At 35.6% G+C, this 50330-nt stretch carries 48 protein-coding genes and 1 pseudogene; 36 read left to right on the top strand and 13 right to left on the bottom strand.

Going from position 1 to position 50330, the window contains the following annotated elements:
* A pseudogene (locus tag AC2JF8_RS08235) lies at positions 1 to 530 on the top strand (replication initiator protein A); the annotation flags it as partial.
* A gap of 282 nt (positions 531 to 812) precedes the next feature.
* Here AC2JF8_RS08235 and AC2JF8_RS08230 read toward each other — a convergent pair.
* Complete coding sequence (locus tag AC2JF8_RS08230) at positions 813 to 1382, bottom strand: recombinase family protein (RefSeq protein ID WP_500762649.1); 570 nt, start codon at positions 1380 to 1382, stop codon at positions 813 to 815.
* Between the two features lie 138 nt (positions 1383 to 1520).
* Here AC2JF8_RS08230 and AC2JF8_RS08225 point away from each other — a divergent pair, with 138 nt between their 5' ends.
* The 33 genes from AC2JF8_RS08225 (at position 1521) to AC2JF8_RS08065 (ending at position 38381) form a co-directional block, all read left to right on the top strand.
* Positions 1521 to 2306 (top strand): DNA/RNA non-specific endonuclease, encoded by a 786-nt coding sequence (locus tag AC2JF8_RS08225; protein WP_500762648.1) that lies wholly within the window; start codon positions 1521 to 1523, stop codon positions 2304 to 2306.
* A complete protein-coding gene (locus AC2JF8_RS08220) occupies positions 2303 to 2650 on the top strand; it encodes a hypothetical protein (RefSeq protein WP_500762647.1) in 348 nt (115 codons plus the stop codon). Before AC2JF8_RS08225 ends, AC2JF8_RS08220 begins: the two co-directional genes overlap by 4 nt.
* 309 nt (positions 2651 to 2959) lie before the next feature.
* Positions 2960 to 3349 (top strand): hypothetical protein, encoded by a 390-nt coding sequence (locus tag AC2JF8_RS08215; RefSeq protein WP_500762646.1) that lies wholly within the window; start codon positions 2960 to 2962, stop codon positions 3347 to 3349.
* A 912-nt stretch (positions 3350 to 4261) separates the two neighbouring features.
* Entirely contained in the window at positions 4262 to 4480 is a 219-nt protein-coding gene (locus AC2JF8_RS08210; protein ID WP_500762645.1) for a hypothetical protein, read from the top strand.
* Between the two features lie 58 nt (positions 4481 to 4538).
* A complete protein-coding gene (locus tag AC2JF8_RS08205; protein ID WP_500762644.1) occupies positions 4539 to 5192 on the top strand; it encodes a class A sortase in 654 nt (217 codons plus the stop codon).
* A 199-nt stretch (positions 5193 to 5391) separates the two neighbouring features.
* Positions 5392 to 5844, top strand: coding sequence for a hypothetical protein (locus tag AC2JF8_RS08200; protein ID WP_500762643.1), 453 nt, complete (start codon positions 5392 to 5394; stop codon positions 5842 to 5844).
* A gap of 12 nt (positions 5845 to 5856) precedes the next feature.
* Positions 5857 to 6303 (top strand): hypothetical protein, encoded by a 447-nt coding sequence (locus AC2JF8_RS08195; RefSeq protein ID WP_500762642.1) that lies wholly within the window; start codon positions 5857 to 5859, stop codon positions 6301 to 6303.
* 140 nt (positions 6304 to 6443) lie between these two features.
* Positions 6444 to 9068, top strand: coding sequence for an isopeptide-forming domain-containing fimbrial protein (locus AC2JF8_RS08190; RefSeq protein ID WP_500762641.1), 2625 nt, complete (start codon positions 6444 to 6446; stop codon positions 9066 to 9068).
* Positions 9069 to 9297: 229 nt separating this feature from the next.
* On the top strand, positions 9298 to 9522 hold the full coding sequence (gene relB, locus AC2JF8_RS08185) for a type II toxin-antitoxin system RelB family antitoxin (protein WP_500762640.1): 225 nt from the start codon (positions 9298 to 9300) through the stop codon (positions 9520 to 9522).
* Positions 9515 to 9787 (top strand): type II toxin-antitoxin system RelE family toxin, encoded by a 273-nt coding sequence (locus AC2JF8_RS08180; protein WP_500762639.1) that lies wholly within the window; start codon positions 9515 to 9517, stop codon positions 9785 to 9787. The genes relB and AC2JF8_RS08180 overlap by 8 nt, the downstream gene beginning before the upstream one ends.
* A gap of 15 nt (positions 9788 to 9802) precedes the next feature.
* Entirely contained in the window at positions 9803 to 10993 is a 1191-nt protein-coding gene (locus tag AC2JF8_RS08175) for an SLAP domain-containing protein (RefSeq protein WP_500762638.1), read from the top strand.
* A 69-nt stretch (positions 10994 to 11062) separates the two neighbouring features.
* Positions 11063 to 13168 carry an isopeptide-forming domain-containing fimbrial protein gene (locus tag AC2JF8_RS08170; protein WP_500762637.1) on the top strand — a complete coding sequence of 702 codons (2106 nt, stop codon included), beginning with the start codon at positions 11063 to 11065 and terminating at the stop codon, positions 13166 to 13168.
* A gap of 370 nt (positions 13169 to 13538) precedes the next feature.
* Entirely contained in the window at positions 13539 to 13817 is a 279-nt protein-coding gene (locus AC2JF8_RS08165) for a TrbC/VirB2 family protein (protein WP_046331746.1), read from the top strand.
* Positions 13818 to 13929: 112 nt separating this feature from the next.
* Positions 13930 to 16128, top strand: a complete 2199-nt coding sequence (locus AC2JF8_RS08160) for a hypothetical protein (RefSeq protein WP_500762636.1) — start codon at positions 13930 to 13932, stop codon at positions 16126 to 16128.
* 12 nt (positions 16129 to 16140) lie between these two features.
* Complete coding sequence (locus AC2JF8_RS08155) at positions 16141 to 18852, top strand: VirD4-like conjugal transfer protein, CD1115 family (protein WP_500762635.1); 2712 nt, start codon at positions 16141 to 16143, stop codon at positions 18850 to 18852.
* 73 nt (positions 18853 to 18925) lie between these two features.
* The gene (locus AC2JF8_RS08150; RefSeq protein ID WP_500762634.1) at positions 18926 to 21187 is read left to right on the top strand and encodes a pLS20_p028 family conjugation system transmembrane protein; all 2262 of its coding nucleotides are present in this window, start codon (positions 18926 to 18928) and stop codon (positions 21185 to 21187) included.
* A gap of 12 nt (positions 21188 to 21199) precedes the next feature.
* The gene (locus AC2JF8_RS08145; protein ID WP_500762633.1) at positions 21200 to 22114 is read left to right on the top strand and encodes a DUF5592 family protein; all 915 of its coding nucleotides are present in this window, start codon (positions 21200 to 21202) and stop codon (positions 22112 to 22114) included.
* 15 nt (positions 22115 to 22129) lie between these two features.
* Complete coding sequence (locus AC2JF8_RS08140; RefSeq protein WP_500762632.1) at positions 22130 to 24142, top strand: VirB4 family type IV secretion system protein; 2013 nt, start codon at positions 22130 to 22132, stop codon at positions 24140 to 24142.
* Between the two features lies 1 nt (position 24143).
* Complete coding sequence (locus AC2JF8_RS08135; protein ID WP_500762631.1) at positions 24144 to 25361, top strand: M23 family metallopeptidase; 1218 nt, start codon at positions 24144 to 24146, stop codon at positions 25359 to 25361.
* Entirely contained in the window at positions 25362 to 25997 is a 636-nt protein-coding gene (locus AC2JF8_RS08130; protein WP_500762630.1) for a hypothetical protein, read from the top strand.
* Between the two features lie 11 nt (positions 25998 to 26008).
* On the top strand, positions 26009 to 26632 hold the full coding sequence (locus AC2JF8_RS08125; RefSeq protein WP_500762629.1) for a hypothetical protein: 624 nt from the start codon (positions 26009 to 26011) through the stop codon (positions 26630 to 26632).
* 18 nt (positions 26633 to 26650) lie between these two features.
* Positions 26651 to 27061, top strand: coding sequence for a TlpA family protein disulfide reductase (locus AC2JF8_RS08120; protein WP_500762628.1), 411 nt, complete (start codon positions 26651 to 26653; stop codon positions 27059 to 27061).
* Positions 27062 to 27964 (top strand): coiled-coil domain-containing protein, encoded by a 903-nt coding sequence (locus AC2JF8_RS08115; RefSeq protein WP_500762627.1) that lies wholly within the window; start codon positions 27062 to 27064, stop codon positions 27962 to 27964.
* Positions 27965 to 28387: 423 nt separating this feature from the next.
* Positions 28388 to 28756 carry a hypothetical protein gene (locus tag AC2JF8_RS08110; RefSeq protein ID WP_500762626.1) on the top strand — a complete coding sequence of 123 codons (369 nt, stop codon included), beginning with the start codon at positions 28388 to 28390 and terminating at the stop codon, positions 28754 to 28756.
* Between the two features lie 74 nt (positions 28757 to 28830).
* Positions 28831 to 29205, top strand: a complete 375-nt coding sequence (locus AC2JF8_RS08105) for a hypothetical protein (protein WP_500762625.1) — start codon at positions 28831 to 28833, stop codon at positions 29203 to 29205.
* A 9-nt stretch (positions 29206 to 29214) separates the two neighbouring features.
* The gene (mobP2, locus tag AC2JF8_RS08100; protein WP_500762624.1) at positions 29215 to 30972 is read left to right on the top strand and encodes a MobP2 family relaxase; all 1758 of its coding nucleotides are present in this window, start codon (positions 29215 to 29217) and stop codon (positions 30970 to 30972) included.
* Positions 30973 to 31037: 65 nt separating this feature from the next.
* Positions 31038 to 31298, top strand: coding sequence for a type II toxin-antitoxin system PrlF family antitoxin (locus tag AC2JF8_RS08095; protein WP_500762623.1), 261 nt, complete (start codon positions 31038 to 31040; stop codon positions 31296 to 31298).
* A gap of 8 nt (positions 31299 to 31306) precedes the next feature.
* A complete protein-coding gene (locus AC2JF8_RS08090; protein ID WP_046331757.1) occupies positions 31307 to 31654 on the top strand; it encodes a type II toxin-antitoxin system PemK/MazF family toxin in 348 nt (115 codons plus the stop codon).
* 72 nt (positions 31655 to 31726) lie between these two features.
* Positions 31727 to 34021: a DUF3991 domain-containing protein gene (locus AC2JF8_RS08085; protein ID WP_500762622.1), complete on the top strand. Its 2295-nt coding sequence runs from the start codon at positions 31727 to 31729 to the stop codon at positions 34019 to 34021.
* Positions 34022 to 34169: 148 nt separating this feature from the next.
* Positions 34170 to 34586, top strand: a complete 417-nt coding sequence (locus AC2JF8_RS08080) for a helix-turn-helix domain-containing protein (RefSeq protein WP_500762621.1) — start codon at positions 34170 to 34172, stop codon at positions 34584 to 34586.
* Positions 34586 to 35218 carry a Fic/DOC family protein gene (locus AC2JF8_RS08075; protein WP_500762620.1) on the top strand — a complete coding sequence of 211 codons (633 nt, stop codon included), beginning with the start codon at positions 34586 to 34588 and terminating at the stop codon, positions 35216 to 35218. Before AC2JF8_RS08080 ends, AC2JF8_RS08075 begins: the two co-directional genes overlap by 1 nt.
* A 32-nt stretch (positions 35219 to 35250) precedes the next feature.
* Positions 35251 to 36036, top strand: a complete 786-nt coding sequence (locus tag AC2JF8_RS08070; RefSeq protein WP_500762619.1) for a Fic family protein — start codon at positions 35251 to 35253, stop codon at positions 36034 to 36036.
* Between the two features lie 74 nt (positions 36037 to 36110).
* A complete protein-coding gene (locus tag AC2JF8_RS08065) occupies positions 36111 to 38381 on the top strand; it encodes a DNA topoisomerase (RefSeq protein ID WP_500762618.1) in 2271 nt (756 codons plus the stop codon).
* A gap of 204 nt (positions 38382 to 38585) precedes the next feature.
* On the opposite strand, the gene AC2JF8_RS08060 is transcribed toward AC2JF8_RS08065, so the two are convergent.
* The 8 genes from AC2JF8_RS08060 to AC2JF8_RS08025 form a co-directional block, all read right to left on the bottom strand.
* On the bottom strand, positions 38586 to 39383 hold the full coding sequence (locus AC2JF8_RS08060; RefSeq protein WP_046331762.1) for a SagB/ThcOx family dehydrogenase: 798 nt from the start codon (positions 39381 to 39383) through the stop codon (positions 38586 to 38588).
* Between the two features lie 12 nt (positions 39384 to 39395).
* A complete protein-coding gene (locus AC2JF8_RS08055) occupies positions 39396 to 40238 on the bottom strand; it encodes a hypothetical protein (protein WP_500762617.1) in 843 nt (280 codons plus the stop codon).
* 16 nt (positions 40239 to 40254) lie between these two features.
* Positions 40255 to 41271 carry a hypothetical protein gene (locus tag AC2JF8_RS08050; protein ID WP_500762616.1) on the bottom strand — a complete coding sequence of 339 codons (1017 nt, stop codon included), beginning with the start codon at positions 41269 to 41271 and terminating at the stop codon, positions 40255 to 40257.
* A gap of 19 nt (positions 41272 to 41290) precedes the next feature.
* The gene (locus AC2JF8_RS08045) at positions 41291 to 42283 is read right to left on the bottom strand and encodes a YcaO-like family protein (RefSeq protein ID WP_500762615.1); all 993 of its coding nucleotides are present in this window, start codon (positions 42281 to 42283) and stop codon (positions 41291 to 41293) included.
* A complete protein-coding gene (locus AC2JF8_RS08040; protein WP_500762614.1) occupies positions 42273 to 42887 on the bottom strand; it encodes a hypothetical protein in 615 nt (204 codons plus the stop codon). The genes AC2JF8_RS08045 and AC2JF8_RS08040 overlap by 11 nt, the downstream gene beginning before the upstream one ends.
* Before the next feature lie 11 nt (positions 42888 to 42898).
* Positions 42899 to 43747: an McbB family protein gene (locus tag AC2JF8_RS08035; protein ID WP_500762613.1), complete on the bottom strand. Its 849-nt coding sequence runs from the start codon at positions 43745 to 43747 to the stop codon at positions 42899 to 42901.
* 14 nt (positions 43748 to 43761) lie between these two features.
* Complete coding sequence (locus tag AC2JF8_RS08030) at positions 43762 to 45381, bottom strand: ATP-binding cassette domain-containing protein (RefSeq protein WP_500762612.1); 1620 nt, start codon at positions 45379 to 45381, stop codon at positions 43762 to 43764.
* A gap of 63 nt (positions 45382 to 45444) precedes the next feature.
* Positions 45445 to 45696 carry a hypothetical protein gene (locus tag AC2JF8_RS08025; protein WP_500762611.1) on the bottom strand — a complete coding sequence of 84 codons (252 nt, stop codon included), beginning with the start codon at positions 45694 to 45696 and terminating at the stop codon, positions 45445 to 45447.
* Positions 45697 to 46086: 390 nt separating this feature from the next.
* On the opposite strand from AC2JF8_RS08025, the gene AC2JF8_RS08020 reads away from it, so the two are divergent.
* Positions 46087 to 46680, top strand: coding sequence for a recombinase family protein (locus tag AC2JF8_RS08020; protein WP_500762610.1), 594 nt, complete (start codon positions 46087 to 46089; stop codon positions 46678 to 46680).
* A 192-nt stretch (positions 46681 to 46872) separates the two neighbouring features.
* Here AC2JF8_RS08020 and AC2JF8_RS08015 read toward each other — a convergent pair whose 3' ends face one another.
* The 4 genes from AC2JF8_RS08015 to AC2JF8_RS08000 form a co-directional block, all read right to left on the bottom strand.
* Complete coding sequence (locus AC2JF8_RS08015; protein WP_500762650.1) at positions 46873 to 46959, bottom strand: putative holin-like toxin; 87 nt, start codon at positions 46957 to 46959, stop codon at positions 46873 to 46875.
* 284 nt (positions 46960 to 47243) lie between these two features.
* The gene (locus AC2JF8_RS08010) at positions 47244 to 47819 is read right to left on the bottom strand and encodes a hypothetical protein (RefSeq protein ID WP_500762609.1); all 576 of its coding nucleotides are present in this window, start codon (positions 47817 to 47819) and stop codon (positions 47244 to 47246) included.
* 191 nt (positions 47820 to 48010) lie between these two features.
* On the bottom strand, positions 48011 to 48256 hold the full coding sequence (locus AC2JF8_RS08005) for a hypothetical protein (RefSeq protein WP_500762608.1): 246 nt from the start codon (positions 48254 to 48256) through the stop codon (positions 48011 to 48013).
* A gap of 86 nt (positions 48257 to 48342) precedes the next feature.
* Positions 48343 to 49134, bottom strand: coding sequence for a ParA family protein (locus tag AC2JF8_RS08000; protein WP_500762607.1), 792 nt, complete (start codon positions 49132 to 49134; stop codon positions 48343 to 48345).
* 531 nt (positions 49135 to 49665) lie between these two features.
* Here AC2JF8_RS08000 and AC2JF8_RS07995 point away from each other — a divergent pair.
* Positions 49666 to 50330: replication initiator protein A (locus AC2JF8_RS07995; protein WP_500762606.1), on the top strand; the 665-nt coding region annotated here is incomplete at its 3' end.

Here is a 50330-nt window from a genome sequence, read left to right as displayed (position 1 = left end):
AAACCCTAGAGCCAAGCGGACTTACCGAAATGAGACCGTATTTATATAATACTAACTTAGATACTAGTAAGATACATGAAGATACTCAGTTAGACTTCAGTTCGAACAAATATTCGCCTCACCAAATTGAACAGCAAAACATGGATCTAGTTAATCATGTTACAGAAACAATGAGCGTTAAGGCTATTCCTGATTTTCTCAATCAGGCTTCGTTAAAACTAATTAAACTCTGGTGTAATACGCCCGCAGAGATCAATCGTTTTATCAGAATTATTCTGAACGCAAAAAATGCGGCCCAACAAGAAGCAATAGACAACGGTTTTGGCAATAATTCATACTTAGATTTGCAAAATGAAGTTCTCCAAACAGAAGTGACAAAGTGGCTGCGGAGTTACTTTGACCGCATTCGTGCAGCTGATCGGGATCCGAAAAAACGGGTTAATAATGCTGAAAACTATCTGTACACTACTATGCGCAACAACTTTAATAAACATATGCACGAACAGTTACAAAGTGCCAAAAAAGAGTAGTGCAATTTTGTATAAACGCTATTAAAAAATAAACAAAAAAAAGCAAGTCTAAAAGCTTAAAAAAAGCCTTTAAAACTGCTAATCAAGCTATTTTGTTAATATTATAATATAAAATAAATTACAAATTTTACAAAACGTAAATAATTTAAGTAAATATCTAAAACACAAAATATTTTATTTACGAAAAAAACAAGTGATTTCAACGATTCTACCAACTGCACCAAACTTTTTTTGCCAATTTCATAATTCAACAGTTGTAAAAGAAAAAATATAATTTATTTATCACTTGTTTTCAGATATTAATTTTTTAAATCGTCTATACAAAGTTGCACTACTAATGCCAGTTTCTTTAATAATAGTTTGTAACGGGGTTCCCTTTTTATATAGCCAATAAGCTTGGCTAATTTGCTCGTCACTGTATTTATTATTGCGCCCTTCATGAAAATTTGGGTCGTGCTTTCGTGCATAATCTTTACCTTCTTGTGTCCTAGTTAAAATCATATCTCGATCAAACTGGGCTACGGCTGAAAGAATTGTTACTGTTAGTTGTCCTGTGGGCGAGTTATCAATGACACCAAAATTTAAAACATTGATAGTTACGCCCTTATTAAATAGCTTTTTGACGGTGCTTAGCACTTCACTAGTATTTCTTGCAAATCGGTCAAATTTAGTAACGGTTAGTTGATCACCTTCTGTAAGTTTTGCCAATAATTGATTAAAGACAGGACGATTAGTCGTCGTACCTGTATATTTTTCTTGGAAAATTCTGTCTACTCCTGCTGCGGTTAACAAATCAATTTGCGTTTCTAATTTTTGGCCATTGGTGCTTACTCTTGCATAACCAAAATTCACGTATGCTTCTCCCTTAGTCCCACTCCGTAAGCAATGATAGCGCAAACATTGTTGGCTGTTTGCTGTTAGTATAACATTCTCTTCTGATTCTTACAACTGTTGAGTTATGAGAATTAAAACGATGGAGAAGGCCTCAACATGAAACAAAAATTTCACAATAAGGGTAAAGGGTTAGTAGCCACAATTGCTTTAGGACTAGCACTTTTAGGTAGCGGATATTCAAGTTTACTAAAAGATAAAGCTAGTGTTCCTAATATTCAGAACCAACTAAAAGTTAATAAACAAGTTGGAGGTCTTTCCGCTAAGCAATATCAATCATTAAGCAAAATTGATTATCATAGCGGAGAAAAAATAGTTCGCTTTGTTAATCATAATAATTCGACTTTAAATTCGCATAGTTGGCATAGTAATAGAATCATCTATCAGAATTTAGATAAATTGAATCGAACATCAGGATCCAATACAGCATTTTTAGAACGTCGAAATATCGCAAAACAAGCCAAAAGAACTCGTCAACAAGTCAAACCGACTGGTTGGCACTATCCATATCGGGACGGTGTACAAATCTATAATCGGGGACACCTAATCGCCTATTCTTTGTCTGGCGGTATTGATCAGTTTGGAAAATATACACCAAACAACGAAGGAGATCAGAACAATCCACGTAATCTGTTTACACAATCTGCATACACAAACCAGAAAATGCAAACAATTTACGAAGGAGAGGTGCGTAATGCGTTGTTAACGGGTCAAAAGGTTATCTATCAAGCAACGCCAATTTTTCGAGGTAATGAACTAATGGCACGAGGCATCAATTTACAGGCAAAATCAACAGACGGTATGCTAAATTTTAATGTCTATATCTTTAATATTCAGCCCCATTATCAATTTGATTATCAAAGTGGAGCGGTAAGAAAATCATGAGAAAGACTAGCACCACCAGTACGGGAACAGGAAAGAAAAGAGTAAAGCATTTAACCAACTACTCTATCAATGCACTTTTCCAAAAAGTCGTTAAGGTTCGAATGTTTAACAAAATCTGGATTAACGGACAAGATGGCAATTTTTATCAAATTGATTCCGAAAAAGAAATTATTCTAACAGAAGAACACAAGTATATCGGGACTGTACGACCGCTAAAGTATGTTTATCAAAATTTGCAAACTGGCTATGATTTGAACGGTAATCGGGTTTGCTATCGCAAACACCCTTATGCCAAACATAAGGAACCGGTAATCTGGTGTAAAACTTACAGGAAAATATTTTGAAATGAAAGTAATAAATTATTTACTGGACTTCATTTTCGCAATTGTAGGTCAAGTATTCACGTTCGCAATGTTACACGTCAAATTAAGCCTAGCTTTAATGGCACTTTTCCTATTTCTAATTTGTTTTATCGCCCATAAAGCACAAACGGGAAAGATATTTGGCTTCTGGTGGCAGCTTAACCGTTGTCTAGATCAAATTGTTACCAAGGGCCTGATCATAGCACCAATTTTACTTCTAATTGAATTGATATATTTCGGGTTAATTCTATTAAGGCTATATAAAGGTATTTAAGTTTAAAGGAGTACGCAATGAATAGTGTTGAAATTATTATCGGTTGTATATTCGGGGCGTATTTGATAATGAAAATTCGAGAATACATTAAGGCAGCCAGATTGATCAAGCAATCAACGATTAACCCACAAGAAGTAATTGATGACTATCATACCCAGTTGGCAACGATTAAAAACCAAATTGCTACTGTCCAAACACAACAACAAGATTTAACTGATCAGCCAATTAGTCATAAAGTTAAACGACAAATTAAGCACTTTGATAAGCAACTATCACAGTTGGATCAAAAACAAAAAGGGGTTGAAAATGCCTTAGCAGATTACCAAAAAATAATTAACGAACTGACCGAAAAGTCAGATATTAAACAGAATCTCCGCTCTTACTTACATAATAAATATCATCTTTGACTTAATTCTTGAAAGAGAAGTATTGCATAGACAACTGCAATTTGCAGAAAGGCAGCAGCGCCTTTTACTTCTATTGAGCAGCAATGCTCGTTTGTACATTGACAACGCGATAATGAAAACTGGCAGCACACTTAATAACCTGGTTATTTGTGCCGAAACTTGGAGTACAAGGTCAATATGAATTTTAATAACTGGACAAAATTTCCAAAGTGTTAAAAGAACTATTGTCGCTGCAACACTGCACCTTACCAAGCGGATCAGCCTATGGCGTGGAAAACATTGGAAACCACTGGAAAAAAACAGGAATGCTACAATCTGAGCCGGAGTGATAAGTAATTTAGGTATTGTCGTTATATACTAAATGATCTGCTGGACGGTGGTTGTCAGTTGCTCCCAAACTGTCCTCGCTATGTCTCCAGGACGAAGAGACACAAAAGCTTATGCTTAATAACCATAGGCAACGTTAAATACATCTGTACGTAGCTGTTAGCGTTATGGAAGATTATTATTAATCTTCTAGGAGGAAATGCCTCGCGAACTATAATGTCGCTGCTGTAAAGAACTAATTGAGGGGACGGCAGGAATCTGCTTAAGAATTTAATTAGGATCGTTATCCATTAAACGACTTGTCACTAAATTTTAGATTTATGACTAGAAAATTAATAATGGATCAGTGATTAGCTAGACGCTAAGTGAAAAGTCAAAGGTGCGCCTTTTTAGTCGAATATGATTAATTAACATGTAATGAGAGCCTTTGAAATAACACTTAATTTTGGTCAATGATCAAAGAAAACCAATTTGGTTGATGTTTGCGATAACAAAAATTTAGAAAAACAAATACGGGCGTATTATGCCCAATTTAATAAATTTGCGTATTAGTTTTTAGTGCGCAAAAAAGAAAAGAGGAAAGAAATGCCTAAAAAAGACGATCCGGTAGTGGCTGCATATCTAAAGCAATACAAGCACACTACTTATACTGAATGGGAAAAGAACATTATCTGGGATAGCTTTAAAACGGCAGTAACAAATAAGAAGTCCTCCATATATAAGCAAATTGTCGGCTTGGCTTATGAAAAATTAGAAAAAGAGGCTTATCAGCACATGAAAGTTGAGCATATTCATTTTGAGTAGGCGAAATAAGCGAAAACGGCTAGTTAGTAATGTTTTAGCAATTGTTCTACTGTTATTTTTGATAGGAGCAATTATTGTAGTTTTGAATTTCAATAAATTGCAGGGACAAGCAGCCAATTCGCTAGCCAATGACAAAATAGAATTACAACGACGAAATCATCAAACTAAAAAGCCAAATTATAATTTGAAAAAAGTTAAACCAATATCACCGCAAACTTTGGCCCATGCCTGGCGTTGTCGTCGTGACTATCGGGCAATTGGTCAAATTGCGGTACCGTCGGAGAATATTTTATTAAATATTTTTCGGGGTACAGGTAATGATGAGCTTGCTTTAGGCGTTGGTACTTTAAGATCAGATCAGCGAATGGGGCGGAATAACTATCCCTTGGCAGGTCATAATATGGATGATGGCCAAACTTACTTTAGCCCGTTATATACCGCTAAGGTTAGGGGACAACTTACTAAAGGAACACGTATTTTTTTGACCGATTTTAAGAAAGTATATTTTTATCGAATAGATATTGCCTATTTTATTGGTGTTTATAATCTACGGTTAGCTTTCAATCGGAAAAAATTTGCCAAAAAGCCGGTTATATCACTGTTCACGTGTGATTGGACAGGACAGGGTCGCTTGTTTGTTAGAGGTCATTTGACTGGCTCACAGTCTCTTAAATCAGCGTCTAGGTATGTTAGAAGCACGTTTAAAATTTAAGAAAGAAGGGATTAATTAATGTCAAGAGCTGTTCTTAGAAAAGAAAAGGACGGTAGAATAACCTATATTGGTCATGTACCGCCCGAATATCATTTAAAGCCTAATGAATATTACGGTAAGTTACCAGGAGAAGATCAAGGAAGTTACGTTAAGTAGCTTCCTTTTTTAATACAAAATTTTATTAAGTAGGAGGTAAGCAATGTCAAAAGTGAGCGTTAAGTGCCAGATGTTGAAATCGGAGTACAAAGCTGTCGAAGACTTCTTGCGGGCCAATTTTGAAATGTCACGAGGAGACGAAAAAGATTTTATTTCGATGATGATTTTTTACTTTGCAAACGAGGAATTACAACTAGAAGAAGATAATCAAGATACCTTTGACTTTAAGAAAGTCATTAATGATTTTTGGGAAGTCCAGTATGAAATTAACCAAGCAGAAGATAGTAGCTGCATGATTGCAGCAAAAATACCAATTCAGACTTTTACAAAGTTGTTTAATAAACAACGAAGTTTGTATCCAGAAATTGCAAAGTGCGAAGATAAAGTAAAAAGGAATTTCATCGTTTACCTTAGCTACATTTTAGTTAGTTCAATTAAGGGTGGTAAATTAAGCCCTAAGTTTATCTTTGATAAAAAGATTGGAATTAAGCAATAAGGAGAATAAAGAATGCAAAAGATAATAACGATCAGAGTACCGCAATCAGAATATAGCAAATTGAGTGGTATGTTGGCGGGCCTGGCACAGAGCTTGTCACAAAAGATGAAGTCGACAATAAAGCCTCCTAGTGCTGGCAAATCACTAGTGACTTATGCTTTTCGAGAATTACAGAAAGAAGAGTTGCTAAAGAGAGCGCCAATTGAACAGAGACGAGCATGGGGACAAGTGATTTTGCCATCTTGGTTGAGGGCCGATATTGGCGAGCCGCTGACAATTGTGCAGCTAGAAATGGGTGAAGCTGGTTATGAGAGAATGATAGCCTGGATGAAAGACTTATATCCTGATGTTTATAACAATAAGAAGATTAACAATGATGATTTTATTGGAGCGCTAGGTATTACCTACGCACACCGGATTATGGCCGGCAATGTATCATTAGAAGTGGCACTTCCTTAAGAAAACTAATGAGTTAAAACAATCTGAAAGGAAGTGATTCTATGCAGTAATTCCAATTTAAAAAAGTAAAAATAATGTTTAACGGCACCGTTACTTAAAGAAGTAACGGTGCTTTTTTTGTTTGAAGAGAAAGGATAGCTATGAAAAAGCTAACAAAGAAACAGGCTAGAAAAGTATTAGCTACAATGGGCACTGGCCTTGCTTTGGCTGGTGTAGGTGTGGGTATTGCCTATAATAACGATTCGCAGCCGATTACGATTAACGCCCATGCTGCTGAACAAGCTAAGCTGGGAACGGACGCAACTTTTGGCAAAGGCAAAGATATTGCGTTTCAAATTGTTTATCAAATTCCAATAGATTCTCATATCAATAAGATAGAATTTTATGATAAATTCGAAACTTGCTTTGATTATCAAAAAGTAAGAATTTTTGATGAGAACAATAATGATGTGACTGATCAAGGTAAGACGGACTTTGACAAGGTAACTAACACGGTTAGTTGGCAAGCCAATGATCCTAAGAAGTGGTTCGGGCGCAAGATGACTATGCGGCCTGTTGTTAATTTGAAAGAAAATGCTGACTTATCCAAATATTTAGATAAAAATACCAATCAGTATAATATTCCAAACATTGGTAATATGAAAATTAACGACAAAGATATTCCGTCAAACAAGGTTGAAGTTCATACGCCAAATGATAAGGAACCAACTGTATTTAAACAGGTTGAAGATAAAGACGGGCAATATGTATCTAAGGCGAAGTACAATATTGGCGACACAGTCCACTATCGGGTCACCTACACGGTACCAAAGAACGGTAAGGATATTTCCAATGTCCAATTTATGGACGATCTAGAGGACGTATTAGACCTCAAAGAGGTTAAGGTCACAGACGACAAGGGGAACGATATTACTAAGACCGATGGTGACTTAAAGATTGATGATGACAAAGAAAGCTTTGTCTGGCAGCCAACTAACGATTACCTGTTAAAAATGCCGGATCATTCTTACACTGTCGATATATCAGCCAAGATTAAGCCTAATGTCGACCTAAGCAAGTATATTGATAAGGCCTCTAATGAATATCAGATTCCAAATATTGCCAAAATTAAATATAACGATAAAGAAACACCGTCAAACGAGGTTCACGTTATCACGCCGCCACCGGTTGATAAGAATAAGGTAGTTAAATCTGTCCAAGGTATATCAGGTAGCTATCATGAAGATAAAGATAACGTTGAAATTGGCCAAGATTACACGTATAAAATTCAATTTACGCCTAAACAAGGAATAACCTTGAAGGACGTTGAGTTTAGTGACGACCTTGAAGACGTTCTTGATCTTCAAAAGGTGGTAGTACAGAATCCGGACGGTAAAGATGTTACTGATTCTGACGGGACGATGAAGATTGACAACAACAAGGAAAGCTTTATCTGGCAGCCTAAAGATGATGTAGTTAAGACGATGGGCGGAAAGACTTATACTGTACTTGTGACAGCAAAGGTCAAGGGTGACGCCGATCTGCAGAAGTATATCAAGAACAATGTAATCGAAATTCCGAACACGGCCCACATGAAAGACAGTGGCGAAGATACGCCGTCGAACACGCCAATCGTAACGCCAAAGGTTGAGGAATCAAAGGCAAAGAAGGGGATTGTGCGTGATCCGTCCAACTGGATCAAATTCTTTGGTAATAAAGCAGAAACATCTGCTGGCCAAACTAGTGGTGACAAAGTCGATCAAGCAATTGACGCTAATGCGCATAATGCCAAGATTGAAGCGGCTAAGAAATTAGTTGTTCAAAATTCAGATGGCTCTTACCGCAAGGCAAATAAAGATGTAACCGATAAAGAATTCAATGACGCACTAGAAACTCTAACTAAACCGTATAAATTAGCTGAAAAAATCAATCTTAATGATCAAAAAGATACTAGTGTATCAACCACCGCACCATCTAGTGCTAGTGATTTGAAAGAGATCATTAATGCAACTACGGTTGAAAGTAACACAGCAGCCAGAGGTGACGCACTGGATTACCTGTTAACCTTTGATATTGGTAACAATGCCAATATGAAGTCCTTGGTCTTAAGTGACGACCTTGAAAACGTGCTGGACTTGAAGAATGTAGTTATTTTGGATAGTGAAGGTAATAATATTACCAATGACGGTGCACTTACGACTAGTGATAGCGACGAAAGTTGGACTTGGACGGCTAAGGATCCGACTAAGTATTCCGGTAAGAAAGTATATGCAGCGGTGGCAGCCAATATTAAATTAGATGCCGATCTTACTTCCTACACTGACAAGCAGATTCCAAACGTGGGCCACTTACAGATTAATGGTAAGGATACACCAACCAATGTAGTTAAGACGAAATTAAATGGCGATCCAGATCCTATGAAAGATCCAAAGAATCCGAACAGTCCGCTTAACCCGAATAACCCAAAGAATCCGAACAATCCAAATAACCCGAAAAATTCAAAGAATCCAAAAGATCCTAAGAAAGATAAAGATAAGAAAAATAAGAAAGGTAAGAATCCAAAGAAAAATCCAAAGGATCCGAATAAGGGAATTCTAAAAGGTGACGGTACTAATAATCCAGTAACAGGTAAGAATGGCTTCCTGCCAAGAACTGGGCACTTTGTCCTGTCGCACATTGGATGGATTGTGAGTGTTCTGATGGCCGGAGTAGCTGGAACTGTGTTCTACTTATACAAGAAGAATGAAGATTTTAAGGAGAAGGTAGATAAAATTATTAGAAAGTAAACAGTAAAGAAGTATAATTGAGGTAACACTAGATATTGTTGGTTAGATCAATGATATGCAGCTTGCTAACCAAGACGTAATATATTTATTTACAGTTTTAGAAGGTTGTCAGATCAATAATGAAGGGAGTTATCTTGTGTAACTCCTTTTTTGTTAATTATTTCTACTTTTAGGCTACATTTGTAGCCTTTTATGTTATAATAAAGATAACTAAAGGAGGTAGATTGCTATGGTAGTTACATCTGTACGATTTCCAGATGACGTATATCAGAAGGTAAAAGAGATGGCAGATTTTTCTGGAGTTAAAGTTACCACTTATATGAGAGAGGCTATTTTGGAAAAAATAGAAGATCAAGAAGACTATAAAGAATGTGTTGCAGAAGTTAAGAAAATGACCGGTACCGTGTCACGTGAAGACGTGATGAAAGAAGTCTTTGGCAGCGAAAATGACTAAATTTTCGTGGAAGTTTTCAAAAAACTGTTTTAAACAATTCAAAAAACTGGATAAACCTGTACAAAAAGTCTTGCTTAAGTGGCTTGAATCGCACATCCAAGATGCTAGTGATCCACGAATTTGGGGAAAAGCCTTAGAAGGTAAATTGCAAACTTATTGGCGGTATAGAGTTGGAAAATACCGCATTTTAGCAGAAATTCAAGATAGCGAATTTATCGTTTTGGTCGTAAAAGTTGCAAAGCGCAACGATATCTACAAAAAGTAGAGAACGGAAATAATTATGAAAAAGAACAGCATTTTAATTGGTCTGGCAACAGCTACATTATTAAGTGTCGGTGTAATTGGAATTACTGGCAACATTGGCGTAAGTTCACCGCAGACAGTTCAAGCTGCCAAGAAAGGTTATAAGATTCAGCTGAAGCACAATGCTTACATTTTTAATAAGAGGGGCAAGCGCAAAGGTAGAAAGACCTTGAAAAAGGGAAAAACCCTTACAGCCTATCGCAAGGTAAAGATTAAGGGCAAGAAGTTTTATAAACTAAGTAAAGGACGCTACCTTAAAGCGGGCAATATAAAAAAGATCGGTAATGCAAGCCATAAAAGGGTTTCTGTAACTATCATTACTAACCATACACAAGTTTATAACGCTAAAGGGCAATTGACCGGTAATACTCTTAGAAAAGGTCTGGTTGAAAAAACGTATGGTACGGCGATCATAAAAGGTAAAAAATATTACTTAATTGGCGGTAATCACTATATACGTGTTAATAACGCTAAAATAATAAGTAGTAAACCTACACAAATTGAACCTGTTAATGATGATCAGAATACCAATACTGGAATAACAGAGATTGAATCTGGCAAAGATGATTTAACAAGTAAAACTGAGAATCCTACTGTAGATGAAATTAAGCAGTTGTTAGAAAATAGTAATGACAAGTCAGGATATGCTGTATATTTTTCAGATAAACAACTTGCTCAAATAAAGAATAGTTTATGGGAAAAAATTCAAAAATATAGGATTGAAAACGGATATCCAGCATATAAATCTAATTCTGAGTTAGATGATTTCATCGCAAAAGTTTCACAAAGTTCAAGCAATATGTATAACTATGCGGAAGATATAAATAGTTCTAATATAGAACAGTATGTACCTAATTTAGCAAGTCAAAATATAAATGCAATTAGGGCTTTTGATCATTATAAATATTACGGTCATTATTATATGGGAGCGGTAACTGAATTTAATATTAAGGATCGTGACCCAGAACATGTTGCAATTGAAATTTTTAACAGCTTAAAAAATGATTCATTTTATGATGAAGCAATATTAGGAAAAGATGATAAATTATCTTTTGCATCTTTAGGCCTGAATTATAATTGGAATGGAAATCATTCTAGCGTAGGATTAGTATTTATTGAAGTATCAGGTAATAGTCAAAAATGGATAGACTATTACAACGCTAACTAAGTAGCGAGAGCTAATTAATATTTAAAGCATTACTAGAAGTAATGCTTTTTTTGTTAGAAAGGAAAAGTAATGAATTTAGTACAAAATCCGTCAAAAGGGCGGAATAAGAAAATAGGGTACACATTAGTGGCTGCGCTAGCCTTGTCAATGGGATTAACTATGGCAGGTACTAGAACAGTGCACGCTGACAATGCACAAATGATTGATTTGCCAAAAGGGACTAATGCTCAGAAAAACAAAATACCAGGCCAATATGCTTTTGCTGGACAAGTAAATCAAGGTATAACTAAAGTTACACCATTTGGAGCAACTAACTCAGATTGGTCAACATCTTCCAGTCATACAGAAGACATGACTAAGCATTGGTACGCATTCCGATTGTCTGGTGACTCAGATAATAATGATCAATGGAAAGGGAAGGTAGGTATCTATTATTCAAATGTAGGTACATATCAAGGCCATACTGTTGATATTAAAATAACTATGCTTGACTGGAAAGTACAGAATTATCGTTGGGAAGATACTAACGGAAATGGGAAAATTGACAAGAAAGTACCGGTTAAAACAGCTTATGCGGCTTTTGGAAAAGACGATTTTGAAATATTTACACCTGGTATGGGTGCGGTTAAATATCGTTTAGACTATCTTGATCATGATACACATAAACCCGTTAAATTGACGGCGGCATGGACTTTTGATGATATTGATGGTAACCAATGGGTAGGTATAGAGCCTTCGACTCTGTCTAGTATTGATCAAATTTTTTATGGTGATCCAGATAATGGCAATACTTGGTTAAGTTATAAAAAGATGGGTGGTATAGATTATATCTATTCAAATGCACATCAACATAATGATGCTGTTATACAGAATGGGCATAATGCAGGTACTTTGACCTCTAAACAACCAAAAGGTAGTTTTACTGCCGCATATTCTGAATCGTCTAGTTTTATTATAGACTGGGTTTTTGGTCAAAATACTGGGAAACACGCTGTTGAAGATCAAGAGGACTTAGAGAAAGATAGTAGTTACTGGAATAGAGTTGGGAAATATGATCCAGACGCAGATACAAAATATCCAATAAAAAACATTTCGTCATACGTCGATGCGACATTTTTTAATCATGCGTATTTGAAATTTGGCACAACCCCAATGCTTAAGGATAAACCTAAGGAGCCAAAGAAGTTTGATTCAGATTCTGATGAAGGTACTAATACCCCATCAGAAATCGGAACAGATAAGTCAATAGATCATGATCTCTTAAAGAATCGTTATGAGGAATATCATTATCAAATAATGCATGACGTGCCAAAGGTTCGTCCTAATTTGAAATATGATCTCTATATGATCACAGATCAAATAGATAAAGATCTTGATGTTTCAAACGTTCATGTATATAACAGGGCTAACCAAGATGTAACTTACATGTTTACAGTTAATGTCGATAGTAATAACAAACTTTCGGTAATTGCTAAAGATTCTTCTTTAGGACACGATGATTTTTATCGTGAACAGTACAAGATTACGTTTGATGCAAAGATTAAACCAGGTGTAAGTCTTGCGGACCACCAAGACCCCAAACATAAAGATCAAGCCGTTGTTTACAACGAAGCCAAAGTAACTACTTCGAATGGGACGGCCGATAGTAATAAAACTACGACCAATGTTCCATTTACACCTAAAGACCAAACTAAAGCAATTTCCACTGACGGTAACGGCAAGGGCGATTCACTCCAGGTTGACTATGATGAAAACTACAAGTATACCGTTGATGTTGCAGCCCCTGATGGTGAAGATATTAAAACTTTAGAGCTTAAAGATAAGCTTGAAGATGTTCTTGACCTGAAGGATATTAAGGTTTACGACCAAGACGATAATAATAAAGATGTAACCGATCAAGGTAAGCTGACTAAAGACAATAACACGGCCGACTGGGTAGCAACTGAACCACAAAAGTGGCACGGTAAGCACTTGAGAATGGTTATTACTGCCAGCGTGAAGAATACGCCAGATCTAATGCAGTATTTGGATAAGGCTACTGGTGTAATCAAGGTGCCTAACAAGGCTATTTGGATTATCAATGGCAAGGACGATCCGACTAACATCGTTTACGTTGAGCCAAAGGGCCCAAAGGCAAGCGTTCAGAAGTGGATTGAATTACCTGATTTGAACTAAAAAGTTAAATAAATTTCTGATAGCCGTAACCAAATTAAAATGGTTACGGCTTATTTATTTTGAGGGAAGAATAAGATTTAGCGTGACCTACTCCCTCGGGCCGGGTGCGTGGTGGGCAGTTGAAGATTAAGTAAGCAGCAAATTAGTAGCTAAAAGCTAGTAGTTTGCTGCTTTTTTTGTTTGATGAAGTGGGTGGTTAAGATGTACTGCTCTGTACCCAGTGACTAAAGCTAAATAAGACGATTTAAGCGCCTTTAAGCAGTGCTGGGACAATTATACAAAAAGGATTAAAAGGCCTCATAGCGGACTGCTTGTGGGGCTAGAAATGAAGTAATAAATAGATGTGTAAAAGAAAAGAAGAGGTAAAAAAATGAACTACTTAGTTAATCAATTATTCCTGGCAGCAGCTTCAACTGGAGGAGATCCTGTAGGTAAGCTTACTAAAGCTTTGGAGTGGTTAAAAACAGATGGTACTAAAGTTGGTTTAGGCACAGCCGTTGTTATGCTGGTTATTGTCGGTATCATGTTTCTATTTGGCGGACGTGCGGCTCAAATAGCAAAAAGCCATTTGGTCAATATTTTTGCTGGAATCGCAATTATTGCATTAGCAGCAATCTTAGTTCCGTGGATAGCTGGACTATTCGCCTAATGTGAATTTTTAAAAGAGGGAGCTTGGTATGAGCAAAATCAGATTTGTGAACGTACCTCGAAGTTATCGTAGAAGTCTTATTGGCAACCGTGTTCTTAGCGGTAGTAAACTCATGGATCTAGCAACTGCTGACCAAAGAGTAAAAAAATTGGCCAAAAAGCTAACCGATGACCGAACAGTGAAACTAGATTTAGAAATTGAACCTGATCGAGATGATCAGGCTTTTTCAGTTTATGGCGTTCATATTGAACATGCAGATCAAAACTTAGGATTAAGAAGTATTGCTGATCGTTTGGTTATTGATTCCAGTAACGAAGAAAAAAGCGATCAAAACGCAGAAAGATTAGCTAATTTACTTGAAAGTGAATTACGTGATGATCAAGAAGACACTGCTACTGATATGGATTACCTATTTAGTGATAGTGAGAGTAAAGGAGAAAATGAAGATGAAAGTATTCAGAATGATCAACGCCCCGTGAGGGGCGTTGCCCCTACAGAAATTGAAGAGAGTAACGATAAAAATACAGAAGAAGTAGATTCTAAAGCTACTAAAGAAGTTGCTCCAGCAGCAAAGCCACAGGTTGCTCCTGATCCAAAAGATTTTTACAAAGGTACTGATGATGAGTATAAAAGTGAGATAGCTGAACCAGCAGCAACGGAAAAAGAAGTGATAGCTCGGTCCGCTTATATTGCAGATAAAAATATTTTTCAAGCCGTACCTGATAAAAATTATGAACAGATCTTTGATTTAACTGAAATTAAGCGGCGGCTAGGCTATGTCGACAATCCGCAAGATAAATATCAACGAAAATTAAATGCGCAAATTGATAGTGATTTAGAGAAGTGTCATTTAAAGAATGCGGCAGCCGAATATGAACGTGAAGCTGCTAAGTTGAAAAATGCAACAATTAATAAGCTAAATGAAGCATATAGCGAAGTTAATAAGGTTCTGATTGAAGACACGGTTCAGGGTCAAGCGAACAATGAAATACTAGAAAAGAGTGGCCAAGCTAGTGAAGAGAAACAGACTAGTCAAAAAGAAGCCGAGCAAAAAATTGCTGCTAAAAAGCAAGAGCTGGAAGACGAAATGGAGCGCAGAATTGCCGAATTTAAACGGCAAATTGAAGAAGAAATGCGTCACCGTCAAGAAGCAGTTGAAAATGAGCAGCGACTTTGGCTTGAAAAGCGTAATAATCAGGTTGATCAAGATTTAAAGCAGAAAGAAAAGGCTGTAAAAGATAAGTTTCGATTGCAAGAAATTCAAAAACGTAATAATGAATTGCGTGACTTGCACCAGCAAACTGAGAATAGTTACAGTCAAGAATTGGAAAAACTATTTAATCAGCATAAAAATAAATTTGCTACTAATTTGGTCCACCTTGAAAGGAGCGTGCAAACACAGAGTAGCCGGATTGATCGGCAAAAGAAGAAAGACGAAAAGACTAAGGAAATGCTTGCGCAACAACAAGCAAAAATTCAGGCAATTAACCGTGCCAACCAGCTAAAAGAAAAAGAGCTTAAATATTTAGAACAACATGATAAGGAATTTCCGACTAAATTAACTGAAACTTTGTCTGCTGGTGTTGCTAACGCTATTAAAGAGGCCCTAAAAGAACAACAAAAGGCTGCTGCAGCAGGTAAAACAATTGATCTAGATAAAGCGATTGGCGAGCATATTAAGGCTAATAGTCTATTACCGGTTGTTACTAACCCAGATAAGGATTTAGTAGAAACAGGCGATTTTGAAAAGATAGATAATCAAGCTAGTCAAGTTCGAGGTCATAAAACTGTTCGTATGCTTGGGTTGGCAGCTGTTCTGCTTCTAGGAGTGAGTGCAGCAGGATATGGCTACTGGTACTATCAGCCTAAAACAATGCCAATAACCCAGACGCAAAAGTCGGCTAAAGATCACGCAAGGCAATCGAAAAATTCGCAAGCAAAGAGTAAGCAAGTGGCAGGCGGGCCTGTACAAGGCAGCCAGAGTAAGAATAAGCGCAAAGTCCATGACAGTAACGTTATTCTTTATCACGCAGCCAAACGGTGGTCGGCTAAAATAGATGTTCTAGACGGTGCTTTAGGTCAGGGCGACATTAGAGCGTTGAAGGAAATTAACGATGCCCACCCGACGTGGATTAGTAGGCTGTATTATGCAGTAGCAGCTAATGATCAAGCCGGTATGCGGGCCATTTATCTACAACTAACGCCTCGGCAAAAAGAAAAAACGAGCTATGCTGCCCGGCACGCAATTGCACTGTCTTTCTACAATATTAAAGATTGGCAGAATGGCTGGTTAGCAAGGAATGGATATTAAAGGAGGGTTGCTGTGAAACGAGGAGACGTATCATTAATGCACAAATTGCAGAAAATGGTACATGAACTTACAAAAGGGCGGCCAGCTGGTGAAATGCTACCTGATCAGGGTAACATTCAACTTAGACGTGGCCGCTTAAATAAGAAAACTATGATTGTTATGATCATAGTTTTTTTGTTGTTATTATATCTAGACAATAGCTTGCATTGGTTAGCAACTCTGTTGCAAGAACAATCCAAAATGCCAATAGGTCACTTCTCCTTACCAATAGATAAGGCTCTAATTTGGGGCCTGAATCCATTTATGAACAAAGTAAAATTAATTGAAGTATTAATTCTACTAATTATTAGTCCTATTATTACTATTTTGGGGCTATCAAAGGCTGGGATAGCGATTAATGGTGAAGCGGCAAGTAGTATTGCTTATGGCCAAAAAGGAGATAGTCGTTTTACTACGCTCAAAGAAATCAAGGAGCAGTACGAGAGTATTCCAGAAAAAGATGAAACTTTTCCAGGATATGGTGGAATTCCAATTAGTCACTATGGAAATCGATATTTTATTGATAATGATTCTGTCAACAATATAATCGTTGGGACTAGTAGATCAGGTAAAGGCGAGATGATCGTAATACCATTTATTGACAATTTGTCTCGAGCTGAAAATCAATCTTCAATGGTTGTTTATGATCCAAAGAAAGAATTATATACTGCGTCAGCAGCAACCTTGAAAAAGAGAGGGTATGAAGTGTATCTATTGGATCTAGGCAATCCGATGAAGTCGATGTCTTATAATCCGTTAAACGTGATAGTTAAACAGGTGGAAAAAGGCGAAGACCCAGCACAAATGATCAATAGTGTCACCTATCCGATTATGCTTAATAAAGATAAAGGAGTGAATGAATGGGCGTATAAAAATGGTCAAGGAGAATTAAATGGTGCAATTGATCGTTTAATTAAATATTGCCTTAATCCTGAAAACTTTGCAGATCATAAAGCGCACCCGGAAAGAATCACACTCTACAATGCAATTGATTTCATTATTGAAACAAACGGTGTTAACTGGTATGAAAAAGTAGGCATAAAAGTTATTACTCATAATGTTTTAAATGATTATTTTACCCATTTGCCGCAAGGATCTTACGCTAAACAGCAGTATGCGGCAGTCGCTTCATCAGATTCTAAAGCATTGGGAACAATTAATTCAGTCGTAGAAGAACAATTAAGTCCTTTTACATTAGTAGGGAATGCAACTATGACTTCGATGAATTCCTTTGAATTAAAATCAATTGGCTTTTCCAAATACCTAAGTTTTAGGCTACCTAAAAAATATGCTTCAACGAAACTGATACTGCGCTTTAGAAAGGCTGCAACAAAAGAAAAGCCGCAATCTAAGATTATTGCGGAACATAAGATTGAAACTAACCAAACGGGTTTTGTTGAATACAATTTTGATGATAAGTTAGTGACTGGTGATTGGGTTGAACTAAGCTATGATAGTCCAAAAGGGGCGCTTCACAGTGTCTTTGAACTAGAACTAGCAGATAATAATGGCAAGCAAGGCGAACACGAGGCGGCAATTAAGCCCTTGTATAATCAATTGGAGACAACTAATTTTCGCTTGTCTTATTCTGAAAAGCCGATTGCCGTTTTTATGGCGATTCCTGATTATGATGATTCAAACAGTACATTAGCAACGATTTTTATTAATCAGCTGTATGGAGAATTAGCAAGGCAATGTGAGCTTGTTCCTGGTCATAGAACTTTTAGAAGGGTGCACTTTATTCTAGATGAATTTGGTAACTTAAAACCAATTGAAAATATGGACAAGGTTATGACAGTTTCAGCGGGGCGTAATATAGATTACTCCCTATTTTTGCAGTCATATGAACAACTTAATACGTATTATGGAAAATTTGCCGCAACCATTAAGGAACAAGGTCAGAACCAAATTCTAATTAAATGTAATAATATTTCAACGAATGTAGAATTTAGTAAGGCTGCTGGCCAAAAGACGGTAGAAGCAAGCAGCACCGGTAATAGTAGCAGCGAAAGGAGTAGATCGCAGAGTTATAATGTTCGGGCAGAAGCTGAATCAATAATTACGCCAAGCCGTTTACAACAAATGCTGGAGGGTGAAGACTTGATACTGCGGGTAATTCACCGTAAAGATAAATGGGGGAATCGGGTACGCCCGTATCCTGTTTTTAATACGGGAAAGACGCTTATGCCTTATGCACATACATTTTTAAAAGATTCGTTCAATACAAATAATGAATTAGTTGAAGTGGAATGTTTGCATAAGAATTTAAAATTACGTGATCTACAAATAGATTTTGCTGACTTTTTGAGTGAAGCTGCTTCTGAATATTCAGTTCAAGCATACAAAGATAACGTTGCACAGGCGGCTAATAGTAAGCAAAACAAAGATACTGAAAAGAAAGATGGTAAAAAAATGGATAATGAATTTATGGGTGAAATTCCAGATGATTTAATGATAGATAAGAATTTGACACCAAAAGAAGAGGAGAAACGGAGCAATTCAGATTTTGCAAGACTAGTTGAAGGCTATAAAACTGAAAAAGAAATAGATCCAGAACTAGCCGAAAAAATACTTAATGATTTTGATAGTGATAATTTTGAACAGATAAAAGTTGAACTTAACAGCATTGAAAATGATGAGGTTCGTGAAGAGCTGGAGGTTGAATTTAATAAAGAAATAAAATAATACGTTTAAACATCAAGGGAAAGGCTAACTAGCAATAGTTAGCCTTTTTTGTTGCGAAAAAGGAGAGTGAAATATGTTAGGTCAAATACTATTAAGTTTGGCCAGTGTGGCTCCAACTAACGCTTTACACAGCGCCCTAAAATATTTGAATTATTCAAATATTTTCACACGAGCATTTTCAATCATGAAATGGTGGATTATCAATCTTGTATATGGTATCGCCAATGCTACTAGTGAGCTAATGAATCAAATGCTGAATTTGTCTAACTTTGTTAATCAGGTTAATGGTAATGGGCAAGTTGGAAAACTAATGAGAATGGGCCAGAAGATAGCCCTGGTATTAATGATTTTGTGCCTGATATGGGTGGCAATCAAGATTATTGTTGATCACCATGCACCGCAATTAAAGAATGTACTAGTACAACTTTTCATTAGTGCGTTTTTAATAATGAATATCGGTAACATGACCACATGGCTTACGTCACAATCGGTTGGACTTGCACATGGCTTACTGGGTACAACAACCTCAAAGATAGACAAGGGCACTAGTGCTTTACCCTTTAACATTTTAAAAACGCATGTCAACGATTTAGAGTATCTAGTTGATACTAATTTTTCTGGTACAAATGTTAGTTCGGCTAACCCAACTAGCAAAGCCCCAGCCAAGTTACATTGGGGGCTTAATGATCTAAGCCGTAAACAGGTGGATCAAGGAGAAGTTGATTTTACAGAATTCTTAGATAATGGAAAAATCAAAGATAATTCACCATTGGAGAAAAAGGATCACCCATATAAAAAGGGAGATTATGACAAGAAGCCTGGTACGCATTTCTTGTACGGCTGGTTAAAATATACTGCTGAAAATACACCTAAAGAAAATGGAAAAGGGACGAAATGGAGTACGGCTGATATTTGGAACTTGTTAGGTTTTTCAATTGGCGGTTACGAGCGCTATACAATTAACTTTTTGCCAGTCTTAATTGCTTTAATAGCGTTAGCCGTTGCTTATCTGTTCGCCGGCTATGCGATTGTCAAATCGTTTATTGATATTGTCGTAATTGATATATTGAGTACAGTGATTGTTGCAACTGATCTTGATACTGGTCAGAAAACTAAGCAAGTGATTAATTCACTATTTTCTGCGATATTATTGGTCAGTTTACAGGCATTTGAATTAGCTTTCTATCAAGCTGCATGTACTTGGGCCAATTCCAGCGTCAAAAGTGTTTGGGGATTTGCTATTTTTATGCTCGCCGCAACTATTATGTTAATGGCCGGCAATAATAAAGTGGCTGAATTCTTTAACGTTGATACAGGCGCACAGCGTGGTCTACGTGCTGCCGGATCTGCTTTGTATCTAGGCAAGCAGGCGGCTAATTTGGGTGGTGCTGTGCTTGGAGCGCCAGGCAGGGCCAAGAATAGAATGAGTAACATGGCTGATAAGCTTAATACAACTGGAAGTATTCAACGTGCTGCTAGAAAACAGGCAAAACAAGGATCACGGCAAAATGCAATTAATAAGATGGCCGGCTTTGATCAAAGTGGCAATGTAATTCCGTCTAATATCAATAATTCAGGCGGTGGCAGCATTACTACGGACAATCTTGCCCCATTAACGCAGACTCCTCAAGCATTAAAGAAGTCAACGGAAGCACAAAATAAAGCTGCACAAGCATTAGATGAAGCCAGAACTGGCTTTGAAGGAATAGCTGGTAAAGCTGCAATGATTTTTGGCAATGGTAATCAAGATGATTCGGTTGAACGGGCACAAGCAGATCCTGCTAAACCTAACGATGAAGATTACAGTGAAGCAAATGAAGAATACAATCCAGTATATGATCAACCAGTTAATGCCTATTCTGGAACAGAAAGTCAGCCAAGTAGCGATAAGGGCCAGTATAGCCCTTCAACACCAGGTGCAAGTCAAAGTAGGCAAAGTGCAAGTAGAGATACAGCACATAGACAACCACAAAAGAATGACTTTGCTTCATGGCAAACTCGAGCTAGACAATACGACAAGTATAATCGGCTGACTACGGATAATGGATATGCACCGGTTGACTATAATCCAATAACAAAATTGCCTTACACGCAAGAAGAATGGGCTCAAAACCTTAATAACGTCAGGTCTAATGACGTACCTAGTCACAACTTAGATGGTTCAAGATTTAGCACTTCAGATGATTCTCAAAATGATTATCAAGAAAGTAGAAGTAACAGACCGGATCAATCGGTTAATGACTATGCTAAGGATAATTTAGACCGCAATCGGCTTCGTGATAGCAATAAACCAGATCAATCTAATTCGCCCAAACCACCAAGAGCTAGGAAATAAGGAAGGTAAGGAATGGATAATTATAATCGAAAACAAATGATGATACCGAAAACGACTAGAGCAGCTATCATGCTCTGGGTTGTGCCGTTAATCGATATTTTTATCGTAGCTATTTGCGGATTCCTCGGTATCGTAATTAGCCAAAGTTATACCACAGTACAGGGTGTTCAAATTATTTCACTTATTTGTGGCCTGATCATTGGTATTGGTTTGATTAAAAGAACTCAGAAAGCACCCAACATGAGAAACTGGCGAGTGCTATTTTTTGTTTGGCTGCAAGATAAAAGTAAGTATTTTCCTATCACGGTAACAAACGAAACAGAAGAAGAATTAAGAACAAAAGAAAAGGAGGGAGGAAATTCATTGTTCAAAAGTAATCGAAAAGAAAAAAGGGCGGCCGAAGCACAATTAAAAACAGCTTTGTCGTTAGGTATGCCAATTAATTGTACAGAAGATGGAATTATAACTTATCCAGATGGTTCAGCTGCCCGATATTTGCAACTAGGATCAACCGACCTGTTTAATTTACCAGATTCGGGACTGATTGAATGGCAAGATAGTCTGACTGGTGTCAGTCGGACGTATATTGAAGATTGCTCATATATTTCAATGGCTGCCAGGATCGATATGTCCGCCAATCAACGATATTGGCGGTATTTACGTCAAAAATGCGCTACTAGTCCGCAAGGTAAAAGAAGGGCTTGGGATTTAACAGAGAAGATTGCAGCAGCAGAGCAGGTGGAGCGTAGAACTGATCTTTATAGTTCTAAAAAATATTACGTAGAACTTTTTGGTTCTAGCGTTAAAGAGGTTCGGGAACGGACCTCTTTTTATAAAATGGGTGCTCAAAAGCTAAAACCCCGGGAACTTAGCCGGGCAGAAACAATCGAAGTATTATTTTCCATTAACAATCCGATTAATGATTAGAAAGGAGTACAGAATTTGAAAATATTAGGAAAAAGCAAAACATTTCTACGTAAATTTCTCTATGCAGAACGTGGGAATCGTTTGAGTGGCAAAGATAATAAGAAGTATCTTCTTTCTACAGAAGATGAGGTAAGGTTGGCCAAAAAGGGCTATGATTTAAAATTTATTGCAGCAATTCAACCGCAAGGAGGAATTAGATTTTATGACAAATACGCTGCAACTGGAAATAGTTTCTTTACCTACTTAACTATTATCAGTTATCGTAAAGATCCACCGTTATTATGGCTGTTTCAAATTTTTGGCAACGATTTTACGATGAGTAAACTTGATGTTCATACTGAAAAGATTGATAAAGTTAAAAACCAACTAAATCGGTCGATCACAGAAAAACAGGATCAGGCAAGAAAAGGTCGTTATCAAACAGATATGGACTCAGCCGATCAAGAACAGATTGATTTGCGTGAGTTGGCCAAACAGTTTAATGCTGGTACAGAAATACCTAAAGCAATTAGAATTCAAGTAAAAATCTATGCGGATACGCTGCCGGAATTGCAGAATCGCGTGAGCGAAATAAGCCGAACGCTGCGAGGTGACGGTTATCGAGGAGTGATTTATCAATTTACACTGCCAGAGCAGAGTAAAGCATGGTATCAGAATTTTTCGCAAGAAAATATGTCCTTAACCGCACCAGCTGCCACAACAATGGGAGCAGCCGTTATCGGGGGCGGTGTGCCTTTCCAAGGTGAAGATTTAACTGATCCACACGGCACATTGTATGGCCGTACGTCTACAAATGGACCGTTTGTCTTTGATCGTTTCGCACACACGCCGGAAAGGACTTCATACAATACCCTAGTATTGGGACAAATGGGATCAGGAAAGTCTACTTTTCTAAAAATGAATGAAAAGAGTGATTATGACCGTGGTTATTTTGTACGGATTATTGATAAAGCTGGTGAATATACCAAGCTGGTTAAGTCGCAAGGCGGGGTAGTAATTCGGTTAGATGGCAAAGAGGGTATGATTAACCCCCTGCAGGTATTGGCCACGGCAACAGATGACAATGATCAAAAAACAGTTGATGAAATGGCTAGTTTCAGGCAACATGTTGCAAACGTGCTGGTTCTTTTTAGCAATATCATGAATAACCAAATTGATGAATCAACTAAGCAAGAATTTAGTTCACTATTGCAGCATTTTTATGTGAGTTGTGGATTATTGCCAGCAGACTGGCAGAAGCACCCAGAAAACATTCATATTACAGGGCTACAGCCAAATCAATATCCGATTCTGTCTGATTTCCGTAAATATGTTAAAAAAGTTGCCACGAATGAATTTCTAGATAGAATTCACGCAACGGCAAAACGGCGCAATACTTATGAACAAATCAATACGGCGTTAGATAACATGATTGAAAACTATGGTAATCTTTTCGATGGTATTTCAAGTTTGAGAAATCTTAATGACGTTCAAGTCGTTTCATTTGATACTTCGGCAATATCCAAAATGGATTCCAACATCTATCATGCCCAGTTATATTCAACTTTAAACTTGATTCAAAATCAGGCAGTTATTAATGGACGCAAACAGGTAGATAAAGAAGACATTGACCGGCAATACTTCAGTATTTACTTTGATGAGTGCCACAACATTATAAATCCAAATAATATGATTGCGGTGCAGCAGATTGTCAACATGGCCAGAGAATTCAGAAAGTTCTTCGCAGGAATAACCTTCGCAACGCAAGATCTAGGTGCTATGTTACCTGATAACGTTTCGTCAGCCGATCTCGAATCTTTGAAGTCGATTGTTTTATTCTGTCAATACAAAGTGACGTTTAGGCATGAAGCGGGACAGCTTGAAAAATTAAACAGATTGTTGGGTGCCACCTTGAGTGAAACGGACTACGAACAGATCCCCCGGCAAAAGCAAGGGCAAAGTATAGTCACAATTGGGACCACACAGAGGTATCATATACAGGTTGAGCCTAGTCAGCGGGAACTAGCCCTGTTCACTGGGGGCGTATAATATGCGCAACTTCTTTAAACGTAAGATTATGAAATGGCTAATGATAGGGGGCACCGTAGTTGGCTTTGCAATGTTATTAATCGCTGGTGTATCGAGTATAGGTGGCACTGTTCTATCTTTCCTACTTTCTTGGCAAAGTCAAACTTGCAATCAACAGTCTAATGAAAGTAGTGGTAATTTAACCGTTAGCGGCTACAGTAAAAATGTACTTAGTAAAGCTGTAGCTGTGGCAGAAGTTGTAGGGGCCGACTTGAATATCAAGCCGGCTCTTGTTTTTGCCCAATTAGCCGCAGAAACAGGAATGCAAGATTCTAGAGAAGTACGCGAAGATAATAACTTTGGTGGTGTCAAATACAGTTCTTCCTTTAGTGATATAGCAACGCCAGGAAATATTTCTCCAGAAGGAGATCCTTACGCCCACTTTAAAAGCATTAGCGGCTTTGCAACTATCTACCGTAATACGATTAAGAACATGCTAGATGGAAAAAAGCCGGATACATGGCATGAATTCGTTGTTAATCTTAAGGCTAAAGGATATATGGGTGACGATGTTGATCATTACGTGGGGTTAGGGCAAAATTGGTACGATAATTACAACAAATTGGCTAAAAAGTACGGTAAAGGTAAAATTTCAGTATCAGCAAGTGCTAACGGCGCTAGTGACGATGATGTGGCCAGTGACGGCAGCAATATTTGTCCAGACACTGATGAAGGCTCATATTCAGGTAGTTGGGCCTGGCCATTTAGTACGATTAAGGAATCACCTCAGAGTTTGGATGGTGGCCAATATGGGCACACATCGTATTCACGCGGCAGCACTAACTTTCATGATGGTTTTGACTTTTCAAATGGTTTAAACGGCGTGCATAACGGCTCGGCAGTTTTGGCCGTTACAAGCGGTAAGATCTATAAAGTTGGCTATGACAGCGCCGCTCACTATTATATCTGGGAAAAAGCCGGAGACTACAATATTATCTATCAAGAAGGCTTTACATATAAAGACGATATAGATGTTAAAAAGGGCGATACAGTGAAAATTGGACAAAAGATCGGTACGATCACTGATTCACACGTCCACTTGGGTATTACGACCAATAAGAAAAATCCAGCAATGAACCAGACCGGTTCACCGGTTGCCAATGGTTTTGACCACCCTAATTGCTGGTTAAACCCGATCAAAGTAATTCAACATGGTTTAACAAAAGAGGGGAATAGCTAAATGAAAAAAAGCAATCTCAAGGCTTGGCAATATTTCAGCTGGAGTATTGCGGGAGTAGCATTAATTATTGCCTTTGCAAGCAGACCAAGCAGCAATGAGTTAGCACAAGTTCAATCTCAAATCAGAACTACTGATAAAGTACTTAAGCAGTCTGATAAGGCCCCTGGCAGCGCAGTAGAAGAGCCCAAGGCAAAGACCTTTGACTTGACCGCAGCCAAGCAGAAAGCCACTGACAAGCTAAAAGATGGCCTGTCTCAAGCACTTGGCGGTTATAAAGACAGTGCAGAGTATAATCAACATCGGCAAAAATTAGACAACTTATTTGGCAGTAAATTTGATACGGAATTGTATAAATTAAACGGCTTACCTGATGAAACATATAGCGCAAAGGCAACCGCTAAATTCAAATTTACACTGCAAGACCCGGCAAAGGTTGACGTTGGGTTCAGTGATTGGTCTGATCCAACACATGCAAAGGCTGTTGCAATAGTACGTTACAACCCTAATTATTTAAAGTATGGCGTGATTAAAATTATCAATTTTGATTACAATCTACAAACCCAAAAAGTTAATACGGCTACTTTAGACAATTTAAAGAATCCGCAACTTAAAGGTTATTTCATTGAAGATGAATAGGAGGTGTACTAATGAAAAGCAAAATACAAATTGCTATTGCAAGTTTGATCGCAATAGCTGGACTGGGAGCAACTGGATATTTCAAAATGCAGCAAATGCAAATTGATCAACGAGTTGCCGCAGCTAAAGTAACTTTAGCTAAAAAAGAAAAACAAGTAGATAATATTGCTACTGTTGAACATAAGCAAAAGATCAAGAATGATCCAGTGGCCAAGATCAATGAAAAGCAAGAAAACGAAATAAAATTAATGCAAAACAACGGTCAAGCACTTTTCAAGTTGCTGTACACAATGAAAGACGGTGAAACGCAAACAGATTTAGATATTCGTAACAAAAATTTGCCACATTATGCGACAAATGCAGCACTTATACAGACTGGTTTAAATTCAAAATCAATTAAAGAAACTAAAGAATTTAAGAATGTAGTTGAGCATATCAATATGGAACTTAATACAAGTTCTGCCGACAATCACGGTATTTATTCGGGAGTAATTGCTGAAAATTCAGTTCAATCTTCGATTAATTTTGTTGGTAAGCGCAATAAAACAGATTGGTATCTTTTCAAATACGATAGCAATATTAATAAGTTTATCCAATTTACACTGCTTGGATTTAACTTCACCCATGCAGATTAGGATAGAAAGAGGACGATAATGTTCCATAAAATAATAAGAAGACTAGCGATTTTAGCTAGTCTTTTTTTAATACTTTGGGGTGCTTGGTCGATTGAAAAAGGTCATATTACACATGAGCGAGTTGATCGATCAGCAGTTCAAATTAAAAAGAAAACGTCAGTTTTATTCTTTTATCGTGACAACTGTCCAGACTGTAAACATGTTTTCCCTCTGGTCAGTGTCTTAAAAGATTTAGGATCACCAATTCAATTTATTAATGTAAATAATCGAATGAATCATAGTAAAGCTCGCCAAGTTTATCATGTTAAAGCTGTTCCAACTTTTATTCTAATTAATAAGCAGCGAAAGGTTCTTAGCAGCTATACAGGTTCAGATCTTAAAAGTATCAAAAAATTTATAACACAAAAAATACCCAAAGTAGGTGATTAGATGAATGATTATCTTGAAGAATTAATGAATCGATTTCGAGAAACATTTGGAATTAAGACTGAAGAAAAAGAATATAAACCAAAAGACCCGTATCAGAATCGAAAAACATATATAAAGCACACAATAATCTTTGTAGGCTTAATTTTAGTAGGAATGATTGGCCCCCTATTTATGACAAAAAACAATCGATATACAATACCACAAACATTTGGCAGTAATAATATTACGCAGAATGCAACGATCAAAAAGGTTAAAAGCAATTATAATCCAGATACGCATTTGATGGTCAGCGAGTTTTTTATCGGTGATCAAAATGATATTGACAATGCTTCTGAAGATCGCAACTTGGCTAACATTAAGTATGACGTTAAGTATCTTATTCAGAATAATAAAATCCAAAGGTACCCTACTAAAATTGTCCGGGTTAATGATCATTACATAGTTGTGATCACTGAAAATGTTAAGCCTGGTTATGGGCTTTTAACGTATAATATTACCCCGCAAAAAATCAAGTCGGCGCTTAATACTGATTGTGAAAACTCCACGCTCGCGTTCTACATTAAAGAAGGCCAAGTACCTGAAAAAACTAATCTATCAGTCCATGAAAGTCAATTCTATGAGCAAAATTACAAAGACTTTGCACTTAGAAACTATCAACAAAAATTGATTAAATTGGCTAAAAAGATAAAAGAAAAAGAAAATATCATTACCGAAGATAACAAATTATTGGCCAAGTTAAACGACAAATTGGAAAGTGCTTTAAAGCAAAATAAGAGTGATTTACAGGATCAAATCCAAGATACTGAGGGAGACATTGCAGAACAAAATAAGGAAATTAAGAGCCTTAAAAAAGAGATTACTGACTATCAAGATCGGATTAATCACGTCACAATTACGAACTAATTAGCCAAGTAAAAATACAAAAAGGGTGATCTTTAAGATCACCTTTTTAAATAAAAAAATAGGAAAATAGCAATTCTTAACCTTTTGCGAAAAAGCGGAAAAAATGCTGATATATCAACGTTTTTAGGATCGTCCCATTTCAGGGCAGGGGGTATCCCACAATAGGGATTTTCACAACCCAGATTTGGGATTTTACTGTTATATCAGGCTTTTTGACTATCCCACAGTAGGGAGCTTTTAGAGAGAAAGTGATATCAAGGGCAAATGTCCAGAATCCGCTTGGCACCGCCAAGCTAATCACTTACCTTTGGTAAGTGATAGCAGGATTCCCTTATGCTCTTCACTCAGACTTTGTGAATCAGGCAGAATAAATTGATAGAAACGGCAAAATTGCCACATTGAGCAGATTAAACAGGAACGTGTTTGGATTTTTTAGAAAGGACGGCAGGGGCAATGGCTGATATTTTAGTTAGAAATGTTCCTGAGAAAATAGTTGCCAGACTTGACCAACAGGTTGACCAACTTAATTCAAATAGAAAGATAAAGTTAAGCCGCAATGATTACATTAAGTTGATTATTACGAACCAAGTTGATTCTGCATTAGAAGATTACGAGCGATCAAAATATAAAATTTTATTGCAACATGAAATTGAACTTCATGAATTAGAAATTGAACTGTTCAAACAAATAATTATCAGTTTAGCGACTGGAAACCCGACTGATGCGATTAACTTAGTCGAACATTTATCAGGTATATCAGACAACAAGAAAAATGATTTATACGGTCATTAAGTCACCAACTAATCACTTAGTTTTTAAACTTAACCGTAGAATGCTCCTCTCAACATAAGAAAGAAAGGAAAAACATGTCACAAGAGAAAAATAAATTGCTTGAAAAGCATATACGTATTAAAGAAGATGATTGGCGACTAATTGAAAAGATACAGCGAGAAGACCCTAAAATTTCAAGTATTGGCGACGTAATTCATGTCGCAATTAGTAATTATCAAAAGACAAAACACGATGAACTGATTCTGGAAAAATTAGAACAAGTATTGTTACGGTTAAGCGCAACGGACAAAGACGTTGAGCTGGGTAATGAAATGATTGGTGAGTTGTGTTACATCAAAGATTTAAATTATATTCGTCACGGTGTTAGCAAAAATCTTGAAGAAACTGCAATGAACTTGGTAGATAAAAAAATCAAAAATGCACAGGAAAGAAAAGCTTACAGAAAGTAGGTGGTTATATTGGTTCAAACAAAGCAAACACCATACATTATTTTAACCAGTGATTTTGTTTATGCTCGCCTAGGGCAAGGGAAAAATTATGGCAGCTATGGAACCAACTATATGGCACGTAAGGAAGCGTTAGAAAAGTTATCCTATCTAACCCCGGAGGAAGAAACCGAGTATCTGCAAAGAAAAGTTTTATTAAGCAGTGAAGATGACCCTAACCTAGTAACTATTAGCAAGCATTATTCACAGACAAATGATGATTCAAAATTAACTAAAGCCAGCATTGCAGAATTAAACAAGACCAGTTTTATAGAACTTAGCAGTCAAGATTATAGCAAATACATTGGCTACATGATGAGAAAACAAGCGCTGGCCAATAAAGAAAAAACTAACGGGTTATCAGCTACCGAAGCTAAAGAACTGGAACGTGTTACAAAGGCTGCAAATAACTATGACGCACCACAAATTGGTAAGGATAAAATCCTGCAAGGATACTTTTCTTGCGATCAAGATACGATTAAATTAGGCGATCTTGATCATATCCGAGCCAAAATGAGATCGGCCCAGGCCAACAATTCAATCCTTTGGCAAGATGTAATTTCGTTTGACAATGAATATCTACGAAAGATGGGAGTTTTTGATCCAACGACAGGGTACCTTGATGAAGCAGGAATTAGAAAAGCAAGTAAAAAAATGATGGATACGCTAACCGAAAAAGAGAATTTAAATAATCCATTTTGGACAGCAGCAATCCACCGTAATACTGATAATATCCATATCCATTTTGGCATTGTAGAGGCAGCCAATTCTCGACCATTAAAAAGATGGAAAGATGAAGACGGCGTTGTCCATGTTGAACCTAAGGGTTGGCGCAAATTAAGTACAATCCAGGCAATGAAAAGTGCATTTACGAATGAAATGTTTGACATTACCGGCCTATTAAAGGAAATGAATTTACGCCGAAATGAAATTACTAAGGGTATGACAGAAGCTTTCACGAAGTCTTTTGAAGAACCAAATTTTCAACGTGACTTGAACGATTTTATTCAAGCATTGCCTGAAGACCGGAATAAATGGCGCTGGGCTAATCTTAATAGCGGACAACGGCAAACGTTAACTACTCTGGTTGATACGGTTATGGAAGACAATCCTAGTTACCAGAAATGGAATAATCTTTTTCAGGATTACCGGGAACATTATCAGAAAATGTACGGTCAAGCTAGAAATAACCATGATAATGAAGCGGCCAAAAAATGGGAAGATTTAAAGCGGCGCGCTGGCAACGCTCTGTTAAAAGAGATCAAGGTAATTGATCAGAATGTTAATCATTTTAGACAGCAAGGCACCCGTGACGTTAACCAAAATGGGCCTAATACCAAGGGGCAAACATTTAAAATTGGAAATTCAATGCTGCAAAAAATTAAAGCGATCGAACAAGATAATGCACAAAGTAAGGCTAATTTTGATCAAAGCAGCCCAAATAATGTACGCCGCAGACGCCGCAATAAGCAATTTAAAGCACACGCCACCTATAATGATTGGCAGGAATTGAATTTTAAAAAACAAAAAGATTATAAGCGTAAAAAAGAACTGGAGAACAGCCTAAATAAAGCAATTAGGCCGCTGCTTACTAAAAAAGCCAGCAATGTAGTATTTAATCGAATCAAACGGCAATGCGAAAAAAACTTAACGACACTGGAAAAGCAGCAAGCTCTTAGTGCTTACGAGCGAACGCAACAGGCAATTAGTATGGAACAAGAACGCCGCTAAAAATAGAAAAATTTTTGCCTTACTTTTGCCTTACTTTTTCTATTTATTTAAGAAAGGAAAATGCTATGTGGGTAAATTCAGATGAAGAAGAACAAGTAACCATATCTACCCTAACTGCTAAAAATCAAATTACGATTCCCAAAATAATTCGTAACTTTTTAGGAATTAAAGCAACTGATATGATTAGTTGGAAAATTTTAGAAAATAATACGGTAGTGATTTCCACGCTGCATAAAGGGCTGTGGGACGTAGTAGACGAACAGGCAAAACAATATGGCAGCGTTGACGTTTCGAAATTTGACTGGGAAGACACGAAAGGAGAATAAATTAACTAATGAAATTAGAACAGGGAGATATTATCTGGCTTGATCTTGATCCTGCGAAGGGTACTGAAACGCAAAATAAAAGACCGTGTTTAATTGTTAGCAATAACAATTACAATCGAATCTTTAATACGGTAATTGCTGTACCAATCAGTACATCGGCTAAATATTTAACTGAAGAAAAATATATTAAATCTCCTATGTTTATTCCGATTGACAAGGATAATATTCACGGGACAGCACTTTTGCAGCAAACACGGGCAGTGGACCCGACACAAAGGATAGGGGGAAAGTTAGAAACAAAGTTATCTAGCTTGAAAATGAAACAAATCAGCAAAACTATTAGTCAATTCTATTAGTTTAAAACACAAAAATATTAATTTAACGCTTAGTTGTATGACTAAGCGTTTTTTATTTTGAAAGGAAAAAATATGACTAATCAAAAAGAAGCCAATTCCTGGTACAACCAAATCTATAATGCAGACATTGTAGATTTATGTGACGCTTTGGGAATTCAATTACACAATGAAGGCCGCATGTATCGTGGGGTTGAACATGATAGTTTAGTAATCACACGTTCTAAAAATGCCTGGTATCAAAATTCACGCCATATAGGTGGTGTAGGCGGGTGGTCCTTCATTAAAGGATATGTTTTTGCCGATCAACAATTAGATAAAAAAGCAATGTATACCAAAATTAGGAACATAGCCAATAAAGTAGGTTTATTTGACCCAAGTCAGCAGACAATGACCGAAGAGCAACATACACCTTATGTTTATCCCCAAACTCAAATTACAGAAAGTATTGATCAAGCTAAAAACTATTTGGTTAATGAACGCAAAATCTCACCAAAATTAGTAGATTGGCTGCACCAGCACAACTATTTGGAGCAAGATAAAAAGAACAACGTTGTCTTCAAAAGATTGGATCCATTTACCGGTAAGATAATTGGCGCAAGTAAGCAGGGGACGTACATTAACTTTGATAAATATCCTAAACGGGGAACGTTTAAAATTATCGATCAAAATACCGCACCTCATTCAGCCTGGTATTTTGATATTGGTAAGCCATTAAACGTCAGATTTTTTGAAGCACCCATTGACGCAATGTCTTTTTATCAAATTGCACCAGATCGTTTTAAAAATACTCGCTTTATAGCTCTAGACGGGCTAAAACCCCATATTGCTAATCACTATTTGACCATTACAGATACTCAATTAGCGCAAGAAGGGCTGGGTATACAGTCCATTGCGCTGGGCGTGGATAATGACGCTGCCGGCGACGCTTTTGTGAAGGAAATGCAGGAATACCGTTTCTCTAATAATTTAGGTAAGAATATCCCAATAAAGGCAGCCCAGCCTAGCAAAAAATTTGGCAAAGACTGGAATGATCAATTAAAAAATATGACGGAACAGTCAAATTTAGATAAAAATGCCCAACAGATGGATCAGGCACAAGAAAAAGTTAGTAATGAAGCCCTACCCAATGAGCCTAAAGAGCTAGTTAAAACACCGGTGGCCAATTTAATGAAAGATGTTAGCTCGTATCTAGTAGATCCAGTAAAAACATTAGAGTTACTAGACTTTTTAGATCGTTTCCATGATTATTCAGTACGAAATCGGTTATTAATCCAAAGGCAACGACCGGGAGCATTGGCGGTCGGGAGTTTTCAAAAATTCAAAACTCTAGGCTACTCCGTGAAAAAAGGCGAAAAAGGTATCAAAATTTTAGTGCCTATTGAGATAAAAGAATTCTATCGTAAAGATAAATTAGTACCACTAAAATATGCGACAAAGGACGAACGGGCCAAAATCAAAGCAGGCTTACTACCAGTTAGAAAAAAATTAGCATTTACCGCTGGTAATGTTTTTGATATTACTCAAACTACAATGCCCAAAGACAAGTATCCGGAATTATATCCTAACCGACACGTTGACTTTGACATAGACAAAGAAATTAATCAAAAGTACCTCGATAAGCGCCTAGATAAATTTGCACAGCAAATTGGGTTTAAGGTGGATCGAAGCATATCTGAAGCTGATTACAGTAACTATTTTGGTGTAGCTAAAGGGGTAACTGTTCCTAAAGACCGAGCGATCTACCTCAACCCCAATAATACACCTAGCGAGCAGAGCGCGACTTTAATGCACGAATTAGGGCACGCCTTGTTACACACTATTCCACAAAGTAAGGAATCAGCAGCGTCAATTAGGCCAATTAAAGAATTACAAGCACAACTAACTTCATATTTGGTAGCTAAAAATTATGGGATTAACAACCATGATGACACTGTAAGTTACATTGCTGGTTGGACCAATAATGGGCAAAAGTTACGTCAACTGACTTCTACGCTGCAAGCGGAAGTTCTAGATGGTTCCATTAAAGCAGCAGACAAAATTATCAACTTCATTGATGAGGATCAAAAGCGAGAGCCGATAGCAAGGAACAAAGATAGAGAAGAGAACCAAGCCCAGTTATCTACTGAAAAAGCGCAGCAAAGAGATCTGTTTACGCCGACTGAAAAGCAAAATTTAGCAAAAATTAGCCAGCAAAAAGAAAAACGGGAGAACAAACTAGTCCCTAAAGAACGGCCTGTTAAAACAGAAAATAAACTTAACCAAATTGACCTATCTTCGCCAACGGCTCGACAAGATTTTGCTAAAGTTGTTTACCAACAGAAAGAAATGCAGGCAGTATTAGCAGAAGAGGGGCTAGAACGTGATTAGCGTTAGATTACATAAAAATCGTTATATTCGCGCCCCCTGTATGGTTTTCATTTCTCCGATTTAGTTCATATTTAATCCCATTTATGGAATTTTTTGTTCGTAATATGGTATAATATAATTAACTAAACTATGAGGGAGATTACCAAAAATGAATGCAGCAATTTCAAAGTTATTAAACAATGCCAACCTTACTATTAGAGATATTTCAAAGAAAACGAATGTCCCCACAACAACATTGAGTAACGCCCTTAACAAACCCATTGAATCATGGTCAATTAGAGTATTAAATGCAGTTGCTGCGGGATTAGATGAAAGACCGGGCGATCTATTAAACATGTTACAACCAAAGGCATATATTTTAGACATTAACGATGAGAACCAGTCTATTCAAGGAGTGGTTATACCAGATAAATTTATGTATCAACAAATAAGGGGAGTAGTAGAAGCAAGTCATTTAGAGGGGTGGAACCCTGAAAAAAGTGATATTGAGTACATTTTAGATTCTGTAATTAATCCTGATCCCAAAGAGCTTAAAAGGATTGATGAAATTTGGGGTAAAGATTAATGAGTGATTGGATTAGCCAAACGCTATATTCTAACGGAACGATGAAGAATAAGCTGCATATCCACGATCAAAAAGAACTCGAGAAAAAAGAATACTTGATTACATCAAGGAATGCATCACTTTTTTTAATGAAGAAGCCGCACATAGACGATATAAGCGATTTACAGAAGATTCATAAAATCATGTTCGGCGAGTTGTATGATTGGGCAGGCGAATACCGACCAGGTAATTTTCAGAAGAATGGCTTTGATTTTTTTGATCATACGCGATTTGGTTTTGCCGAAAGAAGTATTAATAATCTAATCAAAAACAATCCACGAAAAAGCGCATTGGCCCCAATGGATTATGCAAAATTGATTGATGAAATTAATTTTATGCACCCGTTTAGAGAAGGCAACGGTCGCAGCTGTAAAGTGTTCATGCTAGCCTATGCTGCTAATCACCACCAGGTGCTTGATTATCCACGAAAGAACAATGAAATGATTGCTGCCCAGCAAGAAGCAGATGTTGATCGAATTGCTAAATTGATTAAAGTTGAAGACACGCCTGATCGAGCAGCAGCCTTTAAACAGTTACTACTCAAACAACGGCAAGAACTGTCTGACCTTGATCAAGACGGCTTGGAACGGTAAAGCTATAATTATTGATATTGAGGTAAAAAATATTGGATTACGAAGACAAATTTCACTTAACAGCGGAAGAAAATAGACGATTTGCTAAAACGAATCTAACCAAACTCGTTTTTACTAATTCACGTTTTGAGGGTTTGACTACGACTATGCCGCAAACTCAAACAATTATTGACGGCTTGGGGGTTGACGGTGTACCGATTGACGATATTAATACGATTGTGCAGCTTAAAAGAGGTTGGCAATTTACAATTAATAATAAAGAGCCTTTAACTTTAGCAACAGAAAAAAAGATTAATACAATTGTTGCTCGTGATAGTGCCGCTTTCCCTGGTTACTTACGTAATGGAACCGGCGGTGTAAGTACCTACCGAGGTGATTTTGAACCACCGATGATTGACGAACAAGAGGAAGAGCATTATTTGAATTCAATTCTAGCAAGTAAGCGCACCACTACCGATAAGGCATTGACCCTGATGTATCACAATATGCGGCAACAAATGTTTTACGATGGTAATAAAAGAACGGCCACAATTGCTGCTAATAAGATAATGATTGATAACGGAGCAGGGCTAATTAATGTACCGCTAGATCATTGGACCACTTGGCAGAAAATGTTAGCCGATTACTACTTCTCTAATGATATGACGAAATTGAAAGATTGGACGTATAAACATGGCATTCAAGGCATGGAGCCTAACTTACGTGCCCGTTCACAGAATATTGGTAAGGAAATTTCTCCAGAAGAACAAGCAAAGAATATTGCAGAATTTAAACAACTTAGAGACACGTTAGATGATGACGGATTTGAATTATCATAATTAGCATTAGCAACACAGAAAGCCTAACAGAAATGTTAGGCTTTTTTATTTGCGTTAAATAAAAGGAGAATAATATGAAGTATCTAATTCTGGCCGAAAAACCTTCAGCAGCTGCAGCATTTGCAACTGCCTTAGGCGGCTACAATGGTAATTTTAACGGCGACAATTACACTATTGCCGGCGCACACGGACACTTATTAGAGTTAAAAGAACCGCAAGATATGGTAAGTCCAGATAAAAAAGAGCGGTATAGTGATTGGGACGATTTAAACAATTTTCCCTGGAATCTATTTGACTTTAACTGGAAGAAAAAAGTAAAAGCCGGCGACCAAGAAACTTTAGACAATATCAAAAGCGCAGCCTTACCCTGTGACGCAATTGTCATTGCGACTGATGATGATCCTTCTGGAGAAGGCGATTTGCTAGGCTGGGAAATTGTTAACGCTATTAATTGGCAAAAAACGGTCTTTCGTATTCGTTTTGCAGATGAGACACCACAAAATTTCAAAACCGCTTTACTAAATAAAATAGATGTTACTGACCAGATGAATCAGGGTGAATATCTTGAAGCATTGGGGCGTGAGCGCTTTGATTACGCTTCTATGCAACTCTCAAGAATTGCCCTGAGCATTGCCCGTCAAGCAGGCTTTAACGTGCGCTCCATGCGTTTTGGGCGGCAGAAGTCGACTATTATTGATAAGATATTCCAGCAGCTTAAAGCCCGTGCAGAATACGTTAAAAAGCCCTTCTACGAAGTACGCTTTCAAGATAATAACCAAAATATCTTGAAACGAACAGATGACGAGGCAGAGAATCACAAATTTACGTTAGAAAATGACGCTGCCATGGAGAAAAGCAAATATGCAAACAGCCAGATAATCATTGATTCAAAGGAGCAAAAACGCCAACAACCACCTGCATTGCTAGACTTAAGCCATCTTTCTATTTTGGTCGGGAAAAAAGGCTTTTCCTCGGAAACATTCTTGGCCACTTATCAAAAGATGTATGAAAATAATATCCTCTCTTATCCAAGAACGGAAGATAGAAAAATCACGCAAGCACAATTTGATCAACTGCTACCATTAGCAGACCAAATAGCACGTGTAGTAGGCATTGATCCTAAGCTATTAACACACCGCACCATTAGAAAAAAGTATCTAGTTACAGCTGCTGCCCACGGGGCCAACCGACCAGGTATTAACGTGCCAAGCAGTCTAGACGCAATTGAAAGCGAGTATGGCAAATGCGGTCGTGAAATTTATATCGCAGCAGTTAAATCCTATTTATCAATTCTGGGAGAAGACAGTATTTACGAACAGCAGAAGGCCCACCTTGCCGCCTACCCAATTTTTACCTGCACAATTAATGTGCCCATTGCCCAAAATTATAAATTAATTTTTGATGACGCAGAATTAAATGATGAAAAGCCTGATACCCCTGTTCGTCAATTTAGTACAGAAGCCTTCCCTATTGTTTACCAAGGCCAAAATCCTAAGCCCAAGAAGCCAACACATAGTTTTATTATTAACTTTTTAGATCGTTATGGAATTGGCCACGGTGCTACTCAAGAATCAACATTAGCAGAGATTGCCAAAGGCAGAAATGCGTTAATTACAAATACAAAGGAAACTTATTCACTGACCTATCCGGGTTTGCTGCAAGCAATAATTGCTACTGGAACAATGATTGCCTCCCCCAAAGTTACTGAACGATTGCAAGAAAAAATGGACTTGGTTAAGCAAGGTAAATTTGATTATCGCAACGTGCCATTTCTAATTAATCAAATAGTTAAATACGACTTACCAATTGAGCAGCGAAATGCTGCAAATCTTGCTAAAACTGCTAGTCCAAAGTTATTGAAGATGAAGGCAGATTATGAAGCTAAAAACAAAACCAAAGAAAAGGCAAGCGGCATCTGGTGTGGCCAACAAGTCACTATCAATAAAGTTTGGAACTCTTACACTTTCAGTGACAGTGAGTTGCAGCAACTATTTAATGATCAAAGAATTCAGATTATTACTCCTAACGGCAAGATCACTGGAAAACTAGAACGACAAGCTTATAAAAATCATGAGTTTATCGGCTTTAAGCCTGAATTTCCCGATAGAAGTGACGAATATGTAACTGGGATTTTTACTCCAACAAATAAAGAAGTTTCATTCAAAAAGAAATTTAGCACTCACACTTTTAGTCCAGACGAGATTACTCAGCTGCTATTGGGCAATGAGATAAGATTTTCTTTTACTAGCGCAAAGGGCAAATTATGTACGGTGTCCGGTAAGCTTAAAAAATATGTTTATCAGGGAAAACGACACTTTGGTTTTAAAGGCAAATTTATTAAATAGGGTTAAGAAGGAATATCAACGTGGTTGATGTTGTCTAGTTCAATCGCTTTTCCAGAAACTATTATCTTACTGGCATCTTTACTTCCCTCTTGAGTATGCAAGAAAAAGCCTAGCAAGTTGACTACTAGACTTTGATAATTCTTTACTACAGGACAGTATCTCATCTGATGCTTTTGAATATATCTTAGTAACCATTCAATATTACTAATTGATATGTAAAGGATAACCAAAAAACATTTCATACAAATACATATCCTCTTTATAGCAACCCAAATTTTTTATCGATTCTATAAAATTAATAAATTCTCCATCCAAATAACCCCCAGAGCAAACCGAGCCAATTCCATAATACTCCGAAACCAATGAAAGATTTTGAGCTATATGTCCACATTCTAATGTCATAAACCTATATCCACGATCTTGATATTTATAGCACTGTAAGACAGGTGATGCGATAAAATGGATCGAAAATGCACAGTTTATCGCATATTCTTTGCTTCCAGTAATCTTATTATAGTCAATATTATTTGACAGCAAGGTCAGCTCATTCCTTTGAAAAGAATATTGATACATACCTTTTGCTATTCCATCTACTTTATTACAGCAAACTATTAACTTTATAGGATAAGCTCCTCCAGCTGACGGAACTGTGCAACCTTTTCCTGAAACCAATCCATACGAAAAAAATAAGATTGCAGATAGCTTTTTAAAGGAAACGGATTCCTTTGAAAAATCTCTACAGCTTCTTCTCTTAGCTAGGCATTCAAATAAGCTATTATTTGGCACTTCAACTTTATCCAATGATATACCACCTAGTGATTTTTTTCTTTTTTTACATTGATTCAGAACCTCATGCATAAAGTTCTCATCATCAAAAGCGTTTTGAATACTTGCGTCAAAAGAAGCTGAAGTATTATTTGACAAGCTGGTTTCATTGTGAAACAACCTAAATAAGGGAACACCACTTCTCGTTAATTCACATGAATCATTATACTTTTCCATTTCTTTTTCTTTCTATAGATCTATTAATTTTTTGTTACTTAGTTTCCCAGAAAAATAATTATTAGTTATTATTCTATTTATAGTTTTTGACTTTGAGTCTACCGAACCATCTATTTTTTTAGTTAATTCAAATAATTCATTGGCCAAGTTAGATAAAAAGAAAACATCTGACGTATAGTAGTTATCATAGTGAAATTTGCTATATCGTATTTTCTCTTGATCCAATACAAAATATGCTAATTGCTTTGTTCGTTCATCAATAACTTGCGGACCAATTGAAAAATAATTATCATTACAAACAATAGGCAAAACAACAGCATTATATTTTGCTAGTGATGCTAAAATTGTAGTTATTACATTTTCATAAACAGGATACCACGCCCAAATTAATACAAGTACAATATCATATTTATTAAATGAAATAGAATTGGGATCTGTTGGAGCATCTATAACATCACAATTCAACAATATTGATGTGCTTTTTGAAGCCTCACTCAATACCTTACAAAATTTCTTTAGATTACCTGAATGTGTATAATCAAAGAAAGCTACGTTAGATGTTAAATACTTATTTTGAGAAGAATCAATATGCCACAGAATGATCCCATATTGAGAAAGAGTTTGTATTACTTGAAAAAAATCTTTTTCTACAAACAAACTAATATTTTCACTAATAAAATTCATTAAATCTGTTATAGAGATAGGAGAAACATAATACTTAAAAAAGGATATAAAGTACTTCTCTACTTTTTCACCCTTTAAATCATAAATTTTTTCTTCTAGCTGAAGTTTTATGCTTTTTTCTGAAATGGAAATAAATCTAGTAATTGGGTTTAGCATTATTTTCTTTTTCAATTTTTTCTCCTATAAATCAAGGGAAAGGTATAAAATTTATTCTTCTATTCAATTTTTTCCCGGTAACAAGTTCAACATATTCATAAATTTCATCATTAAAACTTGAAGGATCCAATGATGGAAACCAGTTTAAACAGAAAAGTTTTATACTTTTCGCATTTTTATTACGACAGTACTTATTATTCTTTGAAAAAAAAGATGTCATATAAAGATCGCTTTTCATATAACTTTTAAGTTCATCCAATACTTGTAATCTATCATGTCTACATGAATTTATGTCATCAATTTTAACTATTGGACTCTCCGCAAGATAGTCATATGCAGCTAATATTTTATCTTTTGCGAGAATACTGAATACATCACCATAATCTAAATACTTTAGGTCTTTAACAAAATCTTTGCTTTTTCCAGTTTCAAACGGATTTGCTTCCTTCACAAAAGAATGCAATGCATCTTCTATAGTATAGCCTGCACCTAAGCCAATATATATTCTATTTCCCTTTTTAGCTCCTATACCGAATACAACCTTGTAAAAATTTATAAAAGAAATTTCATATAAATTCATGAATTGAAGACGTTTAGGAACTAGCTTCTTAAAAGATTCGTTCTTTTCCAAAAAAAATCCAGGTGATTTAGATAAATAAGATAAAATAAATGATTGTCTTTCTATAAATTCACTTAATGAGTTCTCGAGAGCGCGTTCTGTAGATGTGTATGTCGACAATCCACACGTATCATATAAATATGATAATTTTTCTTTACTAAATTTTATTCTTTCAATCCTTCTCTTGCTAATATTCAAACATGTCAGCATTTTTAGAGGTATCTGTACCTCCCAAAAATTTGTTAGTGCTTGTCTCTCAAAAACTTCCCCTATACTACCCAACATTGAATTCATAAAGCTATAATCGCTCGATGAGCCATTACATCCTATCGAAGGATAATTTAAAGAAACATAGTTTTTATTATTAAATTCATTCAAAAACTTGCTCACCACATAGTTATACGTATATCCCAACGATTTGCTTTCCATTTTGATACCTTTCTATAAATTAGCTAACAATACAGTCCATATCGCTATCATCTATCATATAATTATATTTTTTTACTATTGGTACGGAACCCGAGTACCTTAAGTTCTCTTTTGTCGGTAAGCATTTTAATAGGGAATTAGAAAAAGCTGTAACAACTTTTCCAGATCTTCTGAACCTAGTTCCTACGAAGCTAATGTTAATATCCGAAATCCAGTCCACCGTTTTCAAATTGTAATTGGAGTATAATTTATTAAATTTATAAGATTTTTGTTTGAAATTACAATTAGCTACAAAGTCCATTATTCTTTCTTTATCGCTAAAGTCATGCTTATACATAGTATCACTTTGATACAAATTTAAAGTTCTACCAATTTTGGACTCTACCAGCGCGCCTTCAATTGCTTTATTTAAGCTTTCTTGACAAGATATACCAGTAGATACAACATTATTGTCTTTTACCGATATACAAATTACTGTAGGCCAATTCGATAAGTTTTGGCTAACAAACATATAATTCTTAATATTATACATATCACATAGTAATTCAAACTTATTAGTTTCTCTTTTGTTCAGCCTTCTCCCTGATCTAAAATACCAAAAAAGAAAAAGCTCATTTTTTTCAATTAATTCAGAAATAGATTTTTTAATAATGCTAGTTGAATCACTATTTCCAGCTGCTGTACCTGTCGAATCTACACATCCAAGTACAGAGTTTTTAGAATAACTTAGGCTTGATTTTAAATAATCGTTGCTAATTTTACCATTTTTCAAATTCACACATGTCATGTTTTCACTAATATTATAAAGAAATCCTATATCCATTCTCTCTAGAAATTCGCTATACATTTTTTTTAAACATAACTGTTCGGTTTTACCGGCTGCTGACGATATATATGGAAAAACAACATTTTCAGACCTACGCATACTCAATGAGCCAGAAATTACATGAAGTTTATTTTTCATTTCCTTATCAGTATAAACAAAATTTTTACTATAGTCTTTAAACAGCATTAGTTATCCCTATCGCATCTAAAATAAGCATACCATTAACATTAATTCCAACAGCATGAGATAATTTATTAAGATTTACGTTAACCATACATACATTTTCTTCTCCAAAATAATTGGCAGCCTTGGCCTCCACTTGCCCAACTTGTTTTAAAGCATACTGAAAGCTTTGAATTCCAAAATATTCAACTATATCCATGCTTATACATGGTAATAGAATATAGTTAAACTTTTTATCCAATATTTTACTAAGTTCAATTATATTTAAACCATCTATCTTGTATCTTTTCTCAGTAAAAAAATAATAACCACCAGGTAAGATTTCATTTTTTGTTTCCAACGATACTAAGAAATAGCTTATTATTTTATTATAGAATGCAAAAGAAAGTAATGATACTAATAACTTATCAATTTTTAATGTTGATTTATTCAAATTTACAATATCTTTTTTAGGATCTAAAAAAGCTTCCCTATCTTTTTCTTCAAGTGATTCAATAGTCTTTATGTATTGAATTTTTTGTTCCTTTTCGTGTGCAAATTTTTTCGGATCAAACTGAATCAGTTGAGATTGATAGATTTTTTTGAAATGCGCTCTTATATCTTCCATATTTTACATCCTTATTCAAAGCAATCACATAATTCCCAATGTACTGCTTCATCGCTCGAAACACTTCCATTTAAATTTATACTTGTTATTGTCGCTGACTCTCTTTCTATATTTTGTTTATCCAAACTCAGTATCTTTTGGGTCAAATATATAATGTTGCGATATGTCACAGGTAGATCTGGATCAAATTTTATTTTCTTTGCATACAGCAAATCTACAATAGTTTGAAATGTCGTATTTGCCGTATTGTCACCGTAACCTCTAATACTAGTTTCTAGTTGACTAAAAAAGCACTTGGGACATGGATTGTACCAATCCTGTTTATGAATGTTACTAATATAAATCTGTGAATTATATGAAAAGCAAAACATATATGGTATATTTAAATGTTGCAATTTATCATTTATATTTACAAAATCAATATAATCAAAAGGAATTAATGCAACTACAATTAATTCATCATTGCTAAATGTCATTGCCTTTATTTTATCAACGATCGCTTGTGAGCTATCAACAACAGAGCACTTAAACTTAATAGAAGACCCTTCTTTGTTAAATTCAATACTATCTTTCAATAACAAATTGTTCGTTAAAACTTTTATTGAATTATAAGTGCTTATCATTGGTTTTTTAGAAATTATCTTTGTATCTAAAAGAAAATTGGTTATTGCCTTTTTCTCATCGCCAAAAGCATCAGATAATCTTTTATCAGTTAGTTCTAATCTGTTTTCCAAATCAATAGACTTTAGAAATTCATAAATTCTTTTATCCTTCAGAATAGTAAAGCCATTACTATTCTGAATTCCTTTTCCTTCTTTGCCTAAATCTAATAATATAAATTGATCTACTTCATATTTCATCTATAACTCCTTTTCTAGGCCTTTTCGAGTTTTACCTGCTCTATATTTGTCAAGCAATACTTATCATGAGATATTAAAAAAATTATCTTTCCTTCTTCTGAAATTCTATTAATTATGTTCATTAAATGAGGTACAAATTTGCTAGCTACATTTGAGAATGGTTCATCCAATATTAAAACAGATGTATTTGGCTTAACTATAGTTGTAAAGAAATATATCAATTGTAATTCTCCTCCTGAAAGTTCTGTCATTTTCTTATTTAATTTTTCTTCTATTGAAAACTGAGAGGAAAAAAAACTATCTTTCAATTTTAGACTTAAAAGTAATTCATCTATTTGTTTCTCTGTTAAGTAAGTTTGTAAATACTCGTTTACAGTTATACTTTCAGGAATTTCGTGCTGTAGCATAATACTGATATTATTTTTTCTAAATTCTTGTAAATTAATATTTGAAATATTTTCATTATTGATCTTTATCGTACCCCAAAAGTCTCGCTTTAGTCCGATTATTGCAAGTATTAATGATGTCTTACCTACGCCATTTGGTCCTTCAATTCCATATACCTTACCAGTTTTAAAAACAAAGTTTATATTCTCATTATATAATTCGTTATTATCAAGTTTTAAATTGAAGCCTCTTAATTCAATGGATTTAACTTCTTTAAAGCTTTTTTCTCCAATCTGCTCATTACTTTTTTTCAATATTTTATTAGTTCTGTATTTGGCCACTTTATAATTCTGATATTCCGAAGCAATAATAAATATTGAATTAATACTATTAAGCATATTACTGAAGTACTGAAAAGTTATCATAAAAGTCCCAATAAGCCACTTACCTTCTAAAACAAGTAATCCGCCAATTAAAAAGAAAAATATTTGAAATAACAGTGTAACCATTATTTTTACAAGAGAAAAAATATAGTTCCATCTAAAATCATTTTTCATTGCAGTAAACATCTTATCTGCAGATCTATTCATTCTCATTATTTCCGTGTCCAAGGCTTCTTTAGCCTTAATTTGAAGATAATTTATAAAAATATTGTTCCGAACAGAAAAAAGTTTATCATATGTCTCTTTTACTAGCTTTGAAGCACTATAAAGTTTTTGCTTTATTAAAAAATAAATTAAAGCATACAATAGGAAAAAAACAGCAACAACAACAAATATTCTATAGTCTAAAAATACTAAAAATAAAGAAATTAGCATTAATGTTAAAATACTGCTTATAAAGGTAGGAAATACTCCTAAAATAAAGTTTGCTATTTCATTAACGTCATTGTTTATCCTGGAATGTAAATATGTACTATCTTGAATTTGTTCATCATCAGATTGTAAGTGATAAATTTTAGATATTAATTTGGAAATTATTCCAACTTCCTTCACATTTTTTGTATAATACTGAATTTTAGATGAGAAATATGAAAGAAATAACTGGAGAACCATTGCAACAACTAAAATACATACAAACCAAAAAAACTGGTTTATTTTTTTAGTATACACAATAGTGTTTATTAGTTTTGCTTCTAAGTATGGTTCCCCAGTTAGCAAAATAGTGGTAAGTACACTTACCACTACTTGTACAAATAAATCTGTTTTTATGACTGAAAATATTCTTTTAAAAGCCGAGTTTTTCATAGGATCTCCTATAATTTAATTTTTTATATTTGCAGTATTACCATATAAATTCAGATTTTAACATCAAATTATTATTTCTAGCACTTCAGTATCAGCACCTAAATCATCACTTCCTACTGAACAAAAGTGCCAACATGCTGTATGACATTCTTTAGCACATTCTTTACCACAACTCTCATGACATTCTGTTTGGCAAGCGCCAAAACAGAACATTCCCTTAGTTTCCATATATCCGCTTTGTACTGAAGTTACACCATACTCATTATTTGAACCAGCATCTGGTCCTTTACTCATTGTTCCTTTATTTACCGGCATAAAAATCAACCTCTTTCTTCATTAAAATGCAACCTAACCTTTATTGATTAACCCTATTTACTCAGCATTAAAATTAAAATTATATGACCATATTATACACGCTAATTTAACAAATTCAACATATTAAAATTTTTTTTTAATTTATAAGCAATAATTTAGTTAAAAACCCAATATAAATAGCTTTTTGGAAGTCAATCGGATTTTTTCTCTCCAGTTGGTTTGTTTAATTTTTTGAAATAGCTACGAATTGCTTGACCAATCTCCTAACCATTTTCTTCACTTAAAAACATTTTTTAAACATTTGGGTGTACCCTTTTGAACATTCAAAGAAATATGATATACTAACTTTTACTAGTGTTCATTAGACTATGTTCAAAAGGGAATAACAAAATGGCAAAAATTGGATATGCAAGAGTTAGTACCCGTGATCAGAATTTGGATCGGCAAATTGAATCATTGGAAAAAATAAAAGTAGATAAATTATTCTGTGACAAAATGTCTGGTGCAAATACTAAACGGCCCCAGCTGCAAAACATGTTAGATTATATCCGTGAAGATGATGTTGTGATCGTAACTGAACTTGATCGGCTGGGGCGCAACAATCAGGATTTGACCAAAATCATGGGAGCAATCAAAGCCAAGGGCGCTACTTTAGATATTTTAAATTTCCCTTCGCTTCGTGGTATTGAAGATCCGAACCTGAGGCAGCTAATGAATAATCTGATCCTGGAATTATACAAATACCAGGCAGAAAGTGAACGTAAGCGTATCAAGGAGCGGCAGCGGCAAGGTATCGAAATTGCTAAGGCAGAAGGGCGCTATCACGGACGTAAGCCTAAATTTGATCAGGACAACCCGCAATTACAACATGCCTTTGATTTATATCAGAATGGAGCTAGTGATACTGAGGTTGCCAAATTAACCGGTATTAACCGAGTTACCTTTATGCGTTATAGGAAAAAATATGGAATAACTCATAAATAAGATATTTGCTTGCACCATTTTTTCAGATCGTGCTACAATATGGTTGTAAAGAAAAAGAAGCCTTGCCAAAACAAGACCTCTCTTCTGAATATCAAGCCTCCGCTTTAAAGGCGGTTGGCAGATTATAATTTAATCGTAAAGACCAGTCTCATAACCTGTCAAAGTTATTGTTGGGACGGTCTTTTTGTTTGTTTATCTGTGCTTGTCGATATAAGTCAACAAGACAAGAATAAACGAGGCGAATGCCAGCGCTAATTCTAGCGCATGATAAACGCTCAATGACTGTCAACCTTTCTGAAGAATTTCGTGCCATAAGCACCCTCTCCTTTCTGGGAAAAACAGCCAACCGCCCTCAAAACAATTTGCTATCAATTCTCTTTAATTATAGCAAAGATATTTTCGTTTCAGAACGATTAAAGCCGCTTAGTTTTTATACTAGGCGGCTTTTACTTGCTTTTGCGAGGGCTTATATAGAATATTAACAGCATATAATATTCGATTATCAAAGAAGTAATAAGGGTTCCCTTATACTTTCTTACTTAAACAGTATGTCTACTGCAGGCTCAGGAAAATAGGAAATATTCTGCACAAATTTCATAAAATTCATTATAGGTACTAACTAAATATGCAACCACTGAAACATATGAAACGAAGCTAGTAACGGCTAGAATTGCTGATTTAATTTCCTTATCAAGATCAAGCGGCCATTTTAAATCACTTATTATCAACATTGCACAAAGTATTACTATTACTATTGCTATGACACAAAAGATAAAAAAATGTCTTGATCTTAATTTAACAATCGCTCTGAAATATTCCTTTTGAAGAATCAGTTCATTTTCTTTTTTAGCATTATTAGATTTAGAAATCAGTTTAATCTTAGCTTCTAAGTCGTTCATTTTATTAAAGAGCTTTAAAAACTTTCTTCTATATGTTATTAATAGCATACTAGCCACCAGCACAAAGACAATGATACCTGAACTAATTAATATCGTAGTAACCAAGTGATCTGTACTGTAGCTTAATGCCAAAATAAGAAACGCAGTTCCAACGGTTATACCTGTTAAGGAAAAAAATGGCCACAAAAATAGGGAATTATTTAGTTTCTCAGCCTCTTTTAAATTCTCTCTTGTTATCATTTTATATCCTCTGCAAAGCTAAATTTATGTCATACAATCTTTGTTATTCGTATGTAAGATTGTATACTTACATTTATGTATAAGTAGTATGCTACTTGGATTTATATCGCTCATTAGGCTTAATAAACCACCAGAACATATAGGTATATTTCCGTATGCCCATATGTTCTATATCCAATACTTTTATTGGCCTAGTCTTTAATGTTTGTAATTAAATCGCTTAAGAATTTAGAGTCTGAATTATACCCGTGCTGCTTTGACAACCTTCTTAACTGTTCCCGAATACTTGGTTTTAACGTAAAGGTATAATTCTTAGTAGTCTCTTGCTCAACTTTATTTTTCATTGGCACTACTATGTTTTGCTTGATATTACTTCTATTCAATTCGCTACTTTTTAATGCTTGCTTTATACTCTTATTATCTGGTTCAAAAGCCATTTTTGTTCTCCTTATTATAATTACAATTATAAATGCACTTGCAATAACAAGTATACATACATTTATAATTATATGTGTGATTATATTTATATTTCCTTGGTTACATGGGAAAAGATTTGATTAATTTCATCAAAAAATTGGCGCTGCTTTATATATGTTTTATGATCCTTAGCCATTGTCGACAACGACGTTTTATCTAATGTGGATCTATTAAATAGTTCCTTTTCAGGAATTTTAGCAAGTACCCTACTATCATCTTTAATGACTTTAAGTAACTCATGTGATGATTTCGTGTTATGGCGAACCATATTGGCTAAAAAATATAATTCTGCCGTTACGTAAGATTTTCTACTCGAAAAATCAATTGCTTCTTTTCGCAGCTCATCTATTCTTTCCTCTAAATTAAATTTTGCACTGTATCCGTGCTCACTTGGAGTTATTGGACTAAGAATCGTATTACTAATAATAACTGCGTTTTTAGTAGCTGTTGCAAAATCCGGATGTGTATCAATAATAATGAAATCGTACTCAGCTATATTGAATCGATCATAATTATCAGATAACCACATATACAATAGCATATTCTTATTAGTTTTATTTTCTATGGACGTTTCAATATCATCTAGGTGCATATCACCAACTATTAAACTAATATGCGGTTTAATTTGATGAATATTTACTTCGCCTGTGCCAAGAAAAATATTTCCAACGGTACCTTCTGTATCATAATGATCATAAATTTGTGATAAGTTACATTGATGATCTAGGTCAACAAGTAACACATTTTTATTATTTGCAGCAAGCCATTCAGCATAATTAAATGCCAATGTAGTTTTGCCAACACCACCTTTAATAGCGGAAAAAGTTACAATTTTCATATTTGCCTCCTATTTACACTTATATTTGCATTTGTACATGCATTTGCAATTATACTTGCATTCATAATCATATTAATTTTAACACACGTAAATATATTTGCAATGGCATTTGTAATTATAATTGCAATAATAAATATAAGTATAAATATATTGTATTATCAGCAAATTGATGAGATACAACTTAGTTAAAATTGCTTATTGCAAATCAAAGCGTTTACTGTTATATTTACTTTAAGCTTTATGTGTTGTAGCTTTACAACTGAATAAAAAAGATCAAAAAAAAGGGCTTAGATGGAGCGCCAACTCCAGCTAAACCTTGTTGATTAACTACGCAAACTAGTCAATCAATAATTTTCTTATGAATAGATTATATCATCTACTTCGTACTAAAACAAGTAAGTAAGTACAAGGAAAATTATTAAGAAACCACTAAAAGACACTGTCGCAATAGTTAATTGACTATTGCGACTTTTTGTTTATCAAAAAGCAAATTAAATCATGACAAAATAAAAAAAAGAAAGACTGACAACCATGAACACACAAGATTTTAATTACATCAACAGCCAAAGAGCATATAGCTTAAAATACTTACAGTTTCCCGAAGTGTTACTTTACGGTCGCGCATATGAGCATATGAGTGACAGTGCGAAAATTGCTTATATGGTTTTACTTAACCGTTTGAGCTATAGCTTGCAAAATAATTGGGTTGATAAAAATAATCATGTCTACTTTATTTTCACCAATATGGAATTGAATAAATTGCTGCATTGGAGTAATAACAAAATCAATAGAGTTAAAAAAGAACTGGAACAAGCCGGATTACTTTTGCAGAAAAAGATGGGATTTGATCCACGAAAAAAGAAAAATTTACCAAATCACCTTTATTTGGCCGATCTTGAAGTTACTGCTAAAGATGTATACGTTAAACAAGAATTTTTAGAAAATATGCCGGAAACCCTAGAGCCAAGCGGACTTACCGAAATGAGACGCCGACAAGAAAAAATATCAGCGCCGGAAACCCTAGAGCCAAGCGGACTTACCGAAATGAGACGCCGACAAGAAAATCCGAAAACCCTAGAGCCAAGCGGACTTACCGAAATGAGACCGTATTTATATAATACTAACTTAGATACTAGTAAGATACATGAAGATACTCAGTTAGACTTCAGTTCGAACAAATATTCGCCTCACCAAAT

It is taken from the genome of Lactobacillus sp. CA30L (assembly GCF_059900845.1).
The sequence above is the reverse complement of the archived record's forward strand: the minus strand, read 5'-3'. Positions and strand labels throughout refer to the sequence as shown.

What these genes read in the sequence shown, in the direction of transcription:
- AC2JF8_RS08225 (WP_500762648.1), top strand. Translation starts at nt 1,521, where the DNA reads ATGAAACAAAAATTTCACAATAAGGGTAAAGGGTTAGTAGCCACAATT.
- AC2JF8_RS08220 (WP_500762647.1), top strand. Translation starts at nt 2,303, where the DNA reads ATGAGAAAGACTAGCACCACCAGTACGGGAACAGGAAAGAAAAGAGTA.
- AC2JF8_RS08215 (WP_500762646.1), top strand. Translation starts at nt 2,960, where the DNA reads ATGAATAGTGTTGAAATTATTATCGGTTGTATATTCGGGGCGTATTTG.
- AC2JF8_RS08210 (WP_500762645.1), top strand. Translation starts at nt 4,262, where the DNA reads ATGCCTAAAAAAGACGATCCGGTAGTGGCTGCATATCTAAAGCAATAC.
- AC2JF8_RS08200 (WP_500762643.1), top strand. Translation starts at nt 5,392, where the DNA reads ATGTCAAAAGTGAGCGTTAAGTGCCAGATGTTGAAATCGGAGTACAAA.
- AC2JF8_RS08195 (WP_500762642.1), top strand. Translation starts at nt 5,857, where the DNA reads ATGCAAAAGATAATAACGATCAGAGTACCGCAATCAGAATATAGCAAA.
- AC2JF8_RS08190 (WP_500762641.1), top strand. Translation starts at nt 6,444, where the DNA reads ATGAAAAAGCTAACAAAGAAACAGGCTAGAAAAGTATTAGCTACAATG.
- relB (WP_500762640.1), top strand. Translation starts at nt 9,298, where the DNA reads ATGGTAGTTACATCTGTACGATTTCCAGATGACGTATATCAGAAGGTA.
- AC2JF8_RS08180 (WP_500762639.1), top strand. Translation starts at nt 9,515, where the DNA reads ATGACTAAATTTTCGTGGAAGTTTTCAAAAAACTGTTTTAAACAATTC.
- AC2JF8_RS08175 (WP_500762638.1), top strand. Translation starts at nt 9,803, where the DNA reads ATGAAAAAGAACAGCATTTTAATTGGTCTGGCAACAGCTACATTATTA.
- AC2JF8_RS08170 (WP_500762637.1), top strand. Translation starts at nt 11,063, where the DNA reads ATGAATTTAGTACAAAATCCGTCAAAAGGGCGGAATAAGAAAATAGGG.
- AC2JF8_RS08165 (WP_046331746.1), top strand. Translation starts at nt 13,539, where the DNA reads ATGAACTACTTAGTTAATCAATTATTCCTGGCAGCAGCTTCAACTGGA.
- AC2JF8_RS08160 (WP_500762636.1), top strand. Translation starts at nt 13,930, where the DNA reads ATGGATCTAGCAACTGCTGACCAAAGAGTAAAAAAATTGGCCAAAAAG.
- AC2JF8_RS08150 (WP_500762634.1), top strand. Translation starts at nt 18,926, where the DNA reads ATGTTAGGTCAAATACTATTAAGTTTGGCCAGTGTGGCTCCAACTAAC.
- AC2JF8_RS08145 (WP_500762633.1), top strand. Translation starts at nt 21,200, where the DNA reads ATGGATAATTATAATCGAAAACAAATGATGATACCGAAAACGACTAGA.
- AC2JF8_RS08135 (WP_500762631.1), top strand. Translation starts at nt 24,144, where the DNA reads ATGCGCAACTTCTTTAAACGTAAGATTATGAAATGGCTAATGATAGGG.
- AC2JF8_RS08130 (WP_500762630.1), top strand. Translation starts at nt 25,362, where the DNA reads ATGAAAAAAAGCAATCTCAAGGCTTGGCAATATTTCAGCTGGAGTATT.
- AC2JF8_RS08125 (WP_500762629.1), top strand. Translation starts at nt 26,009, where the DNA reads ATGAAAAGCAAAATACAAATTGCTATTGCAAGTTTGATCGCAATAGCT.
- AC2JF8_RS08120 (WP_500762628.1), top strand. Translation starts at nt 26,651, where the DNA reads ATGTTCCATAAAATAATAAGAAGACTAGCGATTTTAGCTAGTCTTTTT.
- AC2JF8_RS08115 (WP_500762627.1), top strand. Translation starts at nt 27,062, where the DNA reads ATGAATGATTATCTTGAAGAATTAATGAATCGATTTCGAGAAACATTT.
- AC2JF8_RS08105 (WP_500762625.1), top strand. Translation starts at nt 28,831, where the DNA reads ATGTCACAAGAGAAAAATAAATTGCTTGAAAAGCATATACGTATTAAA.
- AC2JF8_RS08095 (WP_500762623.1), top strand. Translation starts at nt 31,038, where the DNA reads ATGTGGGTAAATTCAGATGAAGAAGAACAAGTAACCATATCTACCCTA.
- AC2JF8_RS08090 (WP_046331757.1), top strand. Translation starts at nt 31,307, where the DNA reads ATGAAATTAGAACAGGGAGATATTATCTGGCTTGATCTTGATCCTGCG.
- AC2JF8_RS08085 (WP_500762622.1), top strand. Translation starts at nt 31,727, where the DNA reads ATGACTAATCAAAAAGAAGCCAATTCCTGGTACAACCAAATCTATAAT.
- AC2JF8_RS08080 (WP_500762621.1), top strand. Translation starts at nt 34,170, where the DNA reads ATGAATGCAGCAATTTCAAAGTTATTAAACAATGCCAACCTTACTATT.
- AC2JF8_RS08075 (WP_500762620.1), top strand. Translation starts at nt 34,586, where the DNA reads ATGAGTGATTGGATTAGCCAAACGCTATATTCTAACGGAACGATGAAG.
- AC2JF8_RS08065 (WP_500762618.1), top strand. Translation starts at nt 36,111, where the DNA reads ATGAAGTATCTAATTCTGGCCGAAAAACCTTCAGCAGCTGCAGCATTT.
- AC2JF8_RS08060 (WP_046331762.1), bottom strand. Translation starts at nt 39,383, where the DNA reads ATGGAAAAGTATAATGATTCATGTGAATTAACGAGAAGTGGTGTTCCC.
- AC2JF8_RS08050 (WP_500762616.1), bottom strand. Translation starts at nt 41,271, where the DNA reads ATGGAAAGCAAATCGTTGGGATATACGTATAACTATGTGGTGAGCAAG.
- AC2JF8_RS08045 (WP_500762615.1), bottom strand. Translation starts at nt 42,283, where the DNA reads ATGCTGTTTAAAGACTATAGTAAAAATTTTGTTTATACTGATAAGGAA.
- AC2JF8_RS08040 (WP_500762614.1), bottom strand. Translation starts at nt 42,887, where the DNA reads ATGGAAGATATAAGAGCGCATTTCAAAAAAATCTATCAATCTCAACTG.
- AC2JF8_RS08035 (WP_500762613.1), bottom strand. Translation starts at nt 43,747, where the DNA reads ATGAAATATGAAGTAGATCAATTTATATTATTAGATTTAGGCAAAGAA.
- AC2JF8_RS08030 (WP_500762612.1), bottom strand. Translation starts at nt 45,381, where the DNA reads ATGAAAAACTCGGCTTTTAAAAGAATATTTTCAGTCATAAAAACAGAT.
- AC2JF8_RS08025 (WP_500762611.1), bottom strand. Translation starts at nt 45,696, where the DNA reads ATGCCGGTAAATAAAGGAACAATGAGTAAAGGACCAGATGCTGGTTCA.
- AC2JF8_RS08020 (WP_500762610.1), top strand. Translation starts at nt 46,087, where the DNA reads ATGGCAAAAATTGGATATGCAAGAGTTAGTACCCGTGATCAGAATTTG.
- AC2JF8_RS08010 (WP_500762609.1), bottom strand. Translation starts at nt 47,819, where the DNA reads ATGATAACAAGAGAGAATTTAAAAGAGGCTGAGAAACTAAATAATTCC.
- AC2JF8_RS08005 (WP_500762608.1), bottom strand. Translation starts at nt 48,256, where the DNA reads ATGGCTTTTGAACCAGATAATAAGAGTATAAAGCAAGCATTAAAAAGT.
- AC2JF8_RS08000 (WP_500762607.1), bottom strand. Translation starts at nt 49,134, where the DNA reads ATGAAAATTGTAACTTTTTCCGCTATTAAAGGTGGTGTTGGCAAAACT.